This window comes from Nocardioides sp. BGA-UO-ETr-FS32 (genome assembly GCF_059567905.1).
On sequence record NZ_JCAQOX010000017.1, the window covers coordinates 731,937 to 787,459 of the forward strand.

Annotated in this window: 57 protein-coding genes (1 of these 57 only partly in view); 28 read left to right on the forward strand and 29 right to left on the reverse strand. The window is 71.4% G+C overall.

From position 1 onward, the window contains the following. Positions 1-53 carry the 3' end of a DUF1304 domain-containing protein gene (locus AC57BS_RS23685; RefSeq protein WP_496413895.1) on the forward strand. Its footprint begins 325 nt before the window's first position, so only the last 53 of its 378 coding nucleotides appear in the window; its start codon lies off the left edge, out of view; it ends in the stop codon at positions 51-53. A gap of 5 nt (positions 54-58) precedes the next feature. On the opposite strand, the gene AC57BS_RS23690 is transcribed toward AC57BS_RS23685, so the two are convergent. The 5 genes from AC57BS_RS23690 to AC57BS_RS23710 are packed head-to-tail and all read right to left on the reverse strand — an operon-like array spanning position 59 to position 5,111. After that, positions 59-1,720, reverse strand: a complete 1,662-nt coding sequence (locus AC57BS_RS23690; RefSeq protein ID WP_496413896.1) for an NAD(P)/FAD-dependent oxidoreductase — start codon at positions 1,718-1,720, stop codon at positions 59-61. A gap of 31 nt (positions 1,721-1,751) precedes the next feature. Further along, positions 1,752-3,596 carry a Na+/H+ antiporter gene (locus AC57BS_RS23695; protein ID WP_496413897.1) on the reverse strand — a complete coding sequence of 615 codons (1,845 nt, stop codon included), beginning with the start codon at positions 3,594-3,596 and terminating at the stop codon, positions 1,752-1,754. Positions 3,597-3,634: 38 nt separating this feature from the next. After that, a complete protein-coding gene (locus AC57BS_RS23700) occupies positions 3,635-4,198 on the reverse strand; it encodes a dihydrofolate reductase family protein (RefSeq protein ID WP_496413898.1) in 564 nt (187 codons plus the stop codon). Positions 4,199-4,252: 54 nt separating this feature from the next. Continuing rightward, entirely contained in the window at positions 4,253-4,741 is a 489-nt protein-coding gene (locus AC57BS_RS23705; protein ID WP_496413899.1) for an SRPBCC family protein, read from the reverse strand. A 4-nt stretch (positions 4,742-4,745) separates the two neighbouring features. After that, positions 4,746-5,111 carry an ArsR/SmtB family transcription factor gene (locus AC57BS_RS23710; protein WP_496413900.1) on the reverse strand — a complete coding sequence of 122 codons (366 nt, stop codon included), beginning with the start codon at positions 5,109-5,111 and terminating at the stop codon, positions 4,746-4,748. Positions 5,112-5,282: 171 nt separating this feature from the next. On the opposite strand from AC57BS_RS23710, the gene AC57BS_RS23715 reads away from it, so the two are divergent. Next, the gene (locus tag AC57BS_RS23715) at positions 5,283-6,266 is read left to right on the forward strand and encodes a serine/threonine-protein kinase (protein ID WP_496413901.1); all 984 of its coding nucleotides are present in this window, start codon (positions 5,283-5,285) and stop codon (positions 6,264-6,266) included. A gap of 13 nt (positions 6,267-6,279) precedes the next feature. Here the strand turns inward: AC57BS_RS23715 and AC57BS_RS23720 are convergent, their stop codons facing one another. Beyond that, positions 6,280-6,963, reverse strand: coding sequence for an alpha/beta fold hydrolase (locus AC57BS_RS23720; protein WP_496413902.1), 684 nt, complete (start codon positions 6,961-6,963; stop codon positions 6,280-6,282). A gap of 95 nt (positions 6,964-7,058) precedes the next feature. Here AC57BS_RS23720 and AC57BS_RS23725 point away from each other — a divergent pair, with 95 nt between their 5' ends. Continuing rightward, complete coding sequence (locus AC57BS_RS23725; protein WP_496413903.1) at positions 7,059-8,015, forward strand: helix-turn-helix transcriptional regulator; 957 nt, start codon at positions 7,059-7,061, stop codon at positions 8,013-8,015. Here AC57BS_RS23725 and AC57BS_RS23730 read toward each other — a convergent pair. Then, the gene (locus AC57BS_RS23730; RefSeq protein WP_496413904.1) at positions 8,005-8,637 is read right to left on the reverse strand and encodes a hypothetical protein; all 633 of its coding nucleotides are present in this window, start codon (positions 8,635-8,637) and stop codon (positions 8,005-8,007) included. The two genes, AC57BS_RS23725 and AC57BS_RS23730, sit on opposite strands and share 11 nt — an antisense overlap. Before the next feature lie 27 nt (positions 8,638-8,664). Between AC57BS_RS23730 and AC57BS_RS23735 the strand changes: the two genes are divergently transcribed. Then, positions 8,665-8,841 (forward strand): hypothetical protein, encoded by a 177-nt coding sequence (locus tag AC57BS_RS23735; protein ID WP_496413905.1) that lies wholly within the window; start codon positions 8,665-8,667, stop codon positions 8,839-8,841. A gap of 34 nt (positions 8,842-8,875) precedes the next feature. On the opposite strand, the gene AC57BS_RS23740 is transcribed toward AC57BS_RS23735, so the two are convergent. Next, positions 8,876-9,478 carry a LysE/ArgO family amino acid transporter gene (locus tag AC57BS_RS23740; RefSeq protein ID WP_496413906.1) on the reverse strand — a complete coding sequence of 201 codons (603 nt, stop codon included), beginning with the start codon at positions 9,476-9,478 and terminating at the stop codon, positions 8,876-8,878. 128 nt (positions 9,479-9,606) lie between these two features. On the opposite strand from AC57BS_RS23740, the gene AC57BS_RS23745 reads away from it, so the two are divergent. Beyond that, positions 9,607-10,386, forward strand: a complete 780-nt coding sequence (locus AC57BS_RS23745) for an ABC transporter ATP-binding protein (RefSeq protein WP_496413907.1) — start codon at positions 9,607-9,609, stop codon at positions 10,384-10,386. Further along, positions 10,386-12,965, forward strand: coding sequence for an ABC transporter permease (locus AC57BS_RS23750; protein ID WP_496413908.1), 2,580 nt, complete (start codon positions 10,386-10,388; stop codon positions 12,963-12,965). Before AC57BS_RS23745 ends, AC57BS_RS23750 begins: the two co-directional genes overlap by 1 nt. A gap of 70 nt (positions 12,966-13,035) precedes the next feature. Here AC57BS_RS23750 and AC57BS_RS23755 read toward each other — a convergent pair whose 3' ends face one another. After that, positions 13,036-14,076, reverse strand: a complete 1,041-nt coding sequence (locus AC57BS_RS23755) for a DNA polymerase IV (protein WP_496413909.1) — start codon at positions 14,074-14,076, stop codon at positions 13,036-13,038. 389 nt (positions 14,077-14,465) lie between these two features. On the opposite strand from AC57BS_RS23755, the gene AC57BS_RS23760 reads away from it, so the two are divergent. The 3 genes from AC57BS_RS23760 to AC57BS_RS23770 all read left to right on the forward strand — a co-directional run bounded on the left by AC57BS_RS23760 (position 14,466) and on the right by AC57BS_RS23770 (position 16,411). Further along, positions 14,466-15,161, forward strand: coding sequence for a slipin family protein (locus tag AC57BS_RS23760; RefSeq protein ID WP_496413910.1), 696 nt, complete (start codon positions 14,466-14,468; stop codon positions 15,159-15,161). 112 nt (positions 15,162-15,273) lie between these two features. After that, positions 15,274-15,516, forward strand: a complete 243-nt coding sequence (locus AC57BS_RS23765; protein WP_496413911.1) for a hypothetical protein — start codon at positions 15,274-15,276, stop codon at positions 15,514-15,516. A gap of 43 nt (positions 15,517-15,559) precedes the next feature. Beyond that, positions 15,560-16,411, forward strand: coding sequence for a GNAT family N-acetyltransferase (locus AC57BS_RS23770; RefSeq protein ID WP_496413912.1), 852 nt, complete (start codon positions 15,560-15,562; stop codon positions 16,409-16,411). A 1-nt stretch (position 16,412) separates the two neighbouring features. On the opposite strand, the gene AC57BS_RS23775 is transcribed toward AC57BS_RS23770, so the two are convergent. From AC57BS_RS23775 to AC57BS_RS23785, 3 genes are all read right to left on the reverse strand, one after another. Further along, positions 16,413-17,612: a cysteine desulfurase-like protein gene (locus AC57BS_RS23775; protein ID WP_496413913.1), complete on the reverse strand. Its 1,200-nt coding sequence runs from the start codon at positions 17,610-17,612 to the stop codon at positions 16,413-16,415. A gap of 21 nt (positions 17,613-17,633) precedes the next feature. Beyond that, complete coding sequence (locus AC57BS_RS23780) at positions 17,634-18,581, reverse strand: succinylglutamate desuccinylase/aspartoacylase family protein (RefSeq protein ID WP_496413914.1); 948 nt, start codon at positions 18,579-18,581, stop codon at positions 17,634-17,636. Between the two features lie 121 nt (positions 18,582-18,702). Then, on the reverse strand, positions 18,703-19,521 hold the full coding sequence (locus tag AC57BS_RS23785; protein WP_496413915.1) for a carbohydrate-binding domain-containing protein: 819 nt from the start codon (positions 19,519-19,521) through the stop codon (positions 18,703-18,705). A gap of 173 nt (positions 19,522-19,694) precedes the next feature. Here AC57BS_RS23785 and AC57BS_RS23790 point away from each other — a divergent pair, with 173 nt between their 5' ends. Further along, positions 19,695-21,023: a hypothetical protein gene (locus AC57BS_RS23790; protein ID WP_496413916.1), complete on the forward strand. Its 1,329-nt coding sequence runs from the start codon at positions 19,695-19,697 to the stop codon at positions 21,021-21,023. Positions 21,024-21,027: 4 nt separating this feature from the next. Here AC57BS_RS23790 and AC57BS_RS23795 read toward each other — a convergent pair whose 3' ends face one another. Further along, positions 21,028-21,516, reverse strand: coding sequence for an ATP-dependent zinc protease family protein (locus AC57BS_RS23795; protein ID WP_496413917.1), 489 nt, complete (start codon positions 21,514-21,516; stop codon positions 21,028-21,030). Positions 21,517-21,567: 51 nt separating this feature from the next. Between AC57BS_RS23795 and AC57BS_RS23800 the strand changes: the two genes are divergently transcribed. Next, complete coding sequence (locus AC57BS_RS23800; protein ID WP_496413918.1) at positions 21,568-22,758, forward strand: RimK family alpha-L-glutamate ligase; 1,191 nt, start codon at positions 21,568-21,570, stop codon at positions 22,756-22,758. 9 nt (positions 22,759-22,767) lie between these two features. On the opposite strand, the gene AC57BS_RS23805 is transcribed toward AC57BS_RS23800, so the two are convergent. Further along, positions 22,768-23,175: a hypothetical protein gene (locus tag AC57BS_RS23805; protein ID WP_496413919.1), complete on the reverse strand. Its 408-nt coding sequence runs from the start codon at positions 23,173-23,175 to the stop codon at positions 22,768-22,770. Further along, entirely contained in the window at positions 23,172-24,914 is a 1,743-nt protein-coding gene (locus AC57BS_RS23810; RefSeq protein WP_496413920.1) for a carbon starvation CstA family protein, read from the reverse strand. Before AC57BS_RS23810 ends, AC57BS_RS23805 begins: the two co-directional genes overlap by 4 nt. 143 nt (positions 24,915-25,057) lie before the next feature. On the opposite strand from AC57BS_RS23810, the gene AC57BS_RS23815 reads away from it, so the two are divergent. After that, on the forward strand, positions 25,058-25,834 hold the full coding sequence (locus tag AC57BS_RS23815) for a hypothetical protein (RefSeq protein WP_496413921.1): 777 nt from the start codon (positions 25,058-25,060) through the stop codon (positions 25,832-25,834). A 429-nt stretch (positions 25,835-26,263) separates the two neighbouring features. Here the strand turns inward: AC57BS_RS23815 and AC57BS_RS23820 are convergent, their stop codons facing one another. Both AC57BS_RS23820 and AC57BS_RS23825 read right to left on the reverse strand, forming a co-directional pair. After that, complete coding sequence (locus AC57BS_RS23820; RefSeq protein ID WP_496413922.1) at positions 26,264-26,440, reverse strand: hypothetical protein; 177 nt, start codon at positions 26,438-26,440, stop codon at positions 26,264-26,266. A 122-nt stretch (positions 26,441-26,562) separates the two neighbouring features. Further along, positions 26,563-28,419, reverse strand: a complete 1,857-nt coding sequence (locus AC57BS_RS23825) for an FAD-dependent oxidoreductase (protein ID WP_496413923.1) — start codon at positions 28,417-28,419, stop codon at positions 26,563-26,565. 212 nt (positions 28,420-28,631) lie between these two features. Between AC57BS_RS23825 and AC57BS_RS23830 the strand changes: the two genes are divergently transcribed. Then, complete coding sequence (locus tag AC57BS_RS23830; RefSeq protein WP_496413924.1) at positions 28,632-29,126, forward strand: MarR family winged helix-turn-helix transcriptional regulator; 495 nt, start codon at positions 28,632-28,634, stop codon at positions 29,124-29,126. 486 nt (positions 29,127-29,612) lie between these two features. On the opposite strand, the gene AC57BS_RS23835 is transcribed toward AC57BS_RS23830, so the two are convergent. Further along, complete coding sequence (locus tag AC57BS_RS23835; protein ID WP_496413925.1) at positions 29,613-30,155, reverse strand: TetR/AcrR family transcriptional regulator; 543 nt, start codon at positions 30,153-30,155, stop codon at positions 29,613-29,615. Between the two features lie 87 nt (positions 30,156-30,242). Here AC57BS_RS23835 and AC57BS_RS23840 point away from each other — a divergent pair, with 87 nt between their 5' ends. Both AC57BS_RS23840 and ppk2 read left to right on the forward strand, forming a co-directional pair. Then, a complete protein-coding gene (locus AC57BS_RS23840; protein WP_496413926.1) occupies positions 30,243-31,109 on the forward strand; it encodes an SDR family oxidoreductase in 867 nt (288 codons plus the stop codon). 244 nt (positions 31,110-31,353) lie between these two features. Next, a complete protein-coding gene (gene ppk2, locus AC57BS_RS23845; protein ID WP_496413927.1) occupies positions 31,354-32,211 on the forward strand; it encodes a polyphosphate kinase 2 in 858 nt (285 codons plus the stop codon). Positions 32,212-32,238: 27 nt separating this feature from the next. Here ppk2 and AC57BS_RS23850 read toward each other — a convergent pair whose 3' ends face one another. Both AC57BS_RS23850 and AC57BS_RS23855 read right to left on the reverse strand, forming a co-directional pair. Next, a complete protein-coding gene (locus AC57BS_RS23850; RefSeq protein WP_496413928.1) occupies positions 32,239-32,724 on the reverse strand; it encodes a cupin domain-containing protein in 486 nt (161 codons plus the stop codon). Between the two features lie 343 nt (positions 32,725-33,067). Continuing rightward, positions 33,068-34,447 (reverse strand): calcium-binding protein, encoded by a 1,380-nt coding sequence (locus tag AC57BS_RS23855; protein WP_496413929.1) that lies wholly within the window; start codon positions 34,445-34,447, stop codon positions 33,068-33,070. A 337-nt stretch (positions 34,448-34,784) separates the two neighbouring features. On the opposite strand from AC57BS_RS23855, the gene hrpB reads away from it, so the two are divergent. Both hrpB and AC57BS_RS23865 read left to right on the forward strand, forming a co-directional pair. Further along, positions 34,785-37,328, forward strand: a complete 2,544-nt coding sequence (gene hrpB, locus AC57BS_RS23860; RefSeq protein WP_496413930.1) for an ATP-dependent helicase HrpB — start codon at positions 34,785-34,787, stop codon at positions 37,326-37,328. 137 nt (positions 37,329-37,465) lie between these two features. Further along, complete coding sequence (locus AC57BS_RS23865; protein ID WP_496413931.1) at positions 37,466-38,182, forward strand: GAF and ANTAR domain-containing protein; 717 nt, start codon at positions 37,466-37,468, stop codon at positions 38,180-38,182. On the opposite strand, the gene AC57BS_RS23870 is transcribed toward AC57BS_RS23865, so the two are convergent. Continuing rightward, positions 38,179-38,331, reverse strand: a complete 153-nt coding sequence (locus AC57BS_RS23870; RefSeq protein ID WP_496413932.1) for a hypothetical protein — start codon at positions 38,329-38,331, stop codon at positions 38,179-38,181. The two genes, AC57BS_RS23865 and AC57BS_RS23870, sit on opposite strands and share 4 nt — an antisense overlap. Before the next feature lies 1 nt (position 38,332). Between AC57BS_RS23870 and AC57BS_RS23875 the strand changes: the two genes are divergently transcribed. From AC57BS_RS23875 to AC57BS_RS23890, 4 genes are all read left to right on the forward strand, one after another. After that, positions 38,333-38,869, forward strand: coding sequence for a hypothetical protein (locus AC57BS_RS23875; protein ID WP_496413933.1), 537 nt, complete (start codon positions 38,333-38,335; stop codon positions 38,867-38,869). Between the two features lie 110 nt (positions 38,870-38,979). Beyond that, the gene (locus AC57BS_RS23880; RefSeq protein ID WP_496413934.1) at positions 38,980-39,948 is read left to right on the forward strand and encodes a YihY/virulence factor BrkB family protein; all 969 of its coding nucleotides are present in this window, start codon (positions 38,980-38,982) and stop codon (positions 39,946-39,948) included. 96 nt (positions 39,949-40,044) lie between these two features. Next, entirely contained in the window at positions 40,045-40,740 is a 696-nt protein-coding gene (locus AC57BS_RS23885) for a GAF and ANTAR domain-containing protein (protein ID WP_496413935.1), read from the forward strand. Positions 40,741-40,785: 45 nt separating this feature from the next. Continuing rightward, complete coding sequence (locus tag AC57BS_RS23890; RefSeq protein WP_496413936.1) at positions 40,786-41,208, forward strand: DUF309 domain-containing protein; 423 nt, start codon at positions 40,786-40,788, stop codon at positions 41,206-41,208. Between the two features lie 116 nt (positions 41,209-41,324). Here AC57BS_RS23890 and AC57BS_RS23895 read toward each other — a convergent pair whose 3' ends face one another. From AC57BS_RS23895 to AC57BS_RS23915, 5 genes are all read right to left on the reverse strand, one after another. Next, entirely contained in the window at positions 41,325-42,056 is a 732-nt protein-coding gene (locus AC57BS_RS23895) for a hypothetical protein (protein ID WP_496413937.1), read from the reverse strand. Positions 42,057-42,368: 312 nt separating this feature from the next. Beyond that, a complete protein-coding gene (locus tag AC57BS_RS23900; protein ID WP_496413938.1) occupies positions 42,369-42,983 on the reverse strand; it encodes a hypothetical protein in 615 nt (204 codons plus the stop codon). Positions 42,984-43,000: 17 nt separating this feature from the next. After that, entirely contained in the window at positions 43,001-43,516 is a 516-nt protein-coding gene (locus AC57BS_RS23905; RefSeq protein WP_496413939.1) for a hypothetical protein, read from the reverse strand. 67 nt (positions 43,517-43,583) lie between these two features. Continuing rightward, complete coding sequence (locus AC57BS_RS23910; RefSeq protein ID WP_496413940.1) at positions 43,584-44,504, reverse strand: LysR family transcriptional regulator; 921 nt, start codon at positions 44,502-44,504, stop codon at positions 43,584-43,586. Positions 44,505-44,612: 108 nt separating this feature from the next. Next, the gene (locus tag AC57BS_RS23915) at positions 44,613-44,915 is read right to left on the reverse strand and encodes a hypothetical protein (RefSeq protein WP_496413941.1); all 303 of its coding nucleotides are present in this window, start codon (positions 44,913-44,915) and stop codon (positions 44,613-44,615) included. Positions 44,916-45,059: 144 nt separating this feature from the next. Here AC57BS_RS23915 and AC57BS_RS23920 point away from each other — a divergent pair, with 144 nt between their 5' ends. Both AC57BS_RS23920 and AC57BS_RS23925 read left to right on the forward strand, forming a co-directional pair. Continuing rightward, positions 45,060-46,532, forward strand: coding sequence for a calcium-binding protein (locus AC57BS_RS23920; RefSeq protein ID WP_496413942.1), 1,473 nt, complete (start codon positions 45,060-45,062; stop codon positions 46,530-46,532). 47 nt (positions 46,533-46,579) lie between these two features. After that, positions 46,580-47,293 carry a Type 1 glutamine amidotransferase-like domain-containing protein gene (locus tag AC57BS_RS23925; RefSeq protein WP_496413943.1) on the forward strand — a complete coding sequence of 238 codons (714 nt, stop codon included), beginning with the start codon at positions 46,580-46,582 and terminating at the stop codon, positions 47,291-47,293. A 9-nt stretch (positions 47,294-47,302) separates the two neighbouring features. Here AC57BS_RS23925 and AC57BS_RS23930 read toward each other — a convergent pair whose 3' ends face one another. Together AC57BS_RS23930 and AC57BS_RS23935 are read right to left on the reverse strand one after the other, a co-directional pair. Further along, positions 47,303-47,713: a hypothetical protein gene (locus AC57BS_RS23930; protein WP_129453209.1), complete on the reverse strand. Its 411-nt coding sequence runs from the start codon at positions 47,711-47,713 to the stop codon at positions 47,303-47,305. Beyond that, a complete protein-coding gene (locus tag AC57BS_RS23935; RefSeq protein WP_496413944.1) occupies positions 47,710-48,069 on the reverse strand; it encodes a hypothetical protein in 360 nt (119 codons plus the stop codon). Before AC57BS_RS23935 ends, AC57BS_RS23930 begins: the two co-directional genes overlap by 4 nt. A 121-nt stretch (positions 48,070-48,190) precedes the next feature. Between AC57BS_RS23935 and AC57BS_RS23940 the strand changes: the two genes are divergently transcribed. The 5 genes from AC57BS_RS23940 to AC57BS_RS23960 all read left to right on the forward strand — a co-directional run bounded on the left by AC57BS_RS23940 (position 48,191) and on the right by AC57BS_RS23960 (position 54,761). Next, positions 48,191-48,787: a DUF4956 domain-containing protein gene (locus AC57BS_RS23940; RefSeq protein WP_496413945.1), complete on the forward strand. Its 597-nt coding sequence runs from the start codon at positions 48,191-48,193 to the stop codon at positions 48,785-48,787. Beyond that, the gene (locus AC57BS_RS23945; protein ID WP_496413946.1) at positions 48,784-49,554 is read left to right on the forward strand and encodes a VTC domain-containing protein; all 771 of its coding nucleotides are present in this window, start codon (positions 48,784-48,786) and stop codon (positions 49,552-49,554) included. Before AC57BS_RS23940 ends, AC57BS_RS23945 begins: the two co-directional genes overlap by 4 nt. Next, the gene (locus tag AC57BS_RS23950; RefSeq protein ID WP_496413947.1) at positions 49,551-50,906 is read left to right on the forward strand and encodes a CotH kinase family protein; all 1,356 of its coding nucleotides are present in this window, start codon (positions 49,551-49,553) and stop codon (positions 50,904-50,906) included. Before AC57BS_RS23945 ends, AC57BS_RS23950 begins: the two co-directional genes overlap by 4 nt. Positions 50,907-51,225: 319 nt before the next feature. Next, positions 51,226-54,285, forward strand: a complete 3,060-nt coding sequence (locus tag AC57BS_RS23955; RefSeq protein WP_496413948.1) for a DUF1194 domain-containing protein — start codon at positions 51,226-51,228, stop codon at positions 54,283-54,285. Then, a complete protein-coding gene (locus AC57BS_RS23960) occupies positions 54,282-54,761 on the forward strand; it encodes a hypothetical protein (protein ID WP_496413949.1) in 480 nt (159 codons plus the stop codon). Before AC57BS_RS23955 ends, AC57BS_RS23960 begins: the two co-directional genes overlap by 4 nt. Here AC57BS_RS23960 and AC57BS_RS23965 read toward each other — a convergent pair. Continuing rightward, positions 54,754-55,482 carry an EcsC family protein gene (locus tag AC57BS_RS23965; protein ID WP_496413950.1) on the reverse strand — a complete coding sequence of 243 codons (729 nt, stop codon included), beginning with the start codon at positions 55,480-55,482 and terminating at the stop codon, positions 54,754-54,756. The genes AC57BS_RS23960 and AC57BS_RS23965 overlap by 8 nt on opposite strands. Positions 55,483-55,523: the final 41 nt, after the last annotated feature.

Genomic DNA, 55,523 nt, shown 5'->3' on the forward strand with positions numbered 1-55,523 from the left:
CCCAAGGCACGCTCCCCGCGCTGGCGGTGCTCTTCCTGCTGCTCGAGCTCTGAGCGGACTACTGACCCAGCCAGGCGTGCACCGACGACACGACGGACGCGCCCTCGCCGGTCGCGGAGGCGACCCGCTTCATCGAGCCCGCGCGGATGTCGCCGGCGGCGAAGATCCCCGGCGCCGTGGTGGCCAGGTCCTCGGGCGGCACGTCGTCGACCCAGCGCTCCGACGGGATGTCGCGTCCGGTGAGGACGAAGCCTCGGTCGTCGCGCAGCACGGTGTCGGGCAGCCAGTCGCACTCCGGAGACGCCCCCAGCAGCAGGAAGAGCCCGCGCGCCTCGACCCGCTCCTGCGCTCCCGTGTCCACGTCCTCGAGGTCGAGCCACGCCAGCTGGCCGACGTCGTCGGGCCCACCGTCCACCACGCGCGTGCGCCCGCGCACGGTGATGCGCGGGTTCCACTCGATCTCGTCGATGAGGTACGACGACATGGTGGCGGCGAGGTCGGGCCGGCGTACGACGACGGTGACCGAGGCGGCGAAGCGGGCGGCGTGGATCGCCGCCTGGCCGGCGGAGTTGCCGCCGCCGACGACCACGACGTGGTCACCCTCGAGCTCGCGTGCGGCCGCCATCGCGGCGCCGTAGTAGACGCCGCGACCGACGAGCTCCTCGAGCGAGTCGACACCGAGGCGGCGGTAGTCGACCCCGGAGGACACGAGCACCGAGCGGGCGTGGACGTCACCGCCCTCGGTGTGCACCACGTGGTGGCCGCCGTCGTGGCACGGGGAGATCCCGGTGGCCGGCCAACCGGTGAAGAAGCGCGTGCCGAAGCGCAGCGCCTGGCCGCGAGCGCGCTGCGCCAGTCGCATGCCCGAGATGCCGCGCGGGAAGCCGAGGTAGTTGCGGATCATCGAGCTCGTCCCGGCCTGCCCGCCGATCGCCTCCGCCTCGAGGCAGACCGTCGAGAGGCCCTCGCTCGAGGCGTACACGCTGGCGGCCAGCCCCGCCGGGCCCGCCCCCACCACGACGAGGTCGACCACCTCGTCGACGTCGATCTCGTCGGGGCGGCCGTAGAGCCGGTTGGCGAGGGAGCGTACGTCGGGGCAGTGGCCGCACCATCCGACCAGCGACGACACGACCGGCCAGCGACCCTCGTCCTCGGGGCAGCTCGCCAGGACCTCGCGGCCGACCTCGCTGTCCGGGTGGTGCACGCCGGCCGGCATCCCCACGCGGGCGAGGTAGTCGAGCAGGTCGCGGGTGAGCCTGTCCTTCTCGGGGGTGATGATGCGGACGTTCTCGACCACCGGGGCCGCCACGGTCGCGTTCCACTCGTTGAGCAGCTCGCCGACCGCGAGGTGGAACTCCTCGTCGCGCGGCCCCTGGGGCATCAGCAGCAGCGCGTCGACCTTGCCGGCAGCGACCGCGTGGCGGAAGGTCTGGTTGTCCTCACGGAACCGGCTGACGTGGGTGACGATCAGTCGCCGCGCGGTCGGGACGACCTGGCGGGTGCCACCGATCAGGGCGTAGAGCTTGTCCTGGTCGTGGTCGCTGTCGATGACGAAGAGCGCGACCTGGTGGCCGCCGGTCATCAGCTCCTTGGCGGCTGCCTTGGCCGGTCCCTCGTCGGAGACCAGCCTGACGTCGTACTCCCGCTCGTAGCGCGCGAAGGCCTCGGACAGCTCGGTCTGGTGGTTGGCGGAGGCGATGACGATCGCGGGCGCACCCATGCCAGAAGCGTAGTGCGGCGTCGGAGGGCGGTCAGCCCGTCAGGTTGTGGACGTAGCACCAGCGCCACGACTCGTCCGGCTCCGCGGACTCCACCACGGGGTGGAGGGTCGCGTGGAAGTGCGCGGTGGCGTGCCGGCCGACCGACGAGTCGCAGCACGCGACGTGCCCGCAGGTCAGGCACTGGCGCAGCGAGACCCACCGGGTGCCGTCGGCGACGCAGGTCGCGCAGGCGGCGTCGGCGGCGGTCTCGACCGCGGGATGCGCCTCGAGGTCGTCACAGAGATGGCCGGCGGTGAAGGCGAGCGACCCGTTGCGTACGCCCTCGCGTGCCGCGCTGCCGAAGTCGAGCATCGACTCCTCGATGTCGAGCATCCCCAGCACCTGGCGTACGACGTCGGAGGCGACCCGGCCCTCGCTGCGGACGAGCAACACCTGGGCGCGCTCGGCGTCGATCATCTCGCCGCGGATCCGGGCGTAGAGCTCCGACGGCGTCTCCTCGCCCGTCGTGGTGGCCAGCTGCTCCCACGCCGCGAACGAGCGCTGGTCGAGCCGGCCCCGGATCTGGTCGACGACGCCGTGGTGGTCGTCGTACTCGAGCTCGTCGAGACGCCGGAAGCCGGCGTCGGCCGCCTGCTGGAGGAGGGCCGCGCGGGACAGCGCGTCCTCGGCGGGGTCCGGGGACGGTACGCCGAGGGTGCGGGTGAGGAGCGGGAGCGTGAGTCCCTGGCCGAGGAGCGTGCCGGCCACGACCGTGAAGGCGACGAGGAGCAGCACCTCGCGGTGCGGGGTGTCCTCGGGGATCACGAAGGCCGCCGCGAGCGTGACCACGCCGCGCATCCCGGCCCAGCCGACGAGGAAGGCCCAGGAGGCGGGGAGCGGGTTCTCGCCCATCCGCCGGAAGGCCAGCGTCGCGAACATCCAGCCGAGCCGCACCGCCACCACGGTGAGGAGCGTGGCCGCGCAGACGAGCGTGATGCGGGCCGCCGAGAGCGTCGACTCGGTGACGTCCTCGAGGATCCAGTCGAGCTGGAGGCCGATGAGCAGGAACACCGTGTTCTCCAGGAGGAAGGCGACGGTGCCCCAGGTGATCCGCTCGGTGATCCGCGACTGTGCGGTCTGGATGATCGGGGCCTTGTGGCCGAGCAGCAGGCCGGCGACGACCACCGAGATCACGCCCGACGCGTGGAACTCCTCCGCGGCGACGTAGGCCGCGAACGGGGTGAGGAACGAGATGCCGGTGTCCATCAGCGGGTCGGTGATGCGTCGGCGCAGTCGGGCGACGACCCAGAATGCCGCGAAGCCGACGAGCGCGCCGCCGCCGGCCGCGCGTACGAAGTCGAGGCCGACCTCGGCGATCGTGAGGCTGCCCGCCAGGAAGGCGATCGCGGTGCGGAGCGTGACGAGGGCGGTGGCGTCGTTGAGGAGGGACTCGCCCTCCAGGATCGTGACCACCCGCCGTGGCAGCCCGATGCGCCTGGCGACGGCGGTCGCGGCGACCGCGTCGGGCGGGGCGACGACGGCGCCGATCGCGATGGCGGCCGCCCAGCCGAGGCCGGGGACCAGCCACTGCACGACCGCGCCGACGGCCAGCGCGGTGACGACGACTAGGAGCACGGAGAGCCGGAGGATCGATCCGCGGTTGGCGTTGAAGTCGACCAGCGAGGTCTGGATCGCCGCCGCGTACAGCAGCGGCGGCAGGAGCCCGAGCAGGACCACCTCGGACTCGAGGTGGATCGTCGGCAGCCCCGGGAGGTACGACGCCGCGCCGCCGACGACCACCAGCAGCAGCGGGGCGGGCACGCGCAGGCGTTCGCTGACGGCGGTCGCGGCCAGGACGACGGCCGCCATCGAGACGAGCAGCAGGGCGATCTCCACGGCCAGATCATCGCGCAGCCCCCGGCGGGGGGTGGGCGTCAGTGCACGACGTCGTAGACCTGGAGCGTGATCCCGTTGCCGTACGCCGCGTGCTCGGTCAGCGCGAGCGCGGTCTTGTCGCCCTCGGCGAAGAGCTTCTTGCCGCTGCCGAGCAGCAGCGGGAAGACGAGCAGGTGGTAGCGGTCGACCAGGCCCGCGCGGGCCAGGCCCTGGGCGAGGGTGGCGCTGCCGTGGACGTGGATCTCGCCGCCCTCGGTCTCCTTGAGCTCCGCGACCGCGTCGAGGGAGCGCAGCACGCCGACCTCGCCGTCGCCCCAGGGGGCGGTGTCGCCGGGCAGCGTCGTCGACACGACGTAGCGCGGCATCGCGTTGTAGGTCGCGAACTCCTCCATCGACGGCCAGTGCGGCGCGAACTCGTCGTAGGACTGCCGCCCGAAGAGGAGTGCAGAGGCCTGCTCGGTCTCACGGCCCTTGATGTCGTAGGCCGCCTCGTCGAACGGGACGTCCTTGAAGGTCCACCCGGCGTGCGGGTGGTCCCCGCCGCCGGGGGAGTCGACGATGCCGTCGAGGGTGATGAACTCGGTGACGACGATGGGGCGCATGGGCTTCTCCTCCGGGAGACGGGGTGGGTGGGTGGTGGGCGAGGTGGGCTCGCGTCAGGACGCGAGCAGCTCGTCGATCTGGTTGATGGCGAGGGTGGAGCCCTCGACGGCGCCCATGTCGAGCACCTTCTGCAGCGCCTCGGCACTCGCGTACGTCGCCACGAAGGTCGCCCGGGTGCCGCTGTCGGTGCCGGCGAGCTCGTACGCGTTGGAGGCCTCCGGCAGCGCCGGGTTGGGCGCGAAGGTCTCGTCGAGGGCGAAGCCGTCGCGGAAGGTGAAGGACGTGGGCTCCGAGACGCTGGTGACGTCCCAGTAGCCGTAGTACTTCTCGCCCTCGGGGCTGGTCATGAAGTAGTTCACCCGGCCGCCGGGGGTGAGGTCGTGGTCGACGACCGTGGCCGGGTAGGTCGGGGGACCCCACACGCGCTCGAGCTGCCGCGGGTCGGCGTACACCTGCCACACGCGCTCGACGGGCGCGGCGAAGTCGGCGGTGATGGTGAGGGTGAGGGCGTCGAGGTCGTGCTGGACGTCGGTGACAGGCATGGGTTCAGTCCGTTCCGTGAGTGGTGGGGTCGTGCTGCTGCTGCTGCTCGGCGGCGAAGAGCTCGTCCATCCGGGAGATGCGGCCGCGCCAGAGCGCCTCGAGGTCGGTGAGCATCGCGCCCACGGACCGCACGGCCTCCACGTCGCCGCTGGCCAGGGCCTCGCGACCCTGCCGACGCTTGGTCAGCAGGCCCGCGCGCTCGAGCACGGCGACGTGCTTCTGGACGGCGGCGAAGCTCATGTCGTAGCTGCGCGCCAGGGCCGAGACGGAGTGCTCCCCGGCCAGCACGCGGCGCAGGATGTCGCGGCGCGTGCGGTCGGAGAGCGCGTGGAACCAGGCGTCTGCCCGGTCCTCGTCCTGTTCGGTCATGGAAGTAACGTACAACCAAATGGTTGTACGTTGTCAAGGGTTTCACCCGGAGGGATGACCTTCGCGCATGAAAAGGCGGGATCGGGTCACGGGAGGACGTAGCATCCGACGCTGGCGCGGTCTGCGCGCTGGTACCCGAAGGAAGTGGGGCACGGCCCGATGGACAGGCTCGTGGAAGGACTCCGTCTCGGGGATCGCTACATCCTGCAGGAGCGCATCGCCTCCGGCGGCATGGCTGACGTCTGGCGCGGGATCGACGACGTGCTCAAGCGCGACGTCGCGGTCAAGGTCATGCGCGCCGACCCGGACAACGAGGAGATCTTCCTCGAGCGGTTCCGCGACGAGGCACAGCACTCGGCCGCCCTGATGCACTCCAACATCACCACCGTCTTCGACTTCGGCGAGGACGACCACCGGACCTACCTGGTGATGGAGCTCGTCGAGGGACTACCGCTCTCCGCGGTCATCCGCGGGCAGGGCGCGATGGCTCCCGAGCCGGTGCGCTCGATCCTCGGCCAGGCGGCCCTCGCGCTCGGTACGGCCCACGAGGCGGGCGTGGTGCACCGCGACGTCAAGCCGGCCAACATCCTCGTCCGCGAGGACGGGCTGGTGAAGCTCACCGACTTCGGCATCGCCCGCGCCATCGACACGATCGGACACACCCGTGTCGGCGAGATGCTCGGCACCCCCAACTACATCAGCCCCGAGCAGGCCATCGGGCAGACCGCGACGGGCGCCAGCGACCTCTACGCGCTCGGCGTCGTCGCGCACGAGATGCTCACCGGCAAGCGCCCCTTCGACCGCGGCACCCCGATCGCCACGGCGCTGTGCCACGTCAACGAGCCGCCGCCGCCCCTGGGCGACGACGTGCCGGAGGACCTGCGTGCGGTCGTGGCGTCGCTGCTGCAGAAGGACCCCGCCGACCGCCCGGACAGCGCCATCGCCGTCGCGGTGATGCTCGGCATGGCGCCGCCCGAGCTCGCCGACGTCGACGTCGACGCCGCGTCCGGGGCTTCCGGGGCGTCGAGTGGCTACGTCGTGCTCCCGGTCACCCCGCTGACCCCGTCGACGCCGCTGGAGGCCGTGAAGCCCCCGGACCGCGCGCCGGTCGAGATCCCGACGATGGCCGCCGGCCCGGAGGAGCTCCTCGACTGAGGGCTCCCCGGGCCTACCTGCGGGTGGCCTCGTCCAGCAGCGCCGCGAGCGCGGCGGGCTGGGTGAACATCGGCCAGTGGCCGGAGTCGAGGTCGACGAGCTCGAGCGCCGTCGCGTCGGCGAGCTCGGGCACGTCACCCGCGTCGATCCACTCCTGCGCCTGGGCGGGGGTGAACTCCGGGCAGACCAGCGTCAGCGGTACGCCGTGGCGGCGCTCGTCGGTCCAGCGGACCGTGCCCTTGGTGACGCCCACCGGCACCGGGTGCGCCCCCGCGGCCACCTCGGCCTTGAGCTCGGGCGACATGTCGTCGGAGTCGGGACCGGCGAACGGTTCCCAGCCGGGGAAGGCGACGGCGTCGCCGTCGGTCTCGAAGAAGTCGGCGTACGAGCCGCCGTCCGTGGTGGGGAAGCCGCCGATCAGCACCACGCCCGTCACGGCGTCGGGGCGCCGGTCGGCCGCGACCCACGCCAGCGTCGAGGCGGCCGAGTGGCCGACCACGAGCGGCCGACCATCGGCGGCGTCGACCGCTGCCAGCACGGCGCCCGCCTGGTCGTCGTACGTCGCCGTGGTCGCGCCGTCGCCCTGCCCGGGCAGCGTCACCGGGACGCCGCGGTGGCCGAGCCTCTCCAGCTCGGGGAGCACGTCGTCCCACGCGGAGCCGTCGAGCCAGAGTCCGGCGATGAGCACGATGTCCATGGGTTCTCCTTGATCCTCGGTTGATCGACCCTCGAACCCCACGCTAGGACCCATTCCGGACGTTCCGCGTCCGGAATCGGTGCCACCATCGACCCATGAGCGAGATCAGCCCGACCGCGCGTGCCCTGCGGGCCCTGGACGTCCTCCAGACCTGGCCCGGGATCACCGCCACCGAGCTGGCGCAGCGGCTCGGCGTCACCGAGCGCGCGGCCAGGCGCTACGTCGCGATCCTGCGCGAGGCCGACATCCCGGTGGAGTCCACCCGCGGTCCCTACGGCGGCTACACGCTGGGTCGCGGCCTGCGGTTGCCGCCGCTCGTCTTCTCCGCGACCGAGGCACTCGGCCTGGTGATGGCCGCGCTCGACTCCCAGCACGCCGTCGCGGACACCGACGACCCGGTCGGCTCTGCCCTCGGCAAGATCCTCCGGGTGCTGCCGACCAACGTCGCGCGGCAGGCGGTCGCCCTGCGCGAGACCGCGCGCACGGTCCCCGAACGGGCGTCGGTCAAGCCCGACCCCGGCGTGACCACCGACCTCGTCGCCGCGGTCGCCGCGCAGCGGCAGGTGCGCATCGGCTACCGGACGGCCGCGGGCAACAACCGCACGTTCGAGGTGGACCCGTGGTCGGTGGTGGTGCGCTACGGCCGGTGGTACCTGCTGTGCCGCTCGCACCACGCCGACGCGCTCCGCACCTTCCGCATCGACCGCGTCACCGAGGTCGTCCAGCTCGAGGACGGCTTCGAGGTGCCGGCCGACCTCGACCCCGCCAAGGAGCTCGAGGCCAACCTCGGCAAGGGGTGGGAGCACGACACCCACGTGGTCTTCGACGCCCCGATCGACGAGGTCCGGCCGTGGATCCGCCCCACGCTCGGCGACCTGCGCGCCCTGCCCGACGGCCGGTGCGAGCTCGTCGGCAGCACCAACAACGCGGAGGCGTACGCCGGGGAGTGGCTCGCGCACGTGCCGATCCCGTTCACGGTGGTGGGCGGTCCGGAGCTCCGGGCGGCCGTACGCGAGGTGGCCGAGCGGCTGGCGCGCGCGGTCAGCGGCTGACCGCGACCTCCTTGCCCAGCGTCCAGCCGGGCGAGATCGGCAGGTAGTCACCGCTCCAGAACTTGCCCGGGTCGTACCAGGTCGCCCGGCGGTCGTCGCGCAGGATGCCCATCTCGATGTAGCAGGTCGCAACGATCTCGGCGCAGAACGCCGCCTCCGGCGTGACCTTCCGGCCGCGCTTGCGGTGCGGCACGTAGGCGTCGCGGCCGCGCAGCCAGCGGGCGCCCAGCCGGGTGAGGCTGGGGAAGGAGACGCCGTCGAGCCGGGCGACGGCGCGCAGCATGCCGTCCTCCTCGTCGCGGCCGATCTCCGGGTCGAGCTGGCGGAACCACGCGTCCTGGTCGTACTCGCCCTGCCACCGGGCGACCGCGTCGCGGAGGTCGTGCAGCTGGACGCCGCGGTGGTGCGCCCCGGTCCACATGTCGAGCTGCTTCTTGCCGAGCTCGGCGTGGAAGATCAGCGGCGGCAGGTCGTCGACGACGACCGCCATCCCGACGTGGTTGACCGGCGAGTTGGTGACGGCCCGGATGGCCCGGTCCGGGGCCCGGCGCCCGCGGAACAGCCAGATGTCGCCGCTGCGGGTGAGGTCGACCGCCTGGTCGAGGGTCAGCGCCGATGCCATGCGCGCAGTCTGCCCTAGGGTTGGGACATGCGTGCGTGGAAGTGGCTCGGCCTGGCCGGCGTCCTGGCCGGTGTCGCCACGGGTGCCGCGGTCGCCCGCGACGAGCGCGCACGCCGCCACTACGACGCCGGCGAGATCCGCGAGCGGCTGCACCAGCGCCACGACGAGGCCGTCGCCCGCGAGGCGGAGGGCGACGACGCCTGACCTCGCCTGTCCCACCTGCCACCCCGGCTGGGAGTCAGGCGCCGAGCGCGAGGCGTACGGCGATCGCCAGCATCACGAGCCCGATGAGCACGTCGAGGACCTGCCAGGCGCGGGGGTTGGCCAGCCGCGGCGCGGCCAGCCGGGCGCCGTACGCCAGGCCGGCGAACCACCCGACGCTCGCGACGCAGGCGCCGAGCGCGAACCACCAGCGACCCGTCGGGCCGTGGGTGCCGGCGATCGAGCCGAGCAGCAGGACGGTGTCGAGGTAGACGTGCGGGTTGAGCCAGGTCAGCGCCACCGCGCGGGCCACGACCCCGCCGCGGGACTCGACGGCGCCGTCGCCGACCGCCAGCACCTGGGGCGTACGGGCCCGCCGCAGCGAGCCGACTCCGTACGCCGTCAGGAACGCGACGCCGAGCCAGCGGACGACCTCGACCGCCCACGGCGCCCGGTCCACGACCACGCCGATGCCCGCGACGCCGGCGACGATCAGGACGGCGTCGGAGAGCGCGCAGATCGCGACCACAAGGCCGACGTGGCTGCGCCGGAGGCCCTGCCGCAGCACGAAGGCGTTCTGCGCCCCGATCGCCACGATCAGGGACAGGCCGGTCAGCAGCCCGGCGACGACGTCTCCCACGCCGACAATCTAGGGCGGGGCCGGTCGGCGACTGGTCTGGACCCCGAGCCACCCCTGACAGGTGTCAGGGTCGGCTGGGGGTCTTATCCCATGGCCGCATGTTCGCGCCCCCTGCCAGACTTGCGGGCATGAGTGAGCGACCCACGGGGGAGGCGACGCGCGGCGTCGCGGCGAGTGCGCATGACCTGGTCAAGACCTACGGGTCCGAGGAGGCCGAGGTCCGCGCCCTCGACGGCGTCACGGTCGACCTGATGAAGGGCGAGTTCACCGCGATCATGGGGCCCTCGGGCTCCGGCAAGTCGACGCTGATGCACTGCCTGGCGGCCCTCGACACCCCGACCTCGGGCGACGCGGTGGTCGACGGCACCGGCCTGGCCGGGCTCAAGGACAAGGCGCTGACCACCCTGCGACGCGAGAAGGTCGGCTTCGTCTTCCAGGCGTTCAACCTGATCCCGACCCTGACCGCCCGGGAGAACATCCTGCTCCCGCTCGACCTCGCCGGCCGCAAGGTCGACCAGGCGTGGTTCGACGCGGTGATCGACGCCGTCGGCCTGCGCGACCGGCTCAGCCACCGCCCCAGCGAGATGTCCGGTGGCCAGCAGCAGCGGGTGGCGTGTGCGCGGGCCCTGGTGTCCCAGCCCTCGATCGTCTTCGCCGACGAGCCCACCGGCAACCTCGACTCGACCAGCTCGGCGGAGGTCCTCGGCTTCCTGCGTCGCTCGGTCGGCGAGTTCGGCCAGACCATCGTCATGGTCACCCACGACCCGGTCGCGGCCTCCTACACCGACCGGATCCTCTTCCTCGCCGACGGCAAGATCGTCGACGAGCTGCGCGACCCCGACCGCGACGCGATCCTCGCGAAGATGGCCGGCCTGCAGGACCTCGCCACGGCCAAGGCGGCCGGCTGATGTTCCGCCTCACCTGGCGCAACCTGCTGGCCCGCAAGGTCCGGCTCCTGATGAGCGCGCTCGCGATCGTGCTCGGCATCGGCTTCCTCGCCGGCGTGCTCACCTTCAGCAGCGGCCTGGGCAAGACGTTCGACGGGATCATCGAGGGCACCAACGCCGACGCGCAGGCGCAGCCGGCCGGCTCCAACTCCTGGCAGCAAATCGGTGCGGGAGACACCCTCACCATCACTCCCGAGGAGGTGGACGAGCTCGCCGCGCTCCCCGAGGTCGCCCAGGCCGACGGCACCGTCGACAGCCAGGCGCTCTACATCGCCGACACCGACGGCAACCTCGTCGGCGGAGGCGGCGCACCCACGATCTCCTTCAACCAGACCGACACCCCCAACCTCCTCGGCGACCCCATCATGGAGCTCACCGAGGGACGCTGGCCCGAGGCCGACAACGAGATCGCGCTCGACCCGTCCGCGGCCGACCGGGCGGGCTACGAGGTCGGTGACGACGTCACGGTCTTCCCGCCGGGGGCCGTCGGCTTCGGCTCCGACGCCGACGAGCAGCCACCCACCACGACCCTCCGGCTCGTCGGCCTGGCCGGCTTCTCCGGTGGGGGCGGCACGGCGGGTTCGACCCTGGTCACCTTCAGCACCTCCGGCGCGCAGGCGATGTTCCTCGACGGGCAGGACGTCTTCACCAAGGTCGCGCTGACCGCGGCCGAGGGTGTCTCCCAGCAGGAGCTGGTCGACGCGGCCGACACCGTCCTCCCCGACGGCTACGAGGCGGTCACCGGTGACGAGCTCGTCGACCAGCAGCAGAACGCCGTCGGCGAGTTCCTCGGCTTCATCTCGATCTTCCTCGGCGTCTTCGCCGTCATCGCGGTGATCGTCGGCGGCTTCATCATCGCCAACACCTTCTCCATCCTCGTCGCGCAGCGCGTCCGCGAGCTCGCCCTGCTGCGTGCCCTGGGCGCCAGTCGCAAGCAGGTACGCCGCTCGGTGCTGGTGGAGGCCACGATGATGGCCGTCATCGGCAGCACCCTGGGCCTGTTCGTCGGGCTCGGGCTGGCCCGTGGCCTGGCCTCCCTGTTCGGCAGCTTCGGCCTCGAGATCAACTCCGACGTGCTCAACCTGAGCCCCACGACCGTCGCGGCCGCCTACGCCGTCGGCATCGTGGTCACGCTGGTGTCGGCCTACCTGCCGGCGCGACGTGCCTCCAAGGTGGCGCCCGTCGCGGCGATGCGCGAGGACACCGCCAACACCGATGGCAGCCTGCGTCGCCGCACCCTGATCGGGGCCGTGCTGCTGGTGATCGGCGCCGGCATCGCCATCGCGGGCGTGGTCGGCGCACCCGGCAACGACGCTGTCTGGATCGGTGTCGGCGCCGTGATCTGGGTCCTGACGGTCGCCGCGATCTCTGCCGTGCTCGGTCGCCCGGTCCTGGTGGCGTGCCGGGCGCTCTTCACCCGGGTCTTCGGCACCACCGGCCGGCTCGCCGGCGACAACGCCATCCGCAACCCGCGCCGCACCGGCGCGACCGCGTCCGCGCTGATGATCGGCCTCACCCTGGTCTCGGCAGTCGGCGTCCTGGCGGCCTCGATGAGCGCCACCCTCGACGACGTCGTCGACGACCAGTTCACCGCCGACTTCCTCGTGCAGTCACCGGTCTTCGCGGCGTTCAACCCCGCCATCGCCCGCCAGATGTCCCAGGTCGACGGCGTCGAGGTGGTCTCCCAGCAGCAGGGCTACCTCGGCCTGGTCGAGGACGACATCGAGCCGTCGTTCATCTTCGGCACCGACGCCGCGTTCTCCGAGATCTACGACCTGCCGATGGTCGACGGGTCGCCCACCTTCACCGGTGACCAGACCCTGATCAACGAGTCCACTGCCGACAAGTACGACGTGGGGGTCGGAGACGAGCTCACCATCCGCTTCCCCGGCGACAACGACGTCGACGTGACCGTCAGCGGCATCTCCGAGGACAACGAGGTCGCGGGCGCCATCAACGTCCCGTTCAGCGTCCTCAAGAAGGGCGAGATCAAGCGGTCCGACATCTCGCTGTCGATCAACGTCGCCGACGGGGCCGACAAGGCTGCTGTGGGCAAGGAGCTCAAGTCGCTCGTCGCGGACTTCCCGATCGTCGCCGTGCAGGACAAGCAGGAGTTCGCCGACAGCCTCAAGGGGCAGATCAACCAGCTGCTCTACATGGTCTACGGCCTGCTGGCGTTGTCGATCGTCATCGCGATCATCGGCATCGTCAACACCCTCAGCCTCAGCGTCATCGAGCGCACCCGGGAGATCGGCCTGCTCCGTGCGGTCGGGCTGTCGCGGCGCCGCCTGCGCCGGATGGTGACGCTCGAGTCGGTGACGATCTCGGTCATGGGTGCGGTCCTCGGGCTGGCCCTCGGCCTGGTCATCGGGGTGCTGCTGCAGCGCTCCCTCAGGGACGACCTCACCGCACTGGCGATCCCGCTGACGAGCCTGGTGATGTTCCTCCTGGTCGCCGTGGTCTTCGGCGTGCTGGCCGCGATCGTCCCGGCGATCCGCGCCTCCCGGATGAAGGTGCTGGACGCCATCGCCACGGAGTGACCGCGGCGCCGATCGCAGCAACAGTGGAGCGTACGGCCGGACCTAGCGGCCGGGCGCTCCACTGTCCGGTTCAGTAGCCGCCCTCGGGCGGCACCATCTCCCCGCGTACGCCGAGCAGCCGCACCGGGCGGTCGTCGTCGAGGGCGACGAACAGCTCGAGGGCCGTACGGGCGATCACGTCCGGGTCGTACGTCGGCTCCGCGAGCTTGCGGACCTTGGTGAAGGTGAAGAACGGGGCGAAGCGCACCTTGAGGTGCACCCGCATGACGGCGCGCTGCTCCTTGCGCACGTCGTCGACGACGCGAGCGGCCAGCTCGCGCAGGGCGGCGCGTACGTCGTCGGGCGTGGTGAGGTCGGACTGGTAGGTCGTCTCGCGGCCGTGGGCGCGCGCCACCCACGGGGTGTCGTCGGGCCGGGAGCGACCACCGCCACGACCGAGCCGGCCGAGGTGCGGACCGTTGGTCGGGCCGAAGGCGGCGACCAGGGCGGCCTCGTCAGCCGCCGCGAGGTCGGCGACGGTGCGGATGCCGATCGCCTCCAACCGCGCGCCGATCCTGGACCCGACGCCCCACAGCGCGGTGGTCGGCCGGTCGCCCATGACCTCCATCCAGGTCTCGCGGGTCAGCACGAACGTGCCCTGCGGCTTGCCGAACTCGGTGGCGATCTTGGCGCGCACCAGGGTGTCGCCGATGCCGACGGAGCAGTGCAGCCCGGTCGCCTCGAGGACCGCCGCCTGGAGCTCCCGGGCGGTGGCGACGGGGTCGTCGGTCTCGACGCCGACGAACGCCTCGTCCCAGCCGAGCACCTCGACGACCGCTCCCGGGTGGGACCGCAGGGTCTCCATCACCCGCGCCGACGCCGCCTCGTAGACCGGGAAGTCGACCGGCAGGAAGACCGCGTCGGGGGAGCGGCGCTTCGCGAGCCGGAGCGCGAGCCCACTGCGTACGCCGTGGGCGCGCGCCTCGTAGGACGCCGTCGACACCACCGCCCGCTCGGTCGGGTCGCCGCGCCCGCCGACGACGACCGGCAGGCCGACCAGCTCGGGCCGGCGCAGCAGCTCGACGGCGACGAGGAACTGGTCCATGTCGACGTGGAGCACCCAGTGCGTCACCCCGTCATCATGGCCGAGGGATCCGACAGCGCCGGGGCGTCGCTGCGAAAACCAGGTGCGGCCGACGCCGCGGGCCGCCTACCCTCGTCCACGGCGAGATCAGCGGCGGGGCCGGAGTTCCGGGCCCCGTACCGCGCGTCGTACCTCGCCGCACTGCCCTTCCAAGGCAAATGGCATCGGAGCTGTTCACTCCTGTGAGTTCGACTCTCACTCCTCTCACGGGTGGTGGCCGGTGACGGTCCTCGTCGACGAGCCCTGAGGCGGATCCGGTCAGCACGACGGGTCCGGTCCCCGCCCGCCGCCGTGGTCGCCGGCCACCACCCCAGCCCGTCCAGCACCCATGCCGATCCATCCATCCACCTACCGCTCTCCGCGAAGGAGGTCCGCCCATGTCCCTTGATCTCAAGCTCCTGCTCCTGCCCTCTCACACGGTCCAGCCGTGGGAGGTCCTCCTCGAGCGCCGCGACGGTGAGGCCACCGTCGTGCTCGGTCCCGGTCGGCACGTCGTACGCCGCCGAGCCGAGCACCAGCTCGTCGACCTCCGCGAGCGCCTCGACCTCGTGCCGACGCAGGAGGTGCTCACCGCCGACGGCGTGACCGCCAAGGTGTCGGCCGTCTTCCGCTGGACGGTGGCCGACCCGGTGGCGTTCACCGAGCGGCTCCGCGACCCGGTGGGCGCGGTCTACCTCGCGATCCAGCTCGGCCTGCGTGACGTGCTCGCCGGGCAGGAGGCCGAGGCGCTCGTCCGGGCGCCGCGGTCCCGGCTCGCCGAGGGGGTCCGCGACCGGGCGGCCGCGGCCGCTTCCGAGGTCGGCATCCGGCTCGTCGACGTCGTCGTCAAGGACGTCGTGCTGCCGGGCGACCTGCGGGCGGCGTACGCCGAGCTCGTCGTCGGCCGCCACCGCGCGCAGGCGCAGCTCGAGGCCGCGCGGGCCGAGACCGCGGCCCTGCGGTCGCTGGCCAACGGCGCGAAGCTGCTCGACGACCACCCGTCGCTCGCGCAGCTGCGGCTGGTCCAGGCGCTGCCGCCCGGCTCGCGCGTCGAGCTGGTGCAGCCGGGGCGTACGTCCTCCCGCGAGGACTGACGCCTACCGCTGGGGTGGCGGCACATCGCACCGGGACACGCTCCCGGGATGCGATGTGCCGCCACCCCTGCGGGGGTCCGCGGCGGTGGGCCCGCGGCGTACGGTCGGGGCCATGACCGACCAGCAGAGCGAACCCGATCCGTACGCCGAGCACCCGGAGGACTCGGTCTTCCCGACGGCCGGCGAGCGGGTCAGCGACGAGGACCGCCAGCGTGCGCTCGACGCCGAGCCCGAGGGCAACGCCACCGTCGGCGACACGGTCGACACCGATGGCGTCGACTCCAGCGCGCACGAGGGCGGGCCGGGGTCGCAGGAGGTCGCGGAGCAGGCGCGCGGGGCCTACCGCCCGGACTGAAAAACCCGCGCGTCCCCGACCCGCGGGCTGTCAGAGTGCCGCCATGACTCCCGAGCGCCTCGACGTCGAGCAGGCCCTGCCCCGGATGCAGGCGCTGGCCTCGCGGACCTGGTCGCCGCAGTCGCGGCACCACCCCGGCCAGCTCGCCTGGTCGGTGGCGTACGGCGAGCCCGACGTGCTCGACCTCGGGCCGGCGTACGTGGTCGACGACGCCTGGGCGTGGCTGGAGTCGCTGGACTGGCTGGAGGTCTGCGGCACCGACCCGGCGGCCGTGGACGCCGTCGTCACCGCCGTCCTCGCCGACGCGGCCGACGAGGTCACCGCGAGCACGCTCGAGACGGAGGCCGTCGTGATCGGCGTGCTGGCCGACCACGGCTTCGCCGAGGTGGAGTCGCCGTGGTTCACCCACCACCACCTCGACCTCGCCGACCTGCCTGCCGTGGACGTGTCGGAGGGATACGCCGTCCGCGCGGTGCGGGCCGGCGAGCACGAGCAGCGGGCCGCGGTCCACCGCGCCGCCTGGTCGCCGACGTCGCGGGTGACGACCGCGGCGTACGAGCGGCTGATGACGATCGCGCCCTACCGGCCCGAGCTCGACCACGTCGTGACCACGACCGACGGCGAGTGGGTCGCCTCGTGCTGCGTCTGGCTCGACCCGACGACCGGCGTCGCCCTCGTCGAGCCCGTGGGGTGCGTGGCCGAGCACGGCGGACGCGGGCTGGCCACCGCGGCCTCGGTCTCGGCGCTCACCGCCGCCCGCGACGCCGGCGCCACGACCGGGCTCGTCTGCCCGCGCGGCGACGACGGCTACCCGGGACCTGCCCGGCTCTACCGGCGGATCGGCTTCGTGCCCGGGGCGCGCACCCGGACGTACCGGTGGCGGCGCGGGGCCTGAGTCAGGCGCCGAGGAAGTCCGCCAGCCCCTCGAGCAGCCGGTCGACGTCGCTGTCGTCGTTGTAGGCCGCCAGCCCGATCCGCAGCCCGGCGTCGACGGGGAGCCCCAGCGCCCGGAACGTCTCGTGGGCGTAGAACGTGCCGGCCGGGACCAGCACGTCGAGCTTCGCCAGGTGCTCGTACGCCTCCACGGGCTCGCGCTCGCGCAGGGTGACGAAGAGCGTCGAGGTCCGGTCGGCGGCGCGCGAGTGGAGGATGAGGCGGTCACCCATCGCGGCGAGGCCGTCCTCGATCCGTACGCGCAGCCGCAGCTCGTGCTCGGCGATGAGCCCGGCGGCCGAGACCAGTCGCTCACGCCGCGAGTCGCCGGAGCCGAGCGAGGCGATGAGGTCGACCGCGGCGGTCACGCCGGCGAGCAGCTCGTACGGCAGGGTGCCGAGCTCGAAGCGCTCCGGCACCGCGTCGGTCGACGGCACCAGCTTGTCGGGCCGCAGCGTCTCGAGCAGGGCCGGGTCGGCGACGAGCGCGCCGCAGTGCGGGCCGAAGAACTTGTAGGGCGAGCAGACCAGGAGGTCGGCGCCCATCGCGGCGATGTCGGGCGCCGCGTGGGCGGTGTGGTGCACCGCGTCGACGTGGACGAGCGCGCCCACCTCGTGCGCCCGCGCGGCGACGGTCGCGACCGGCGGCCGGGTGCCGAGCAGGTTGGAGGCGGCGGTGATGGCCACGAGGCGGGTCCGCGAGGTGATGACGTCGAGCGAGGAGAGGTCGAGCTCTCCCGTGGCCGGGTCGAGCCGCAGCCAGCGGACGGTCGCGCCGGCGCGCTCGGCCGCCTGGATCCACGGGCGGACGTTGGAGTCGTGGTCGAGCTCGCAGACGACGACCTCGTCGCCGGGCGACCAGGTCTTGGCCAGGGCTCGGGAGAAGTCGTACGTCAGCGCGGTGGCGCTGCGGCCGTGGACCACGCCACCCGGGACCCCGCCGACGAGGTCGGCGACGGCGGAGCGGAAGCCGGCGACCGTCGCCTCGGCGTTGCGCTGGCTGACCAGCGCCGACCCGCGCTGGGACAGCGGGCCGGTGAGCGCACGGGCGATAGCCTCGCCGACGACGAGGGGCGTCTGCGTACCGCCGGGGTTGTCGAAGTGGGCGATGCCGGAGGCGAGGGAGGGGAAGCCGGCGCGGAAGGCCGAGACGTCGAACGACATGGGCACGAGCCAACCAGAGCCTCAGCTGGCGATGTGCACCACGGCGTCACCGGAGTTCACGAGCGGTGCCTCGGTGCGGCCGATCACGATGCCGTCGCGGTTGGCGTAGACCGCGCGCAGGGTCTTGCCGAAGGAGTCGAAGAGGGTGCCGAGGCGCTCGCCGTCGCTGACCTTCTGGCCGAGGTGGGCGTCGAGGTGGAGGATGCCGGTGCGACGGGCGCGGACCCAGGCGCTCGAGCGGCACTCCCGGCTGGCCTCGACGGCCGGCTCGACGACCGGCTCGGTCATGCCCAGCGCGGCCAGCACCCGGCGTACGCCGATCACGCCGGCGTCGACGGCGTAGTCGTCGAAACGGAGGTTCTCGCCGCCCTCGTAGAGCAGCACCTTGGCGCCCTGCTCGCGGGCGGCGTGCCGCAACGAGCCGTCGCGGATCTTGGCGTGCAGCATCACCGGCGCCCCGAAGGCGGCGGCGAGCTCGCGGGTGCGCGCGTCGTCGAGGTCGGCGCGGACCTGGGGCAGGTTGCTGCGGCGGTCGGACCCGGTGTGCAGGTCGATGCCGACCTCGCAGCCGGCCACGATCTCGCGCATGAACAGGTGCGCGATCCGGCCGGCGAGCGAGCCGCGGGCCGAGCCGGGGAAGGACCGGTTGAGGTCGCGGCGGTCGGGCAGGTAGCGGTCGCCGGTCATGAAGCCGAGGACGTTGACGATGGGTACGGCGACCAGCGTGCCGCGGAACGTCTTGGGGTCGAGCCCGGCCATCACCTGTCGCACGACCTCGACGCCGGCGACCTCGTCGCCGTGGATGGCCGCGTCGATCCACACGCTCGGGCCGTCCTCGCGCCCGTGCACGACCCGCACCGGGAGGGTGACGTCGGCGCCGGTGACGAGGCGGGTGATCGGGAGCTCGAGGGCGCGTACGGTGCCCGCGCGGATCCGGACGCCGCCGATGCCGAACGACTCGCGCGCCACTAGCCGGCGCTCGTCGGTGCGGCGGCGGTGGTCACGGGTCCAGCCTAGTGGCGCGCAAGACCCGCCCCGGCCACCTCCCGGGGGACGGAGGGGCCGGAGCGGGCCGGTTCTGGGGGTGCGGTCAGCTGTTCTGGGTGGTGGAGTCCGAGGACTCGGCGCCGCCCTGCCCGGGCGCAGTACCCCCCATCTGGCCGCCCATCCCTCCGCCTGGCACCTCGCCGTCGGTGAGGACGAGGTAGTCCTTCCCGATGATGCCGTCGTCGACCGACGTCACGTCGATGGTGCCGCCGGTGATGACGAGACCGTCCTTGCCGACGATGCCGTTGTTGCTGGTGCCGGTCACCGTCAGCGAGCCGGTGCCGCCGATGGTGAGGTCGGCGGTCGAGTAGAGCGTGCCGGTGGGGGCGTCCGCGTTGACCTCCGCGTCGTCGTACGTCCCGGCGTCGGTCAGCTCGTTGCTGCTGCCGTCGGCGAGGACGACCACGACCGACTCCGCGTCGACCACGGTGATCGCCGCCGTGGTCTCGGAGGTGATGGTCGCGTCGTCGAGCACGAGGCGTACGACGCCGTCGCCGGCGTTGTCGACGACGACCTGGCCGGTGAGGTCGCCGGAGAGGACGTACGTCCCGGCGGCCGTGATCGTCACGGTGCCGTCCTCGGTCGTCACCGCGTCGCTGTCGGACTCGGCTGTGGTGCCGGAGAGGGTGATCGCGGTGGCGTCGGCCTCGTCGTAGGCGGTGTCGCCGGTCTCGACGGCGACGTCGTCGGCGAGGGCGTCCTCGATGGTCGTCGCGTCGGTCGCGACGACAGCGCTGGTCGACGTGCTGGTCGTGCTCGAGGAGGTCGACGAGGAGTCGCTGGCGACGGAGGCGCCGCAGCCCGCGAGGAGCGCGGCGGCCAAGGTGCCGGCGACGGCCTGGCGGAGCGTGGTGAGTCGCATGGGTGCTGCCTTCCGGAGTGCATCTGGTCTGGTGAACCCGATGCTGCGCGGCCCACCTGTCGACCCGGTGGGCTGACCTTGTGGGTCTCCTGTGAGCCCCCGACCGCCGGGTGACAACTTCTCTGCGTCTGGCAGCGTCTCCCTCGGACCGGACCCCGACCGAAGGACACCTCATGCGACCGCTGCCCCTCGTGGCCGCCGCACTGCTCACGGCCACCCTGCTCGCCGCGCCGACCGCCCAGGCGGCTGTGGAGACGTGCCAGGGACGGCCGGCCACGATCGTCGGCGCGCCGGGCCAGCTCGGCGTGACCGGCACGGAGGGCCCCGACGTGGTGGTGACCAACGGCGCCGTCGGCGTCGCCACGCTGGGCGGCGACGACCTGGTCTGCGTCACCGACGTGACGGCCCCGGTCTTCGTGACGCTGCGCGCCGGCGCGGGCAATGACGTGGTGGACGCCTCCGCGTCCGGATCGACTATCGACGCGGAGCTCGGCACCGGGTCCGACCACTACACCGCCTCGGCGGGCCGGGACTACGTGGTCCTCGGGTCCAACGACGGCGGTGGGCCGGTGGACCTGGAGGCCGACACCGTCCTCGCGACGACCGGAACGCGCCCGGGGCAGTCCGCCGACCAGTACTTCACCGGGATGCTCGACGTGCCCAACCCCGACGTGCTGCAGCTCGCCGGTGACGGGCACGTCGTGTACTGGTACGGGATCCAGGCGCCGGGCTCACGGGTGGCGCTGGGCACCTCGGCCGAGCTGCGACCCGCCATCGGCGTCGGTCACGTGGCCATCGACGCAGCCCGGCGATCGTGGACCGAGGACGGTGCATCGGTGCTCTCCTGGACGGGCGAGGTCACCCGCTTCGAGCTGGGTCCCGGCGCGCCGCGCTCGCTGTCCCTCACCGGCAGTGAGCGCGACGAGTACGCCCGCTTCTTCCTCAACCGCGGTGCCAGGACGGTCCTGCGGTTCGCCCTCGGTGGCGGCGACGACACGCTCCTCGCGCCGAACGGACTCGCCTGGCGGGGCAGCGAGTACGTCGGCGGCCCGGGTGAGGACTCGATCGACCTGTGGGCCGGCAAGCGGCTCGACCTCGACCTGGCCAAGGGCCGGCTCGAGAACCGCTTCTTCGGCAGGACCCAGCGCAGCGGCTTCCGTGGCTGGGACGACGTCCGCGTCGGGGCGAAGCGAATGACCGTCCTCGGCACGAAGAAGGCCGACGACGTCCGCTTCTACGCATGCATGGCCACGATCCGCGGGCGCGCCGGCAAGGACTCGCTGGAGTCCGACCGCACCGGCGACGACGGCTACCTGCTCGACTGCGACGCGCGGAGATCGGAGATCCGCATCCACGGTGACGGCGGCAACGACACGATCTCGGGCAGCCGCGGGAAGGACCTGCTCGTCGGCGGCCCGGGTCGCGACACGATCAACGGCAAGGCCAGCCGCGACCGGTGCAGCGGCGAGAAGCTGAGGAGCTGCGAGATCAAGCTGCGCTGACGGGCTACTTGCCCCAGTTCTTGCGGCGTACGGCGCGGCGCGGCTTGCCGCCGGCGTACGACCTGGCCGAGTCGACGAGGAAGCCCCGCTCGAGGGCCTCGCGCCCGATCAGCATCCGGAAGCCCATCTCGTCGCGGTTGCTCAGCGTCATGACGGTCGTGATGGTGCGACCCACCAGCGTGACGTCGAGCGCCACGGCGTACCGCTGCTCCACCTGGCCGTTGCTCGAGCGGACCTCGCGCCGGTCGAGGACCGGCAGGCTGAGCTCGACGTGGTCCTCGTCGGAGCGCTGCCAGGGGTGGATGGAGAAGCGCACCCACTCGGCGCCGTCCTGCAGATACGCCTCGAGGTCGAAGGCGTGGATCGACGACGATCGCGCACCGGTGTCGATCTTGGCCTTCACCCAGTCCACGCCGGCCTGCGGGAGGGAGACCCACTCGCGCCAGCCGACGACGACGTGGTCGGGCTCGGGCTGCTCGGGTGTGGTGGGCACCGGGCCATCTTGGCAGGGGGCCGTGTGGCGGAGGTGGTTGGATGGCTGCCCATGAAGCTCGCCATCCTCTCTCGGGCACCGCGCTCCTACAGCACCCAGCGGCTGCGGACCGCGGCCATCGATCGCGGCCACGACGTCAAGGTGCTCAACACGCTGCGCTTCGGCATCGACCTGTCGGGCGACGAGCCCGACCTGCTGTTCCGCGGCAAGCAGCTCTCGACGTACGACGCGGTGCTGCCGCGCATCGGCAACTCGATCACCTACTTCGGAACCGCCGTCGTGCGGCAGTTCGAGCAGATGGACGTCTACACGCCCAACACGAGCTATGGCATCGCCAACAGCCGCGACAAGCTGCGCGCCACGCAGATCCTGTCGCGCCACAAGATCCCGATGCCGGCGACGACCTTCGTGCGCGACCGCGCCGACGTGATCCCGGCGATCGAGCGCGTCGGCGGTGCGCCGGTCGTGATCAAGCTGCTGGAGGGGACGCAGGGCATCGGCGTGATCCTGGCGCCGACGATCAAGGTCGCCGAGGCGATCATCGAGACGCTGCAGAGCACCCGGCAGAACGTGCTGATCCAGCGTTTCGTCAAGGAGAGCAAGGGCCGCGACATCCGCGCCCTCGTCGTCGGCGACCGCGTGGTGGCGGCGATGCGGCGCGTCGCGCAGGGCGACGAGTTCCGCTCGAACGTCCACCGCGGCGGCAGCGTCGAGCCGGTCGAGCTCGACGAGGAGTTCGAGCGCGTGGCCGTACGCTCCGCGCAGATCATGGGCCTCCGCGTCGCCGGCGTCGACATGCTCGAGGGCCGCAAGGGCCCGCAGGTGATGGAGGTGAACTCCTCACCCGGCCTCGAGGGCATCGAGACCGCGACCAAGCTCGACGTCGCCGGCGCGATCGTCGACTACATGGCCAACCAGGTCGCGTTCCCCGACATCGACGTACGCCAGCGGCTGACGGTCTCGACCGGCTACGGCGTGGCCGAGATCGTCGTGCACACCGGCTCCGACATGGTCGGCAAGAAGCTCGGCGACTCCGGCCTCGACGAGCGCGACATCACCGTGCTGACGCTGCACCGCGGCCCCCACGTGATCCCGAACCCGCGCAACAAGACGGTCCTCGAGGGCGAGGACCGGCTGCTGTGCTTCGGGAAGCTCGAGGAGATGCGCTCGATGATCCCGGACCGGAAGCAGAAGCGGGTCAGGCGGCTGATGAAGAAGCATCTGCCGCCGGAGAGCCTCTGATCTCGGCAGCTAGTACGCGACGCGGGTGCGGCGGCGTACCTCCGTCACGATGGCCTCGACTCCCATCTGCGTGACGTCGCCGACGCGCTCACCATCGATCAGGAGCGAGCCGGCCGTCGTCGCACGGTTCGCCTCCTTCAGCGCCGCCCAGGTGCCCCGGCGGCGTCGCACCGCCCTGAACACGCTCGGCAGGAGGTAGGCCGTGTTGTCGACGCCGACGATCTGCACGTCGGCGTCGGGCACCTCGGCCCGCAGGCGGAGATAGGCCTCGGCGACGGTTTTCATCTCGGCGTCGTGCTCGCGCGGACCGTCGACCCGGCCGTCGAAGCAGATGCCGTCGCGGCTCTCACCGCTGCAGCACCCGGTGCCGCCGTGGGCATCGGCCCACGGCCGCACGAGCACGACGCGGACGGTCATCTCGTGGTCACGTCCGAGTCGTCGCCGAGCGGGCTGCCGGCCTCGTCGTACTCACGCCGGCTGCCACGCCGCAACGCTCCTGCAGCCTCGACGATCAGCCAGAGCGCCAGGACGAAGATGACCGCGTCCAGCGGCGCCAGCACCCAACGCTCGCTCCACGACTCACCCTGGGTGAAGTCCCAGAACTGGCTGAAGAGCGCCCAGGTGGTCATCGCCAGCAGGAAGACCAGCGGGACCACGGCGGGGAGAGGGTTGCGCTTCATCCGGAGCACCCACACCGCCACGACGGTGAGCGCCAGGCCCGCCGTGAGCTGGTTGGTGGTGCCGAACAGCCGCCAGAGCACGCCGAACGTGTAGCCGGCGTCGCCCCCACCGGGGATCAGCGCCATGGCCATCGGCACCGCGACCGCCACGAGGCCCGCGAGCGTCAGGTTTCGCGCGAGCGCGTGCCAGCCCGCCAGCTCCGCGATCTCCTGGACGATGTAGCGCTGGAGGCGGACGCCGGTGTCCATGGTCGTCGCGGCGAACGAGATGACCACGACAGCCGCGAAGATGACGGCCAGGTCCAGCGGGACGCCGAGGTTGTGGGCGAACACGGCAACTCCGTTGACGAAGTTGCCGACCGCGCCCCCGGAGGCAGTGGCGAAGTCGGGGTAGAGGGCTTCCCACTCATTGCGGGTGGCGACCACCCCAGCAGACACCGCGAGGACGGCCCCGGTCGCGAGGCTGCCCTCGCCGACGGCACCCATGTAGCCGATGTAGCGGGCGTCGGTCTCCTTGTCGACCTGCTTGGCCGTCGTGCCCGAGGAGACGAGGGAGTGGAACCCCGAGATCGCGCCGCAGGCGATCGTGATGAACAGGAAGGGGAAGATCGACGGGGAGCCGTCGGGGACGTCGTTGACCAGCGGGGCGACGATCTCGTTCCAGCCGACCAGCATGCCCAGGGCGATCACGCCGAGCGCGATGAACAGCTGGTGGGAGTTGATGTAGTCGCGCGGCTGGAGCAGCATCCACACCGGGAGCCTCGAGGCCACGAAGGTGTAGGCGAACAGGATGATCACCCACAGGGTGCGGGCCTCGATCCCGACCGCCTCGGCGGCCGGAGCGAGGTCGATCGGGTACTGCTGCCCGACCCAGATCAGCAGGTAGAGGCCGATGACCCCGAGGATCGAGGGCACCAGGGCCGCCGAGCGCGTCCGGTAGATGTACTGGCCGATGAACATCGCGAGCGGGATCTCGACGAAGATCGGGATCACGGCACCCGGGTTGGCGACGAAGAGGTTCGCGATCACCACCGCGAACACCGCGTTCACGAGCGTCAGCAGGAAGAAGATGATCAGCAGGAAGAGCGTCCGGGCGCGCTTGCTGATCACGTCCTGCGCGATCGTGCCGATGTTCTTGGCACGGTGGCGCAGCGATACAGCGAGCGATCCGAAGTCGTGGACGCCCGCGGCGAAGATCGTGCCCAGCACGATCCAGGCGAGGGCCGGGCCCCAGCCCCAGAAGACCGCGATCGCCGGACCGACGATCGGCGCGGCCCCGGCGACCGAGGTGAAGTGATGGCCGAAGACCACGTGCTTGTTGGTGGGGACGAAGTCGATCCCGTCCTTGAACTGGTGCGCAGGGGTGAGGAACCCCGGATCCAGGGCGTACACGCGTTCGGCGAGGTAGGCCGAGTAGTAGCGGTAGCCGAGGAAGAAGAGCACGCCCACGACGGCGGCGACGGCAATGGCAGGCATCGGTCGAGCTCCTTCCACACAGTCGCCCGGACGGCATGGCTGCCGACCTCAGAAGGTGGCTGGTGATCCATCATGCATCCGGACGAGACGTGTCCTCCTCACCCGAAGAGCGGTGCGGTTCCGCTGTGGCAGTGTGGGCGATCGTGACCACGGAAACGATCTCGGCGTCGTCGCTGGCGGAGGTCGGCTGGGTGGTGGCCGGCCGACCGCGGGTCCACGGCGTCGTACCTCTCGTGCACGACGACGTGCCTGTGCTCGCGTTCACCTACGCCGACGAGGACCGGGCGAGGGAGGTCGCGCGGTCCCCCGTGGTTGCCCTCAGCCTGACGGAACCGCGGTCGACGGGTACGGCGTTCCGTCCCCTCGTCCTGGTCGGCCGGCCCCGGCTGGTCGAGGACCCGTCCGGCGACCTGTTCGCGACCAACCTGTTGCCCCAGGAGCTCCGTCGCTACCCGCCCTCGCGGCTCCTGGCCGACTCGCCGCTCCTGCAGCGCGAGCACTGGTGGTACCTCCCGCGCCTCATCGTCGAGATCGACGTCGACGCGGTCACGGAGGTGCCGGCCCGCGAGGACCCCTCACGCGACCACCTGCTCGTCGTGGCCGGAGTCAACGGGCCGGTCGTACGCGTGGCCCGCGTCGACGGTGATCCTGAGCTGGTCTCCCTGGCCTCCCAGGAACCGCCGCCACCCGGTCCGGCAGTGCTGTTCGGGCAGGACGCGTCGTTCCCGGACCTCGAGCAGTGGACGCAGTGGAGCTACCGCGGCCACTGGGACGGCGCCGGCATGCAGGTGGAGGAGGCCCCAGCGCGGATCGGCCTGGGACGTCCCCCCGGCCTGATCCAGAGATGGCGGCGGCAGCGCGACTTCGAGCGCCGGTGCGTCGCCGCCATCCCCAGTCCCTCGGCTGGGCCGAAGAACTGAGCATAAGGATCACGACACGGAATCGGGCGCGCCGTAGTGGTGGAGGCCCGCGGCGGCCCTGGGGCGCCGGAGTGGTCCACCATGTCGGGTGAGGGGTGAGCTCGCGGTGGGCGAGACGCCGTCGTCTGGGCGCTGGTGGTGGTGCCGGCGCAACAGGTCGCTTCTCACCCTGGCGCCGTCGGTCTCACCGCCCGGTCGCGAACCAGCCCAGGTCCTTCCCCGCGCCGGCCGCGCCGGGAGTCTCAGCGCGCAGCCAGGAGCGCCCGGGGGCGCTGCACCCCGCCGCCTGTGCTCGTCAGACCGAGAAGCGGGTCGGCGGCCGCGATGGATGAAGTCCCTCCATCCCTCCCCAACGACCCCATACACAGTCAGTCAGGATGAGGCGGTGGTCGTGAGACGACCACGTGGCACCACCCGAAAGCAGGTGGATCACCCTGCCCCTCGGGACGGACTGGACTCGGCATGCTCACCCCGCGAGTCCATGGACGGCCTCGTTGTGTCGTCGCGCCACTTGTCGAGGAAGTAGACGAGTGTGACGCCTCCCATCGTCAGGCCGCCTGCGAGCAGCGCGGCGACGATGAAGAGGGTGACCTCGGAGCTTGTCATGCCTGTTCCTCCCTCCTGGGCTCCTGGCCCAGCTGGATGTGTGTCTGTGTTCCGGTGGTTCTGGTGGCTGTGGCTCCGGCCTCGGCCACCGCGTGGGTGACCGAGGCCGGAGCGAAGCCGGGCTACGCGGCGGGACGCCTGCTCGCTTCCGTGTCCTGGCGTGCCGCGTCGCGGCCCGCGAGGTGCCCGAAGACCAGGCCCAGCGAGATCGTTCCGCCGGCTCCGCCGTAAAAGCCCTTGGTGGGCGCGCCGCCAGCGTTGCCCGCGGCGTACAGGCCGGGGATCACCTCGCCGCGGGTGTTGAGGGCTCGCCCACGTGCATCGGTGCGGGGTCCGCCCACGGTTCCCAGGGCGCTGGCCTTGACCTCGAGCGCGTAGTACGGCGCCGTCTCGACCGGGCCCAGCACGCTGGACCTCGGGCTGTTCAGCACCGGGCGGATGATCCTGGCCAAGGGGCCGACGACGACCGAGCGAAGCTGCTCGGCGTTGTTCTTCCGCGCGGCCCGTCCGGCGAGCTTGTTCACGACCGGACCGATCGCCGCGGCGATGCGCTGCCGTGCCTTGGCAGTGGCGGCGGGGAATCGTGCGTCGGGTGAGTAGCTGCCCAGTCGCGGGTAGTAGGCGCCGAAGTAGCGGTCGAACAGGGTCTCGCCGCGACCGAACTGCGGGTCACGTGCCCGGCGGGCGTCGGGGTTGAACCGCTCGACCGTGCGCTGGAGGCCCTCGGCGTCGACGCCGATGGAGTTGGCGAGGTCGGCGAGGGTGTCGGCGCGGTGGAGGTAGTCGGGCACGTCGCCGCCCGGGGGGATGCCGAAGATCCCGAACTTGTCCCAGTAGGTCTGGTCGAAGATCAACCATGCGGTGGCGTTGGGCATGGTCCCGGTCGCGGGGTCGACCTCGCGCATGATCGCACCGAACTGGTCGTAGGCCAGGGCCTCGTTGGCGAACCGCTCGCCCAGGCTGTTGACCATGATGCTGTGGGGCAGGGCGCGCTCGCCGAGGAACACGCGGCTCAGCGGGCGGCCTTCGAGCTCCTCGCCGGGCAGCTGTACGCCGGGCATCCACCAGGCGTCCTGCATGCCGGTCAGGTCGGCGCCGATCTCCTCGGCAAGCTGCACGGCAATGCCGTCGTGACCCGCCGGGGACACCTGGGTGCCGAAGGGCGCGTCGAGGTGGGCGGTGGTCAGCTCGGACGAGCTCTCGAAGCCGCCGCTGGCCAGGACGACGCCCTTCGTGGCGCGCACGGTGTGCTCGACGCCACCGGACTTCACGACGACGCCGCGTACACCTGAGTCGTCCGTGACGAGACGGATCGCTGGCGCTTCGACGCGTACGTCGACGCCGTTGCGGAGGCCGGCTTCGAGCAGGGCGCCTACCAGGGCCGGCCCTGCCAGCCAGGCCTCGTCGATACCCATGCCGCCGAGCATCCAGAACGGTAGCGGGTTCTTCGCCATCCCGGTCGTCAGCGCCGGCCGCACGAACCGCGCGGCCTCGCCCAGCCCCTGCGGCGAGTAGGGGCCGGGGAACAACGCCCGACCGATGGAGGCGCCGTCGATGTCGGAGCGGTAGTCCGGCCAGATCGTGGGAATCCAGCCGAAGGCGGTGTTGGCCTCGATGTAGCGCGCCACCTGGGGGCCGGTCTCGAGGAACTTCTCGATGAGCGCGTGGTCGAGGACCTCGTCGCGTCCCTGGCCATAGATGTAGCGCCGGGCCTGGTCCAGGTCGTCCTCGACCTTCAGCTGCTTGGTGGAGAAGCCGTGGTTCGGGATCCACGCGGCGCCGGCCGAGATGCCGGTCGCTCCGCCGACGAGCTCGCGTGACTCCACGACGAGCACGCGAGCGCCCTCCTTCGCGGCGCTCAGCGCCGCCATCAGGCCGGCGCCGCCGGACCCGACAACGGCGACGTCCACCTCGGCCGGAATGCCCTGGTCGGACACCGTCCCGATGGAGCCGGTGAGCTGGCTGGAGCTGGTGGTCATGCTGTCCTCCTGTTCGCGCGCTACCAGTTGGCGGGCGCATCGCTGGCCGGGAAGGAGTCCTGCCCCCAGACATCGACGATGTCGTCTGCGGTCTTGTCGACGGGGACGGTGGCGGGCGTCATCTCGCACTCCTTCGATCCGTGGGTTCACTGACTTCAACGAACAAAGTAGTTGGAATAGTCCAACTACCTGTGTGAGGCTAGTCTCACCGCATGGAAGGTCGATCGGCACACACCCCACCTGTGGCCGAAGCCGCCGCCGCTCTCGAGCGCGCCGTGCCGATGCTGGTTCGCTGGTTCACCCGCAGCGACGTGAAACGATCCATGCTCGCCGACGCGGAGCCGAACCTGTCGTGGACTGACGCCTGGCTGCTCGGCCGGATCGCCGACACGGGGCCGGTACGCCTCTCCGCGCTCGCCGACTGGCAAGAGGTCGACCGCTCCACCATGACCACGCAAGTACGCCGCCTGGAAGCGTTGGGCCTAGTAGAGCGCGAAGCAGACCCGCGCGACGGCCGCGTCGTACTCGTGCACGCTACGCGGACCGGCACGGCCCGGCACGGTCGTACGAAGCAGACGGCCCGCGCGTTGTACGAGGAGCTGCTCGCTGATTGGTCGGAACCCGACCTCCGGGCGGCTACAGACGCCGCGCGTCGGTTCGTGGAGGCTCTCGAGCGACCCCGCGCCTCGACGGCGGATGACATCTGAGAGCGCGCAACCGCAGCCCTGACCGACCGGGCCAAGGCGGGCGAGGGTCACCGTGGCTCGACAGCAGCCGGACGGCACCCACGGCTCGAACCCCGGAGCTGGACGTGCAGCTCCCAGGTCGTCGGACATGCACATGGGGTCCGCTGCACGAGCTGTGCCAGTTTGACTAGCCCATTCAGCCGCCTGCCGGCGCTCCCCGGATCTCCCTCAACACCGATGATCGTTAGGGCACCCTCGGAGGTCGTCGCGGTAGCCCGTCGAACGCGACAAGCCGCGCCGGCTGCCCGAGCTGGGGCGTCCCATGACGGTGCCCCGAGGCTGCGCACCGTCACGCGCGACACAGCCTGCGCAGGTTGGCGCAAGTGCGTTCCCGTGTCGCGCTGGTTCCCGCTTGTACCCTGCCGCGGCTGACGCGCCCCTGTGCCTGGTCTGGCTGGGATGGCGCGGCCCGCTTGAGAGTTGGCCCCAGAGCCCAGGGCATCGGTCTCAGGCAAGCGCCGCTCTCGCGACCAGGTCGAGAACCGGTCGTACGTCGGTGTCGTCGTGCCTGGCGATGCGGTGCAGGATGAGGCCCTCGGAGCACGCCATGATCGCGCCGGCCGCGGTGTTGGGGTCGCGGGCACCCAGACCGGCCAGCGCCGACTCGAGGGCGGTCGCGATCCGGGCTCGGCCACGCCAGAGGGCCTCGCGCAGGGCGGGATCGTGGCTGGCCTCCATGAACAGGACGAGCCGCGCCGTGGTCACGGTTCGCTGGTCGCGCGTGATGTGGTCGAAGAGGGCCACGAGGGCGTCGAGGAACTCGTCGACCGACCTGGGCGCGAACGCTGCGCGGGCGCCTGCCATCTCCCGCTCGACGATGGCATCAACGACTCCGGCGAGCAGGGCGTCGCGGGTTCGGAAGTAGTTCGACGTCGACCCGGGTGGCAGTTGGGCCTTCTGGTCGATCCGGCGGTGGGTGAGGCCCTTGAGGCCTTGGGTGCCCAGCAACTCGATGGCGGCATCGAGGGCACGGTCCCGGAGCGAGCTCACAAACTCACTATAGAGGTAGTGACATGGCTACTACGCTAGTAGTACATTCGCGGTGTGGGCTGAGGACCGGTCAGGAAGGCGGCGACCATGCCAACAGCACTCATCACCGGGGCCGGACGAGGCATCGGGCAGGCCATCACTCTGCGACTGGCCCGCGCGGATTGGACAGTCTTCGCCGGCGTCCGCGACGACGCCAGCAAGGAACGCCTCACCACAGCCGATGGACGCATCACGCCGGTCCAGCTCGACATCACCAACGAGGCACACCTCTCCGCCCTGGCTGACCGGCTACCCGAGCGGTTGGACGCGTTGGTCAACAACGCCGCGATCGGCGTGCTGGGCCCGGTCGAGGCTGTCTCCATTCCAGACTTCCGCCGCCAGTTCGAGGTCAACCTCTTTGGCCAGGTCGCCGTCACCCAGGCTTTGCTGCCCCAGATCCGTGCCGCCAGCGGCCGGATCGTATTCATCTCCTCGACCGGCGGCCGCGCGCCGGTGCTGATGGAGGGCGCCTATTGCGCATCGAAGTTCGCGGTCGAAGGACTCGCGGACGTGCTCAGGGGCGAACTGCGACCCTGGGGCATCGACGTGTCCGTTGTCGAGCCGGGCCCCACCGACACTGGTCCCTGGCGCGAGATCCAGTCGATGCTTGCAGACATGGAGGAGGGTATGTCCGCCACACACCGCGAGCTCTACGCACAGCACATTCGCGGGATGCGCAGGCTGGTCACGACGCTCCAGCGCCGGACTGCGCCGCCGGACGTCGTAGCCCGGGTTGTCGAGCAGGCGTTGACCGCACGCCGTCCTCGTGCCCGCTACGCCGCCGGGGCACAGGCCCAGGCGATGCTCACCATGAACGCGGTGCTGCCCACGCGGCTCAACGACGCCATCGGTGCCCGCCTCCTCGGCCTGCGGCACCCCAAGCAGACCAACGCGATCTCGAGCCACGCGGGTTGACATCGTCCACTCATCATTGAGGCCAACGAACCAGTCCGGCACTTCGCTACGACCGGAATGCGTCCTGCCGCCGCCTGCCGGGCACATCGCTGCGCTGGCCTGTGCGTGAGGTGGGACCCCCCGCTTTCGCGGCCGATGGTGAAGCCGCCACCCGTGCCGACTCGGCCGAGTTCAGCGCTCGTTCTGCGCCGCATGCTTGCCGACGCGACCGTGCGGGGTGACGATGGCTCTGACAGGAGGCCAGATGGCCAAGAATCCACTCGTGCAGTCCGAGCCGGACACGATCCGGAACCGCCCAGACCGGTCGGACGAGCGCTACACCGCCAAGGGCCGCCTGCGGTCGCCGGTCTACGAGGCTGAGATGGAGCGCCTTCAGGAACAGCTGGTGCTGCTCCAGTACTGGATCCAGTCCCAGGGCCTCAAAGTCCTGGTCATCTTCGAGGGACGTGGCTCAGCGGGGAAGGGGGGCGTGATCAAACGGATCACCGAACGCACCAGCCCCCGCACCGTGCGCATCGTGGCCCTGCCGAAACCCACCGACCGCGAGCGCACCCAGTGGTACTTCCAGCGCTACGTCGAGCACCTGCCGGCCGCCGGGGAGATGGTCCTGTTCGATCGCAGCTGGTACAACCGCTCGAACGTGGAGTGGGTGATGGGCTTCTGCACGGAGGACGAGCACCAGGAGTTCCTCCGCAGCTGTCCCGAGTTCGAGCGGATGCTGGTCCGCTCCGGGATCGTGGTCCTCAAGTACTGGTTCTCCGTCAGCGCGGAGGAGCAGCAACGGCGCTTCGAGGCGCGCAACGCCGAGCCGCTCAAGCGGTGGAAGCTGTCCGACATGGACCTCGCGGAGCGCGAGCTCTACGTCCGCTACTCCATGGCCAAGGACACCACCTTCCAGTACACCGACATCAAGCAGGCGCCCTGGTACGTCGTTCCGTCCGACGACAAGAGGGCGGCCAGGCTCAACTGCATCAGCCATCTGCTCGCGCAGTTCGACTACGAGGATGTCGCTCCCGCGCCCGTGGAGCTCCCGGAGGTGCGGGACGCCCCCTACGTCAGACCGCCGATGCACGAGCAGACGTTCGTTCCGCAGCTGTACTAGGTAGCCCGCGCCATCCGCCGCCCTGCGTCACAGGTAGATGTTGTCGTGCTTCTCCATGAACTCCTGAAGCTCGTCGTGACTCGGCGTCCAGCGCCCCTCGGCCAGCTCGACCATTCCTTCGAAGTAGGCCTCGCGCGGGGCGCCGGGCGCGAAGAGAATCAGCAGCGAGGCAGGCTCGCCTGACTCGTTGCGGAAGCCGTGGAGGCCTCCCTCGGGCACGTAGACGAAGTCGCCCGGTCGACCCTCCAGCCAGGTGCTGCCGTCGAAGAGCTGCACCGTGCCCGAGACCACGAAGAAGGACTCGCTGATGGTCCGGTGGAAGTGCGGCTGCGCCCCGGCCGGCTCCGGGCCAATGTCCCATCGGTAGAGCCCGAAGCGGCCATCAGTCGTCGCCCCCGTGGCCAGGTAGGTCGCCGAGCCACCGGGAAGAGGCAGATCGGGTGGCGTGGCCGCCGGGCGGTAGCGAGCCAGGACGTCGCCGTTGCCGAAGTACGTGGGGTCCGGGTACGACATGTTCGGACGCTATCTGCGACGGGAGCGGTCCGGAAGAGTCCCAAAGTGGATGAGGACCGATGGGCGCCGGTGTCGGCTTGCGGCGCGATGATCCACCAGCGCGACGCTGGTCTCGTGCCGTGCCGTGCCGTGCCGCTCCGCATAGTCTTCGCCGCCACACCGTCCCTGCGAACCTGCGGGCCGGGCCGTCTTCAGTGCCGCGTCACTTCGCCGCGTGCTGGCGTCACCGTTTCGGACATCTGAAGAACATCAGGGCGATACAGCTCGCGCATTCGCCCGGCTGGAGTCAGCCCGCGGACCCACCGCGGGCTGACCGTTGACAGCAGGTAGCCAGAGGGCGCAGTCACTCGTGGAGCTCGAGGTCCCCGACGAGCGGCCGTGGCACGACCTGCGCGCCGCGCAGGAGCCGCTCGAACGCATTCCGTGCCGCCGCATGTGCATCCCGCGCGTCTCGACCCGACCGACGAGAGCGCAGGTTCTCGCAGCTCCTGACCCGCTCGGCGCCGAGGCAGGTGTCCCATCCCTTGCGGCCGTTCGCGAAGTCGCCGCGACCCTGGCCCAGGTCCAGGACGTCCCGCCCTCGTGTGGCGACGACCGAGTCGCGGCCTCCGCGCATCGACGTCTCCAGGCTGCGCCCTCCCCGCATGATCACGTCCTCGTTGCGGTGGGTGCCGCGGACCTGCCAGCGGGAGTCCTCGCCCTGGATCCACAGGACCTCGAGACCGCGCACCCGACCGGCCCGTGCTTTGGTCCGAAGAACTCCGCGGCCCAGGTCCACGGTGATCGGCGAGCCCTTGCCGAAGCCCGCCCTCCGCACGTCGAAGGTGACGAGATCTCTGGACCTGCCTCCGTCCACCGACAGCCCGCGCGAGGCGGGGGTGAGCCTGAGGTAGATGTCGTCGTGGCCTCCACCGCCGTCGACGTCGACGTCCTCCACGGCCTCGACCACGAGCTGATCGTCTCCGTCCTGGCCGCGCAGGACGGCTGGGGCGGTCTCCGGGTGGACCTCGAGATGGTCCGTGTCGTCCCCGCCACGCGCCGTACCTCCAGCCTGTCCCAGGAAGATCCAGTCCATGCCCGGCCCTCCGTCGATGTCGTCCGGGGCGTCAGCAGCCGGGTCGACGTCCGTGTTCGTGAAGTCTGCGGAGAGGGTGTCGTTGCCGCCGGCGCCGTCGATCTGGTCAGCACCGCCACGACCGATCAGCACGTCGAGGTACGGCGATCCGATCAGGACGTCCGCAGTGCGCGTGCCCGCGATGCTCAGCGCCTCGGTCACGACGACCTGATCGGTGCCTGACGGCTCTGCCACGAAGCCCAGTCCGCCGACGGGGGTGAGGTCAGCCCTGATCCCGCCCGGGAAGCCGGCGGCGAGGAGGTCCGAGTAGAGCACGGTGTCCGCGGGAATGGAGAAGTCGTCGCGCGTCAGGGGGTCGAGGCCGGGGTCGACGTAGTCGCTGCCCGGTCCCGGCCAGATGACGTCGCCGCCGGCATCGCTGTCGAACCCGCCGAAGATGCGGTCGTCGCCTGCGTACCCCGCCAGACGGTCCGTCCCCTCGTCGCCGCAGATCACGTCGTTGCCGAGGAATCCCGAGATCGTGTCGTCGCCGCCCAACCCGACGATCACGTCGTCGCCGTCGGTCCCGTTGAGGACGTCGTCTCCCGGCGTGCCGAGAACCGTCGCGGGCCTGCCCTCGCACGTCCCCGCGACGGCACTCGACGGCACAGCGGGAAGCAGCGGCGCGACGAGCGCGAGACCGGCGAGGACCAGGCGAGGCCCCGTGGTTCGCCCAGGAGTCCACCTCCACGCCGCTGGTGCCCTCACGAGCGGCCTGTTCGACGGTCGACCTGTGCCTCCGTGTGTGTCCATGTCTCGTCTCCTTCCCCGCAGTCGATGCCACTCAGGATGAGCGCCCCCCGCGCGCCGCACATGGGACCGAAGTCCCGAACGGCTCGGGAAAAGTGGGACGTCGTCGGCGCCTGCGATCCTGCGCCGCCGCGTGGTCTGCCCCGCGGGTGTCCCGCAGCGTCATCCGCAGAGGCGTGTCAGGCACACTGCACGAGTGCCCGACCCGCTGCGCAACCTGCTCGCCGCGCCGCCCGACCTCCCGGTCACCGCGGGCCTCGCACCGCTCGTCGAGGCACTTCGGACTCGCGGAGTCGCGGTGGTCCACGCACCGCCGGGCACCGGCAAGACGACCTTGGTCCCACCTGCGGTCGCCGGGGTCGTCGACGGACGGGTCGTCGTCACGCAGCCCAGCCGCATCGCCGCCCGCGCTGCTGCCCGTCGGCTGGCGCACCTGCTCGGCGAGCCGGTCGGTGAGACGGTCGGATACTCCGTACGCGGAGACCGTCGCAGCAGTCGACGTACCCGTGTCGAGATCGTCACGACCGGTCTGCTGCTCCGGCGGATCCAGCACGATCCCGAGCTGGTCGGCGTCGGGGCCGTCGTGCTCGACGAGGTGCACGAGCGCCACCTCGACGCCGACCTGACCCTGGCGCTGCTCGTCGACGTCCGGGCCAACCTGCGTGAGGACCTGTCCCTGGTGGCGATGTCGGCCACCATCGAGGCCGAACGGACGGCCGCCCTGCTCGGACGCGACGATGATGGCGGCGCTCCGGTGATTCGCGTCCCGGGTGCCCTGCACCCCGTTCGAGCGGTCTGGTGCCCGCCCCCTGCGGGTGTGCGCCGCACCGACGACCGGGGGATCACCCCGGCGTTCCACGACCATGTCGCAGCGACCGTGCGTCGTGCGCTGGTCGGGCACGAGGGGGACGTCCTGGTCTTCGTGCCGGGTGTCGCGGAGGTCGAGGCGACCGTACGTCGCCTGGCCGGCGTGGACGCGGCCGTGCACGCCCTGCACGGACGGTTGTCCGGCGCCGAGCAGGATCGTGCGCTCAGCGAGGGCCCGCGTCGACGGGTGATCGTCTCGACCGCGGTCGCCGAGTCGTCGCTGACGGTGCCGGGCGTACGCGTCGTGGTGGATGCCGGATTCTCGCGCGAGCCACGCACCGATCACCGACGGGGACTGGCTTCCCTGGTCACCGTCGCGGTGAGTCGGGCAGCGGCCGAGCAGCGGGCGGGACGGGCCGGACGGCTGGGTCCGGGGACCGTGCTGCGGTGCTGGTCCGAGGCGGAGCATGCGCACCTGGCCGCCCACCCGGAGCCCGAGATCGCCACCGCCGACCTGACGGCCTTCGCCCTGGAGGTGGCGTGCTGGGGCAGCCGCGACGTCCACGACCTGGCACTGCTCGACCAGCCCCCGGCGCACGCACTGTCGGCGGCCACGGAGGTGCTGATGGGTCTGGGGGCGATGACCGAGGACGGGAGGGTCACCCCGCGGGGCCGGGTGATCGCCGGCGTGCCCGTCGATCCCAGGCTGGCGCGTGCGCTCATCGACGGGGCTGGTCTCGTCGGGGCCGAGCGGGCCTCGGAGGTGGTCGCGATGCTGAGCGAGGACGTACGCGCTCCCGGCGCGGACCTGGTCGCCGCGCTCCGCTCGCTGCGTGCCGACAAGCGGGCAGGAGCGTGGCGCCGCCAGGTCACCAGGCTCGAGGAGGTCGTCGCGAAGCAGGACACCGCCGGCGAGCGGAGAGCGACGTCGAGCCACGCCCGAGCACTCACCGACGACGTGGCGGTGGGTCTGGTGGTGGCCCTGGCGCACCCGGACCGGATCGCCCGCAAGCGCTCCGGCACGTCGAGCTACCTGATGGCGTCCGGGACAGGCGCGGCGCTCGACTCGCGCGACCCGGGGCCGCTGGCCGGACTGGAGTGGCTCGCGGTCGGTGACGCGGAGCGACGGCCCGGGCAACGTGAGGCCCGGATCCGCGCTGCGGCCCCCCTCACCGAGGACCTCGCGCTGGAGGCAGCGGGATCGCTGTGGACCGAGGTGGACGAGGTCACCTGGACCGGCGGGCGGGTGCTGGCTCGCCGACGGACGTTGCTGGGAGCGATCGAGCTCAGCTCGGTCCCGCTGAGCGATCCACCCGCGCAGGCCGTGAGCGACGCGATCCGGGAGGCGGTCGCGAAGGAGGGGATCGCTCTCCTCGCCTGGACGGAGGCGGCCACGGCGCTGCGCGCCCGCCTCGACTTCCTGCACCGCGCGCTCGGTGACCCGTGGCCCGACGTCAGCGACGCAGCACTGACGCAGGACCTCGACTTGTGGCTCGGGCTGCAGCTGGCGCGGGTCCGCTCGGCCCAGGACCTTCGTCGCCTCGACGTGACTGCTGCCCTGCGAGCGATGGTGCCGTGGCCGGAGGCGGGCAGGCTCGACGACCTGGCTCCCGAGCGCGTCGAGGTGCCGAGCGGGTCGAGCGTGCGGATCGACTACTCCCAGGACCAGCCGGTGCTCGCCGTGCGCCTGCAGGAGGTCTTCGGCTGGACCGCAGCACCGGTCCTGGCCGACGGCAGGGTCCCGCTCCTGCTGCACCTGCTCTCCCCCGCGCGACGCCCGGCCGCCGTCACCGCGGACCTGGAGTCCTTCTGGGACAACGGCTACCCGGGCGTGCGCGCTGACCTGCGCGGGCGCTATCCCAAGCACGACTGGCCCGAGGATCCACGCAGCGCACCAGCCACCGCGCGGACGAACAAGGCTCGCCGGAGCTGAGTGGTGTGTCGACCCGCCTGAGGTGAATCTCGTTGGGGTGGAGAGATGACCCTCGGGGATGTAGTTGCGCACCTGTCGGATGGCTAGCGTCCCACTTGCCTGCCGCCCATCTGGGGGCCTGTTGGAGGTGATGGATCGTGCGCGAGGTACGCCACCTGATGGTCGAGCTCACCCGGCTCGCGCAAGCGCTGGACGCCGCCCCCGACGAGGACACCCGAGTCCAGATCGCCGTCGGCAGCGCCGTACTGATCGTGAGCGGCTGTGACCACGCCGGCTTCACGGTCAACGAGGGGGGCAGGCTGTCCACCGAGGTGGGCACCGATGACCTGGTCGGCCGAGCCAACAGCCTGCAGAGCGAGCTCTCCGAGGGGCCGTGCCTCGACGTGATGCGTGACCAGGACTCACTGGTGAGCAACGACCTCACGCAGGAACGTCGCTGGCCCCTCTGGGCAAGCCGTGTCCACGCCGATCTCGGCGTCGGCTCGATGATGTCGCTCCTGGTGTACACAAGCAGGCACTCGTACGGCGCGTTGAGTCTCTACGCCGATCAGCGCCACCGGTTCGATCAAGAAGATGTCGCCGTGGGGCAGGCACTCGCCGCCCACCTGGCCGTGACCATCGACGCTGGACGACAGATCGACCAGCTCAAGGTCGCCATGGACAGCCGCACGATCATCGGCCAGGCACAGGGCCTCCTGATGGGGCGTCTGGGCATCGATGCCGACCAGGCGTTCGACTACCTGCGGCGGATCTCGTCTCATTCCAACCGAAAGCTCTCGGTCGTCGCCATGGAGATCGTCCGCACACGGCAGCTGCCGTCGCGTCCGTCGAACGTCGGATCGGTGGCCAGCTAGCTCCCTGCAGCCGGGGGCCGTCCCAGATGAGCACGATCGACCGTGCGCCGGGCGTCGGGCTCGAAGCCGTTGGCCAATCCCCACAGGATCGCTTGTGGTCGGCGTTGGGCGCCGATCTTCCGATAGGCCGAGCGGATGTAGGTCTTCACCGTGTTGGTGCTGAGGAAGACGCGATCGGCGATCCTGGTTGCTCAGCCCCTGGGTGACCAGTGCCAGCACCTCCGCCTCACGCGGAGACAGACCCGCAGACCGTCCCGGCCAGTCGCCCACACCGCCGACGCTCGTTTCGTACTCACCGGTGATGACGACGACCTCGCCGTCCATGACGCGCTCCAGGGCGGCGACGACCTCGGGACCGGTGAGGACCTTCGAGAGGTAGCCGCTGGCACCACCGGCCATGGCCTGCCTGATCATGCCTGGCTCGACGTTCCAGCTGTAGACGACCACCTTCGCGCCGCTGTCGCGCACGAAGTCCTGGAGGTCGATGCCGACGCCCTGCACCTGGCCGAACGTGTCGTAGAGGACGATGTCGACGTCGGTGATCACGGGCGTCAGCGCCCCGGTCTCGACCACGTGGATGTTCTCGGACGCCAGGAACGAGGCGACCCCGGCCACGACCACCGGATAGTCGTCCACGATGGCCAGCCGCAGCACCCGCTTCACTGTCGTCCCATGTCGAGACTGTAACCCCGGCGGGCCCGGGATGGGTGGGAGTACCGCGGGCGGGCTGTCGCCCGCTCGCGGCTGTCGCCAGGTCGGGCATCGACACCCGGGCCGGCGGAGCGAATGATGGTGCAGTGAAGCGGCGACGAAGGAAGTTCGCGGCTCGGGTCGACCACGCTGTCGCCCCTCGGCACCTGTCGGCCCAGAGCTGGCGCGAGCTCATGCGGCGCGCTGTGGCCCACGTGGTGGAGGCTCGGCTTCCCTTCCTCAGCGCCGGGGTCGCGTTCTTCGCCGTCCTGTCCGTCGCGCCAGTGCTGGTGACCGCACTGTCGGTCTACGGCGCCCTCAACACGCCCGCCCAGGCTCGCAGCCAGCTCGCAAGGATCGCAGAGGTACTACCGCCGCAGGTGGAGCTGCTGGTCACCGACCAGCTGACCAGCATCACCACCGCGTCGACGGAGGTGCTGACGGCGCGCGGGCTCGTCGGCCTCGGGCTCGCGTTGTGGACGGCCACGACGGCGATGGTGGCTCTCATCGACGCGTTGAACGTGGCCTACCACGAGACCGAGACCAGGGGCTTCGTGCGGCGGACCGTACTGGGTCTCTCGTTCGTCCTCGGCGGTGCGCTCCTCCTGGGCGCGGCGATCGCTCTCGCCGGCGTGACCACCCGAGCCATCGACAGCTCACCTGCCTACGTCCGTGCCGTGGCGGGGATGGCCGCGTGGCCAGCGATGGCAGTGCTGATGTGCACGACGCTCGCCGTCCTCTACAGGTTCGCCCCGGACCGCAAGAACCCGCAGTGGCGATGGACGACGTGGGGAGCCGTGGGCGCCACCGTGCTGTGGGCAGCGGGTTCCGCCGCGCTCTTCGCGTACGTGCAGAACCTCGGCACCTACGGGACCATCTACGGCTCGCTGGCCGGTGTCGCGATCAGCATGTTCTGGCTCTGGTTCACCGTCTTGCTGGTCGTGTTCGGAGCAGCGGTCAACGGGGAGTCCGAGAGGCAGACCATGTACGACTCCACGACAGGGCCTGAGCGCCCGATGGGCCAGCGAGGCGCGGTCGTCGCTGACAGCACGCCGCACCACCTCAAACGTCCCTGACCGCCCAAGCGCCACTTCGCCCCGATCCGCACGCGAGGAGCAGCGCGAGCCCTCGCGGCGAGGACGCTGCACGCCGTCCTGACCTACGCTGTGGCAATGAGTGAGGACCGCATCGTCGAGGCATCCCGGCGCCTGGCCACCGCCCTTCGGCCTGGCGACCTGGACCAGACGCTCGCCAACATCACGGCGGCCGCGGTGGAGGTCCTGCCGGACGTGCAGTCGAGCAGCCTGACCATCAAGCACGCAGACGGCCGGCTGGAGACGGTCGCCCCGACCCACGAGATGCTGCGAGAAGTCGACGCGGCGCAGTACGAGCTGCAGGAGGGGCCTTGCTACGAGGCGGCGGTCGACACCGTCCACGTCGTGTCGCCCCACCTCGCGGCCGATGACCGCTTCCCGCGGTACGCGCCTGTGGCACTGCGAGCGGGAATCCGGGCGCAGGCCGGTATCCGCCTCTTCGACGCCCCCGACTCGAACGGCGCCCTGAACCTCTACTCCGACAAGGTCGGTGCCTTCGAGGACCTCGGCGTGATCGCCGACCTCTTCGCCCACCAGTCCGCCGTCGCGCTGGACTACGCCCGCAGGGTCGACCAGCTCGAGGAGGCAGTCAAGACCCGTCAGCTGATCGGTCAGGCCGTCGGGATGGTGATGGAGCGCTTCCAGGTCGACGAAGCCCGCGCCTTCGGCTTCCTGACCCGCCTCTCGAACCAGGAGAACCTCAAGCTGCGTCTTGTCGCAGAACGGCTCCTCGCCACGCCGGGCAACCGGCCAGACGGAGCAGCCGATGCGTGATGGGGCGTTGTCCCTGCGCGTGGGGGGCGACAGGGCGGCCCCCCGGTGAGCAGGGACCGCGACGAGGAGGGCCGGCCGCGCCAGGCCAGGCCGCGCGACGAGCTCGGCCGTCCGCTGCCGTACGGCGCTCAGGGGGTCGAGCCGGTCTCTGAGGACCCGTTGCCGCCGCACGACACGGTGCAGTTCGCCATCGAGCTGCTGGACCAGGGCCGGCCGTTCTCGGCCCACGAGGTCTTCGAGGCCCGCTGGAAGGACGCTCCCGAGGCTGAGCACGACCTCTGGCAGGGACTGGCCCAGCTGTGCGTCGGGCTGACCCACGCCCTGCGCGGCAACGCCACCGGCGCGCAGCGACTGCTCGAGCGCGGCAACGGCCGGCTCGAGCGGTACGCCGCGACCGGCGGTCCGACGTACGGGCTCGAGCTGGCGGAGTTCCGCACGCGGATCCACCGCATGGCCGCGCCCGACTGACACGGGCCCACCACGTGGCCACCGATCGATCTACCGGGACGCGTCGGCGAGGTTCCGTGCAGGACCCCGGTCGCCTGCCCCGGCGTGATGTCGCCCAGTTCAGCGTCGGGTGGCCGCTACTGGGTGACCAGGCTGCCGACCCGGACCGCCCACATGACGATGCGGTCGACCTTGACCACGTCGGTGGCGTCACCCGAGTTGTTGAGGCAGATGAGCTGTGCGGTCCCTGGCCCGGTCAGCTGACCGGCCTGGCTCAGGGTCAGCGGCACCGTGTAGACGTTGCCCGAGAAGGCCGACTGCAGGAGCGTGCCGTACTGCGAAGCCGGTTCCGATCCGAGCTGGACACGGCACAGAACGGGTTGGAAGGTGCTCTCGGAATGGCCGAGCTGGGCGGTGGCCGTGACCGCGTAGGCCCCCGCGGGGAGGCTCAGGGAGGCCACGATCGCTCCTCCCCCTCCGGGCAGGTTCACGTCGGCCGGCGATACGCGGTAGACGGTGCTCGGGCCGATCGGCCCCGTCGGCCCCTGAGGCCCTTCCGCTCCGGTGGCACCGTCGGCTCCCGTCAGGCCTTGCGGCCCTTGCGGCCCTTGCGGCCCTTGCGGTCCTTCCGGCCCGGGTGCGCCAGTGGCCCCGGTCGCTCCCGTCGGGCCCTGCGGCCCTGCCGGACCGGTCTCACCCTGCTGACCACGAAGTGACTCGCGTGCCGTGAGTGAGATGTCCTTGACCTTCAGGGTCTCGTTCCTGATGTCGGCGGTGGTGACGGTGCCGTCCTTGATGTCGGCGCCGGTGATGAGCGCCGCTGCGAGCGCTCCACCTGAGAAGCTGACGGCCAGGGCGGTGGCGGCCACGCCGAGGACGATGGTGCGGGAGCTCGGCACGACGCGCATCCGCCGAGGCTAGGTGCCGCCTCGGAGGCGCGTTGCCTTATCGGTCCTCCTCCCACCAGTGGTCTAGTCCAAGCGTCCGGACAACTCCAGCCCACGATGGTTGCGGCCTCGCCGCGGCAGGTCTCGCCGGCAGCATCGGCGATCGGTGACCAGCAGGTCGACGGTGGCCGCGTCCAGTCACCGAGCGCTCGCAGGAGAACGACAGGTCTCAAGCGATGGAGCGGTGTGCGACCCGGACTTCTGTCCGTGAGGGCAGCGGCCCAGCGACAAGCGTCATGTGTCGATCGTGGGTCGGTGCGGGACGGCGGCCGTGATCATGGCGAGGGCGAGGAACGAGTAGTAGTACAGCGCGACCCAGAGCCCGCGGGGTGTGGTGACGCCGAGGTCGGGTCCGGCGAAGGACTCGACGGTCAGCGCCCAGATCGGGATGGCGGTGAGGGCCAGCGCGCCGCAGGCGAGCCTGCCCCATCGAGGGCCACGTCCGGAGATGGCGTACCCGCCTGCCATGGCGTAGACGGGTACGCCGATCGCTCCACCTCCGAGGCCGTCCTCGAAGATCCCGAGCACCCCCAGCGGACCCTCGCTGAAGAGGACCGCCGCGAACAGCAGGGGCGAGAGGGCCAGCCAGCGCCAGCGGCGACGTCCACCCGTACGCCGGAGGTGCTCGGCCCACCCCAGGAGGAGCCCGATCACCAGGCCGGGCAGCAGGATGTAGCCGAACGTGCCCGACCAGCTGACGCTCGAGTCCTCCGGGACGATCTGCGCCATGAATCCGCGCAGACCGGCGGCCCACGCCAGGCCGAGCAGCCCACCGACGAGGACCAGCGCCAAGCCAGGGCTCCGGTCGGAAGCCGCCCGTACAGGCGCCTCTGCGGTCTGGATCGCCATCGACGTGCCTTCCCGGCCTAGGTGATCGGGGTGTTCGCCAGCGCGACGATCGTCCCGAGCGCCAACGCTGCGGCGACGGTCGGCATGAACCAACCCGGGCGGACCCGGGCGCGCCACAGCGACCAGACGGCGACCAATGCCAGCAGGATGCCGAACACGATGCTGCCGACGTGGGCGACGTCGGTCAGCGGCCGTGCCTCCTCGCAGACGGGTGGGCAGTAGATGATCGGGTAGCCGTTCGTCAGCGCCGACCAGCCGGCGCCGAGGATCCCGGCGCTGGCGACGCCGCCGCCGTTGCCGCGGGCGCCCGCCATGAAGGAGATCGCCCACCAGAGCTGGATGAGCGCGACGCCGAGGACCGTCGCCGCCTCGGACACGCTCAGCGTGCCGCGCAGGTCGAACAGACCGACGCCGAAGTCGAGGATGATGTGCAGCACGCTGAAGAACATCGTCGCCAGACCGACCCACAGCCACAGGGGCATCCGCCAGTCGCGGCCGGACCACTGCAGGCTCGACGCTTCCGGACTCGTCACAGCCGGACGATAGTCCCGTCCCATGCTCCGGACGGCTGCTGTTTCCGTTGCGGAAACAGCGGCTGCGTCAGGTCAGCGCCGACCGGGTGATCGAGTCCGTGAAGTCGGTCATCAGGTCGATCGCCGTCAGCAGCGCCGGCCGGTCGTCGCCGCTGCGCCGGTGCGCGTGGTACCAGCTGGCCGGAACGCCGATCAACCCCACCCGCTGGAGCTCGGGAGGGAGGTTCGCCGTGAGTGCCACCGGCACCACGGTCACCTCTCGACCGCGAAGGATGCGCTGGGCGACGTGAGCGGTGTTCGTGGCACTGATCGGCACCAACGTCGCCTCCTCGAGCGGACGTACGTCGGCGAGGATGAACGGCTGCATGTACTCGTCGGGCAGGTCAGGGCTGTAGATCATCGGGAGCCGCGCGAACTCGTGGACGTCCACCGCGCGCCTGAACGCCAGCGGATGCGTGGCGCCGACCAACCCGACCCGATGGATCTCCGAGAGCCGGGTCGAGGTCACCTCGGGACTGGCGGAGGGTCCGAACGTCAGGACCACGTCGACGTCGCCCGCGAGGAGGGCGGGGGTCAGCTCCGGGAACTCCGTTCGTACGGATTCGATGCCCACGTCGGGATGAGCGTGCTGCAGCGCCAGCTCGAGCGTTGCCAGCGCCTGCGGCATCAGTGGAGCCACGACACCGACGCCGGCCGGTACGGCAAGCCGCAGCGTCTCGACGGGCGCCCCCGTCGCGGCTGTCTTCGCGGCCTGGGCCGCTTGGACCAGCTGCGGGGCGAACTGCACGAAACGTCGACCGGCGGGGGTGAGTCCCGCGTAGCCGGCAGTGTCACGTTCGATCAGCGGGACACCCACCGAGGCCTCGAGCCTCTTGATGCGCTTGGTCAACGCGGACGCCGAGATCCCGAGCCTGTCGGCAGCGCGCCCGAAGTGCCGCGCGTCGGTGACGGCGATGAAGCTCTCGACGGCAGTCAGGTCGAGGTCCATACCCGGGATCGTCCCACCCGGCTCATCGGGCGTCCACGAAACCGCGTACGCCTCACCTACCGTGCTGGAGCCCGTTGACCAGGCACCGTCGGCGGCCGCTCGATCGGATCAGGCGCGGTAGGGCTTGTCCTCGTGCCGGGGGTCCGACCGGGGATATCCCGCCTTCGGCTCCAACCCGTCCGGTTGGGGTTCCTCGCCACCGGCGCTCTGCTCCGGCGGTGCATCTTCGGGGGTGTCGAGCTGGGTCGTGTCCCGCAGGCCGTCGGTTCCGACCTGACCCCTGCCGGTCGGACCGACGCGCTCGCTGCTCGAACCCATGCCGCCTGCTGCCCCCTCGGGGCCGGACGAGTTCGGCGTCGACCGACGCTCCTCGGTTGCGGGCTTGGCCGTCTTGTCGTCCGGGCTGGTCATGGACTCGTCCCCTCACTCGTGGATGGCTCTCCCATCCAGTTCCCCGGTCGATGATCGCCATGCACCCAGCACCCGGGACGGCATCGTGCACGGGCACAAGCGGTTGGCAAGGGGATCGCAAGCGGCGGTCGGCAGCCTGCTGCCATGAAGATCCCGAATCCGCGGCGAGGCGCAGCCACCCTCGTCCTCGCGCTGGCGCTGGTCGCGCCCACCCAGCCCATGTCGGCCATGGCTGTCGACTCAGCCCGCCCGAGGTGTGCCGGCTTCAAGGCCACCATCGTCGGCACCAACAAGTCCGAGACCATCAAGGGCACCGCCAAGCGTGACGTGATCGTCGCCCGCGGCGGGAAGGACAAGATCCGGGGCCGCGGCGGCCTCGACATCGTGTGCGGCGGCGGGGGCGACGACCGGATCATGTCCGGCGCGGGCACCGGTGGCCTGCTCTACGGGGAGGGAGGTGACGACGTGATCGTCGCCCAGGCCGACGGCATCGGGCTCTACGGCGGTCGAGGTGACGACGTCCTGACCACCACCACGGCCGGGACGCTGCTCGACGGGGGTGCTGGCGGCGACATGATCATCGGCAGCAAGCACGCGGACGTCATCGACGGTGGGGACGGCGACGACAGCATCGGTGCCGGCCCTGGCGACGACACTGACGTGCACGGCGGGCCGGGCAACGACACCGTCGACGGTGACGCCGGCAGCGACGTGCTCCACGGAGACGCCGGCAACGACACCGTGCTGACCGGCACCGGGGTCGGTGGGTTCGGCTACGGCGACGACGGCGACGACACCTTGACGACCGGCGACGCCGGCCAGGCGCTCTACGGCGGCGAGGGCAGCGACCTGCTCACTGCGAAGCACGCCGGGACGCTGCTGCAGGGCGACGCCGGCGCCGACTGGTTGAACGGCAGTGACCACCCGGACGCGATCGACGGCGGGGCGGGCGCGGACATGATCAACGGCGCCGGCGGTGACGACGTCGACCTCCGGGGCGGGCCCGACGGCGACATGTGCGACGGCGGCGCCGGCAGGGACCGCTGCGACGGAGGCTCGCCGGGCGGCCCCGCCAACTCGGCGGACGACGCCGACATCTGCGAGGCCGAGGTGAAGGTCTCGTGCCGCGACGGCGGGTTCCCGGACCGCTGGCAGCTGAAGGTCAGCGGGCACGAGGTGAGCGAGGGCGACTACTCCGGCGACACGTACGACTGGTCCATCACCATGACGGTGGTGCGCCACGGCGACCCGGCCACGAGCGCGATGTGGCGCTACGAGTCGGCGACGGGCAGCTACACCGGCTCGGGTTACTACGGCGACTGCTCCTTCACCGAGAGCGGCACCCTCGACCGCAACTGGTCGGCCGACTTCCTCCTGGCCCCGCACATGGACCAGTACTCCTTCGACGTCGTGGGCGCCGGCAACGGCACCAGGGCCGTCAGCTGTCCTGACCAGTCCTCCACCATGGGGGCATCGTTCGAGGCGTGGGGCGCGACCGGATGGGGCCCTGAAGGCTGGCCCTGGGACCGTACCCAGTCGGAGATCGTGGGCGACTGGCTCGACGACGACCCCGGCTTCAGCCGCCACATCCGGTGGGTGGTCTCACCGCTGGCCTGATCAGCCATGCTGACGGTCCCGTACCTCGCACACACCCAGGAGACACCGTGAAGCTTCTTCTCACCTCGGGCGGCGTGACGAACGCCAGCATCCGTGACGCGCTCGTCGAGCTCATCGGAAAGCCGGTCGAGGAGTCCACCGCGCTGTGCATCCCCACTGCGATGTACGGACACCCGATGGTCGGCCCGGGCGAGAGGGCGTGGCAGTTCATCAGCGGGACCTCCGAGAACCCGATGGTCGACCTGGGCTGGAGGTCCGTCGGAGTCCTCGAGCTCACCGCCCTGCCCAGCCTCGACGAGGAGCGTTGGGTGCCGCTGGTCCGGGAAGCTGATGCCCTGCTCGTCGCGGGCGGCGACGTCCTCTACCTCAGCCACTGGATGCGCGAGTCCGGGCTGGCGGACCTGCTGCCGTCGTTGAGCGAGACCGTCTGGGTGGGGCTCAGCGCGGGGAGCATGGTGATGACTCCCCACGTGGGCGACGACTTCATCCAGTGGCGACCGCCCAGCGGCGACGAGACCACCTTGGGTCTCGTCGACTTCTCGATCTGCCCCCACCTGGCAGCCGACGGCATGCCGGGCAACTCGATGGCCGATGCCGAGGAGTGGGCGGCCGGCGTCCCCAACGCGGCGTACGCGATGGACGACCAGACGGCGATCACCGTGGTCGACGGCGAGGTCGACGTCGTCTCCGAAGGGCAGTGGAGGCAGCTCCGGACCCTGACGTCCGGGACCGACCTCATCGAGGGATCGGCCGCTGACTGATGCTCCGGCTCAGTCCCGCGCCCGCGTGTGCCAGAGCCACGCGATGCCCGCGAACGGCAGGACCAGCGGCAGCCAGCCGTATCCCGCGCCGTACGCCGACCACACCGTCGCATCGGGGAAGAGCTCCGGGTCGAGCACGGTCAGCGTGCCCACGGTGAGCACGCCGACGAGCTCGAAGACCACCGCCGCCCACGCCAGCCGGCGCGGGTCCGGCCCGACCTCCGCGAGGCCGAGCGTGGCAGCGACGTAGACGAGGGCGGCGACGGCCGAGAGGGCGTACGCGAGGGGTGCCTCGTCGGCCTTGGTGAGCAGCTGGACGAGGGAGCGGGCGGTCGCTGCGAGCGCGAAGACGCCGTAGACCGCGACGAGCGCGCGGCCCAGGCCCGAGGACGTGGAGGAGGAGGTGGCGGCGCGACTCACGAGCGCCACACCGCCAGCGCGCGTACGACGATGAAGGCCTGCGCCAGTCCGGCGATCAGGAGCACCGCCGTCGCCCCCCGGCTGCGTTCGGCAAGCGACCACGCGAACCCCATGGGCAGGAGCACGAGACCGGCCACCAGGTAGCCGAAGAACGTGATGAGCGCCGGACCGGACAGGTCGGCGCCTCCGACCTGGACGGCCGCGACCACGATCAGGACCAGGGTCGCGACCTCGATGACGGCGGCGAAGCCGAGCAGTCCCCAGTCGGGCGTGCGGTCGAGCACGACGTAGACCAGCACGACCGCGGCGAAGAGCAGCGAGGCGGCGAGGAGCGCGAGGGGCAGGGGTCCGTCCACGAAGGTCGATTGTCCCAGAGCGCATCTCACAGCACCGCCACAGGATCGTGTCAGGTCGCCGACAGGCACGGCCGCGACGCTCGGGGCACCCCAGACGACCGCCGCGCCTCGAAGGATCCCGATGAATCCCACCTACCTGCTCGCCACCGTCGACCTCGTCGCCGTGCTGGTGCTCGCCCTCGCCGTCTACTACCCCCGACACCGCCGCGCCGACCTCGTGACCGCGTTCGTCGCGGTCAACGTCGGCGTCCTCGCCGTCACGATCGTGCTGGCGAGCAGCGCCGCGACCGTCGGCCTCGGGCTCGGCCTCTTCGGCGTCCTGTCGATCATCCGGCTGCGCTCCGACGAGCTCGGCCAGCACGAGATCGCCTACTACTTCGCCGCCCTCGCCGTCGGCCTGCTCGGCGGCCTCGGCACCGGCGACGTGCCCCTGTCGATCGCGCTGATGGTCGGACTGGTCGTCGTGCTCGCCCTTGCCGACAGCCGGCTGCTGCACGCCACCGGGCTGCGGCAGGTCGTCGTCCTCGACTCGGCTGTCACCGACGAGCGCGAGCTCGTCACCCGCCTCGAGCTGCTCCTCGACGCGAAGGTCAACCGGGTCACGCCGATGCGGGTCGACCTGGTCAACGACACGACGACCGTCGAGGTGCACTACGCCGTCGCGCCGCGGCCGGCGATGCCGCGTGCCGAGCGCCACGACGCGGCGGTCACCCGATGAGCAACTTCGACCACCTCGACGCCGTCTCCCTCGCGGAGCTCAACGGCGCCGCGGAGCTGCTGACCCGCGTCGACCGCAAGTACGTCATCCCCGCAGGCGAGCTCGCCGCCGTGGTCACCGGGATCGACGGGCTGCGCGTGCTGGAGATCGACGGCCGGCGGACGTCCCGCTACGAGTCGACCTACCTCGACACCGTCGGCCTCGACAGCTGGACCGCAGCGGCCCACCGCCGGCGGCGCCGCTGGAAGGTCCGTACCCGGGCGTACGCCGACACCGGCGAGCGCTGGCTCGAGGTCAAGACCCGCGGCCCGCGCGGCACCACCGTCAAGGAGCGGCTGCGCCACGACGGGACCGAGGTCGCCGGAACCGCCGCCGAGTGGGTACGCGCCCGGCTCGCCGCGGCGTACGTGCCCGACGTCGACCCCTCCGGCCTGGTCGCGACGCTCCACACCGGCTACCGGCGTACGACCCTGATGCTCCCCTCCGACGGGGGCCGCGCCACCGTCGACCGCGACCTCCGCTGGGTCTCCGGCCACGGCACCGCCGAGGTCGGCGACGTGCTGGTCGTCGAGACCAAGTCGGGCAGCCACCGCCCCGGCCCGCTCGACCGGCGGCTGTGGGAGCTCGGCCACCGGCCCGTCCGGATCTCCAAGTACGGCACGGGGCTGGCGCTGCTGACCCCCGACCTCCAGCGCAACCGCTGGCACCGCGTCACCTCACGCCACCTCGCCGACCACCTCACCCTCCACGAAGGAGTCCTCGCATGAGCGACCAGCCAGCCCGCCCCGGCCACCAGCGCCTCGCCGTCCTCGCCGTCCTGGCGTCGCTCACGCTCGGCGGCTGCGCCGTCGGCACGTCCGACCGGGACGCCGGTTCGGCGACCGGTGTCGCGGCAGCAGCCCGGGACGTCGCCGACGGGGCGGGCGTCTGGGAGGCGAGCGAGGTGCACGAGATCTCCGTCGAGGTCGACGAGGACGCGGTCGCGGCGATGGTCGACACCTACCAGGAGACCGACGAGAAGGAGTGGCTCGAGGCCACCGTCACGATCGACGGGGAGGTCTTCGAACGCGCCGGCGTCCGGCTCAAGGGCAACTCCTCGCTCCGCGGCGTCGGCGACGACTCCGACCCGACGGACCTGCCCTGGCTGATCCGGCTCGACAAGCTCGTCGCCGACCAGTCGGTCGACGGCTGGAGCGAGCTCATCGTGCGCTCCAACAGCACCGAGACCGCGCTCAACGAGGCGCTCGCGCTCGACCTGCTCGCCGAGGCCGGGCTGGCCAGCGAGCACGCCGTCGCGTCGTCCTTCAGCGTCAACGGCGCCGACGCCCGGCTGCGGCTCGTCGTGCAGAACCTCGACGAGGAGTGGGAGGCCGAGAACTTCTCGACGGAGGGCCTGCTCTACAAGGCCGAGGCGGGTGGCGACTGGTCGTGGCGCGGCGACGACCCGGACGCGTACGCCGACGTCTTCGACCAGGAGACCGGCGACGACGACCTCACGCCGCTCATCGACTTCCTCGACTTCCTCAACAACAGCAGCGACGAGGACTTCGCCGCCGAGCTTCCCGAGCGCCTCGACGTGGAGGCCTTCGCGCGCTACCTCGCCTTCGAGGAGGTGGTCGACAACTTCGACGACATCGACGGCCCGGGCAACAACTCCTACCTGCGTTGGGACGCCGAGACCGGCGGTTTCACCGTCGTGGCGTGGGACCACAACCTCGCCTTCGGCAGTGCGCCTGGTGGGGGCGCGGGTGTGCCGGGCGGCGGCTTCCCGGGCGGGGACGGGGAGCGGCCGGAGCCTCCGGAGGGGATGCCGACCGAGATGCCGACTGACCTGCCCGAGGGCGAGCGGCCCGGCTTCGGCGAGGGCGGCCCCGGTGGCATGGGTGGACCGGGCGGGCGTACGAACGTGCTTGTCGAGCGCTTCACCGCGGTCGAGGAGTGGGCCGACCTCGTGGAGCAGGCGAAGGCCGACCTCACCGAGGAGCTCTACGACAGCGGGTACGCCGAGGAGGTCCGCGACCAGTGGGTGGAGGTCCTCACCGAGCAGGCCGGCGACCTCGTCGACGCCGACGTGGTGCAGGAGGAGGCCGACGCGATCCGGGAGAGGATCGCGGGCTGAGTCGGCGGGATCGGACCCGGCTTCGTGGCCGAGTTCCCTGCTTACAGGTAGAGATCTCTACCTGTAAGCAGGGCGGTCACCGGATATCCGGAGACTCCAGATCCGACCGCCCACCCCCCACCACCGGGAACTCCTCCATCGCGAGCAGCTCCAGGAAGCCGGCCGGAGGCCGCCCCGACTCGCATGGTGATGACCGTGGCGACTGCGGCACCGGGCTAGGACGAGTGCACTACGCGGTCCTACCCGAATGGGCTATGGCAGACACGGAGACTGCGGTGGGACGGTCGATCCAACGTTTCCATCTCGGGGGAGATTCGCCATGAAGCGCAGCGCTGTCCGACGTTCGTCCATCTTCGGTCTGGCCGCATCGGTCGTCCTCATCGGGGCCGCGGTCGCGCCGGCGTCCTCGGTCCCGGATCCGGGCGACCCGGTGCCCACCCTCGACCTCGTCTTCCTGATGGACGGCTCCGGGTCGATCGACAGCAACGACTGGACCCTGCAGAAGCAGGGCTACGCGGCCGCTCTGGCAGACGAGCAGAACTTCCCCCTCGACGGCACTGTCGCCGTGAGCGTGATCCAGTGGTCCTCCAACGGGTGGGACGAGTCCACCCGGACCGAGGTCCCGCTGACGACCCTCGAAGACCGGACTGACGTCCAGGCCGTGACCGACACGATCCTGGGCATCCAGCAGATGGGCAGCTCCACCAACCCGGGCGACGCGGTGAGAGCGGGTGCCGACCAGCTGCTGGCCAGTGGACGGCCGGGCAGCGAGTGGGTCCTGTGCATGTCCACGGACGGTGAGGAGAACTCGGGCGAGTACCTCCCTGCGGCAGTGGCGTACGCCGAGGACAGCGGGGTCGACAAGTACTCCGTCGTGGCGATCGAGGACCCGCCGTACTTCGACGCTGCGGCCGCCCAGCGCGCCTACGGCCCCCACGTCTTCGGTGGCGGCACCGTGACGGTCAGCCGGACCACCACCGAGTTCACCTCGCTGATCGGTGGGTGCGCCAACGACGCCATGCGAGTGCGTGCGGTCGAGGTCAACCAGGCCTTGCAGGACTGGGACAACAATCACCCGCTCATCGAGGCCAAGCCCACGATGGTCCGCGCGTTCGTCGAGACGCCCGACGGGAGCACGGCGCGGGTCAACGGTCGTCTCCGCGGCGTCCGCGACGGCGTCGAGCTCCCCGGCAGCCCCCTCACTGCGACCAACGGCGAGAACGGCGTGGTGGTCGACGGTGACGCCGTCGACGAGCGGAGCGACCTCGACCGGAGCCTCAACTTCGTGCTGCCCTCGGAGTGGACGCGCCACACCGGCGTCGGCATCGAGCTGACCCTGGAGCTGCCCGGAGGCGCCGCCTGCATCGACGAGACCGGAGCGACGATCACCTGTGGGACCTTCGTCTACTTCCAGGACGCCAGGTGGGCCGGCGACTTCAGCTACCGCGCCATCACCTGGCCGGGAGCACCCGACACCGACTGGGCCGCGCTCGACGAGCAGCACCGCCGCGTGGTGGCGCAGTTCCCCACGGTCGGCTGGCGCGCGGACTTCACCGAGCTCGAGCTGGACGCCCGTCCCGCAGGCGACAGCAACGCGCTGTCCGACGTGAACGAAGCGCTCAACACGGCCCGAGAGATCGAGGGAGCGTCCGACGGCAACCGCTGGTACGGCGTCATCCATGGCACCGACGGTGGAGGCCTGGCCTCGGGCCGGGTCTCGTCCGGCTGGGACGGCGGCCTCACCGAGGCCGACGACGCCGGCTATGCCCGCAACCGGGTCGTCCACGAGATCGGCCACTCGCTCGGCATGCACCACTCCGTCAACGCGGACCAGAACGGCTACGACGAGTTCCTGTTCTGGAACACCGCGAAGCGCGGCTGGTGCGGCGAGGTGGCCGACACCGACGCTCCCGAGTGGCCCCACTGGATCGACGTCGGCTCTGACCGCCGCGCCGCGATCGGGTCGGTGGGCGACGTGCAGACCGAGGTGTGGGGGCTCGACACCCGGTTGGCGGACGTCGCCCCGGCGCTGGCCGTCGTGGAGCCACAGGCGACGTTCGCCCTGATGTCGTACTGCGTCGGTGCCGGGCAGTCCCGGTGGATCGGGATCCCCGACTACCAGCACCTCCTCTACGAGGACCGGTCGCCGATCAACGACGGCGACCGCGACGTCGTCGCGGGATCGGGCTTGGTCCTGCGCGGGACCCTGCGCGCCGACGGCGCCGAGGGCGGGTTCGCGCCCGCACTGCTCGTCGACCGTGCCCCGACCACGGACGACCCGGAGGGCAGCCACCTGCTGGAGCTGCTCGACGCCTCCGGTGCCGTTCTGCACTCCGTCCGCTTCACGCCGGTCCACTCCGACCAGGACACCGTCCCGGGACAATCCGTGACTGCCGCGTCCGACAGCCTCTTCAACGTGGTGGTCCCGGCCGGCCTCGTCGGGGCGGCGCAGGCACGGATCACGCAGGGCGCATCGGTGGTGGCGACGACGGAGGCGAGCCCCTCGACCCCGACGCTGTCGCTCGTCGACCGGCCCGGTGGGGACGCGTCGCACGTGACCTTCAGCTGGTCGGCGCAGGACGCGGACGGCCCCGAGCCGCGCAGCACGGTCCTCTACAGCCCCGACGACGGAGCGCACTGGCAGGTGGTCGGCATCGACCTCACCGGCCAGTCGGTCACCGCGGCACGGCGCGGCCTGCCCGGCGGCACCAGCGCCCGGTTCCGGGTGATCACCAGTGACGGGCTCAACGTGGTGACGCGCACCTCGTCCCCGTTCTCACTCCCCGACCTGGCTCCGTCCGTCACCATCACCAGCCCGTCGGACGCGACGACCGTCGTGGGCGCCCAGACCGTCACCTTCTCGGGGACGGCGGAGGACGTCGAGGACGGCACGCTGGCTGAGACGACGATGCGCTGGTCCTCCAGCCTGGATGGAGACCTCGGCACCGGCAGCCTGGTCACCCGACGCGCCGACACCCTCACCGCAGGCACGCACACGATCACGCTGACGGCGACGGACTCCGGCGGCAACGTCTCGACCGCCACCGTCCAGCTCGTCGTGACGAGGGTCGGCACGCCGCCTCCTGGGCCGGGGAGCGACGTCGACTTCGGCGGCTTCACCGAGCCGGTCGCTGACGGGACGCGCGCCCAGGCGGGTTCGACGATCCCCCTCAAGTGGTCGCTCAGCGGACCCGACGCCGAGGATGCGGTCGCCTCCGCCCGGTTCGTGGCGGACGGCGCGACCTACGCCATCACGCGCTCGGGCCTCGTCTGGCACGTCAACGCCAAGACCCCCAAGGCGTGGTCGGGGACGACGCACACCTTCCGTGTGACGTTGGTCGATGGGACGGTGTACGACGTGGAGGTGGCGTTCGCGTGAGGCAGCGGACCGGGGTGCGCGCACTGTTGCCGGCCCTGGTCGTCGTCCTGGTCGCGGGGTGCGGCCAGGACGGACCCCCCGCGGGGCCTGGCGGGAGCGACGGTCCTGCGGGGTCGGCCCGACTGGTCGACGACACAGGTCGCCCGGAGGTGCCGGACGGCGGTGGGTGGGTGGCGCTCGTCCCAGCCGACCGGATCGCCGACCTGTGGGAGGCGGCCGGGACCGACCCGGGGGATGACCTCACCTATGCGTCGGTGCCGCTGACGAAGGACCAGGTGGAGGCGGTCGGCGGCCTGGCGCGACCCGTGTCCGGGACCGGCGACTTCGAGCTGGGGCTCACCGGCCCGGTGGTCGTCTGCCGTGTCCCCGGGGAGGGCGAGGCCTCCTCCACCCGCGGGTGCGCCGAGGTGGAGCTCACCGCCGACTCACGCCTGCAGATCACCTGGGGCGAGGCGGGTCTGCGGGTCGTCAGCTGACGATGCCGCGGACGTCGCCGACAACCGGGAACTCCTTCATCGCGTGGTCGGCGATCTTCTTCATCATGAAGCCGTCGATCCCGCCACCGACGATCCCGCCGGCGAAGGGGACGCCGCGGCCGAGCCGGGAGAGCAGCTTCTCGCTGATCCCGCGCATCAGCCGGAAGCCGACCGCCTTGTTGACCATCATCAGCGCCGCGGGCGGCAGGCCCTTGAGTGCGTACGAGGTCGCCGCGCTGCCGGCCGAGGTCATCCCTGCCTTCTTGAGCACCTCCTCGGCGTCGGAGCCGACGAGGGTCAGCAGGATCGCGGAGCGTACGCGGGGCTCGTCGACGTCGTAGCCGCGGAGGACCGCGATGCCGCCGACCATCCGGACGGCCTGGAGGTAGAACCCGGCGACGTTGACCGGCAGCGACACCGGCATGGTGACGAAGCCGCCGAGGCCGGTGACGAACCCGCCGGCGCCGCCGGTGAGGGTGCTGCGCCGGGCCAGCGCGGCGATCGCCTTCTCGCGATCGCCGCCTGCCTTGCGCAGCGCCTCGTCGGCGACGCCCCGCACCGGGCTCAGCGGTCCGCGCCCGTCGAGGCCGACGTCGAGGAGCATGTCGACCAGCCGGTCGATCGCCCCCGGGTCGGGCCGCGGGTCCTCGGCCGCCTCGAGGGCGGACTTGGTCGTGGCGGCCTCGGAGCGGCCGGAGGTGAGGAGGTCCTTGAGTCCCATGCGACAAACACTACGAACACAAGGGTGAGACACACGTCACA

Excerpts from the sequence above, each read along its gene's own strand:
- AC57BS_RS23690 (WP_496413896.1), bottom strand. The coding sequence starts at position 1,720 with ATGGGTGCGCCCGCGATCGTCATCGCCTCCGCCAACCACCAGACCGAG.
- AC57BS_RS23700 (WP_496413898.1), bottom strand. The coding sequence starts at position 4,198 with ATGCGCCCCATCGTCGTCACCGAGTTCATCACCCTCGACGGCATCGTC.
- AC57BS_RS23705 (WP_496413899.1), bottom strand. The coding sequence starts at position 4,741 with ATGCCTGTCACCGACGTCCAGCACGACCTCGACGCCCTCACCCTCACC.
- AC57BS_RS23710 (WP_496413900.1), bottom strand. The coding sequence starts at position 5,111 with ATGACCGAACAGGACGAGGACCGGGCAGACGCCTGGTTCCACGCGCTC.
- AC57BS_RS23720 (WP_496413902.1), bottom strand. The coding sequence starts at position 6,963 with ATGGACATCGTGCTCATCGCCGGACTCTGGCTCGACGGCTCCGCGTGG.
- AC57BS_RS23725 (WP_496413903.1), top strand. The coding sequence starts at position 7,059 with ATGAGCGAGATCAGCCCGACCGCGCGTGCCCTGCGGGCCCTGGACGTC.
- AC57BS_RS23730 (WP_496413904.1), bottom strand. The coding sequence starts at position 8,637 with ATGGCATCGGCGCTGACCCTCGACCAGGCGGTCGACCTCACCCGCAGC.
- AC57BS_RS23735 (WP_496413905.1), top strand. The coding sequence starts at position 8,665 with ATGCGTGCGTGGAAGTGGCTCGGCCTGGCCGGCGTCCTGGCCGGTGTC.
- AC57BS_RS23745 (WP_496413907.1), top strand. The coding sequence starts at position 9,607 with ATGAGTGAGCGACCCACGGGGGAGGCGACGCGCGGCGTCGCGGCGAGT.
- AC57BS_RS23750 (WP_496413908.1), top strand. The coding sequence starts at position 10,386 with ATGTTCCGCCTCACCTGGCGCAACCTGCTGGCCCGCAAGGTCCGGCTC.
- AC57BS_RS23760 (WP_496413910.1), top strand. The coding sequence starts at position 14,466 with ATGTCCCTTGATCTCAAGCTCCTGCTCCTGCCCTCTCACACGGTCCAG.
- AC57BS_RS23765 (WP_496413911.1), top strand. The coding sequence starts at position 15,274 with ATGACCGACCAGCAGAGCGAACCCGATCCGTACGCCGAGCACCCGGAG.
- AC57BS_RS23770 (WP_496413912.1), top strand. The coding sequence starts at position 15,560 with ATGACTCCCGAGCGCCTCGACGTCGAGCAGGCCCTGCCCCGGATGCAG.
- AC57BS_RS23775 (WP_496413913.1), bottom strand. The coding sequence starts at position 17,612 with ATGTCGTTCGACGTCTCGGCCTTCCGCGCCGGCTTCCCCTCCCTCGCC.
- AC57BS_RS23785 (WP_496413915.1), bottom strand. The coding sequence starts at position 19,521 with ATGCGACTCACCACGCTCCGCCAGGCCGTCGCCGGCACCTTGGCCGCC.
- AC57BS_RS23790 (WP_496413916.1), top strand. The coding sequence starts at position 19,695 with ATGCGACCGCTGCCCCTCGTGGCCGCCGCACTGCTCACGGCCACCCTG.
- AC57BS_RS23800 (WP_496413918.1), top strand. The coding sequence starts at position 21,568 with ATGAAGCTCGCCATCCTCTCTCGGGCACCGCGCTCCTACAGCACCCAG.
- AC57BS_RS23805 (WP_496413919.1), bottom strand. The coding sequence starts at position 23,175 with ATGACCGTCCGCGTCGTGCTCGTGCGGCCGTGGGCCGATGCCCACGGC.
- AC57BS_RS23810 (WP_496413920.1), bottom strand. The coding sequence starts at position 24,914 with ATGCCTGCCATTGCCGTCGCCGCCGTCGTGGGCGTGCTCTTCTTCCTC.
- AC57BS_RS23820 (WP_496413922.1), bottom strand. The coding sequence starts at position 26,440 with ATGACAAGCTCCGAGGTCACCCTCTTCATCGTCGCCGCGCTGCTCGCA.
- AC57BS_RS23825 (WP_496413923.1), bottom strand. The coding sequence starts at position 28,419 with ATGACCACCAGCTCCAGCCAGCTCACCGGCTCCATCGGGACGGTGTCC.
- AC57BS_RS23830 (WP_496413924.1), top strand. The coding sequence starts at position 28,632 with ATGGAAGGTCGATCGGCACACACCCCACCTGTGGCCGAAGCCGCCGCC.
- AC57BS_RS23840 (WP_496413926.1), top strand. The coding sequence starts at position 30,243 with ATGCCAACAGCACTCATCACCGGGGCCGGACGAGGCATCGGGCAGGCC.
- ppk2 (WP_496413927.1), top strand. The coding sequence starts at position 31,354 with ATGGCCAAGAATCCACTCGTGCAGTCCGAGCCGGACACGATCCGGAAC.
- AC57BS_RS23850 (WP_496413928.1), bottom strand. The coding sequence starts at position 32,724 with ATGTCGTACCCGGACCCCACGTACTTCGGCAACGGCGACGTCCTGGCT.
- AC57BS_RS23885 (WP_496413935.1), top strand. The coding sequence starts at position 40,045 with ATGAGTGAGGACCGCATCGTCGAGGCATCCCGGCGCCTGGCCACCGCC.
- AC57BS_RS23900 (WP_496413938.1), bottom strand. The coding sequence starts at position 42,983 with ATGGCGATCCAGACCGCAGAGGCGCCTGTACGGGCGGCTTCCGACCGG.
- AC57BS_RS23910 (WP_496413940.1), bottom strand. The coding sequence starts at position 44,504 with ATGGACCTCGACCTGACTGCCGTCGAGAGCTTCATCGCCGTCACCGAC.
- AC57BS_RS23915 (WP_496413941.1), bottom strand. The coding sequence starts at position 44,915 with ATGACCAGCCCGGACGACAAGACGGCCAAGCCCGCAACCGAGGAGCGT.
- AC57BS_RS23920 (WP_496413942.1), top strand. The coding sequence starts at position 45,060 with ATGAAGATCCCGAATCCGCGGCGAGGCGCAGCCACCCTCGTCCTCGCG.
- AC57BS_RS23940 (WP_496413945.1), top strand. The coding sequence starts at position 48,191 with ATGAATCCCACCTACCTGCTCGCCACCGTCGACCTCGTCGCCGTGCTG.
- AC57BS_RS23945 (WP_496413946.1), top strand. The coding sequence starts at position 48,784 with ATGAGCAACTTCGACCACCTCGACGCCGTCTCCCTCGCGGAGCTCAAC.
- AC57BS_RS23950 (WP_496413947.1), top strand. The coding sequence starts at position 49,551 with ATGAGCGACCAGCCAGCCCGCCCCGGCCACCAGCGCCTCGCCGTCCTC.
- AC57BS_RS23955 (WP_496413948.1), top strand. The coding sequence starts at position 51,226 with ATGAAGCGCAGCGCTGTCCGACGTTCGTCCATCTTCGGTCTGGCCGCA.
- AC57BS_RS23965 (WP_496413950.1), bottom strand. The coding sequence starts at position 55,482 with ATGGGACTCAAGGACCTCCTCACCTCCGGCCGCTCCGAGGCCGCCACG.